Origin of the sequence: Allofournierella sp. CML151, assembly GCF_027853465.1 — a bacterium.
Lineage (GTDB): Bacteria > Bacillota > Clostridia > Oscillospirales > Ruminococcaceae > Allofournierella.
The window spans coordinates 1-54,828 of sequence record NZ_JAPNNW010000001.1 but is presented as its reverse complement, the minus strand read 5'-3'; the positions used below and the strand labels follow the sequence as shown (position 1 = coordinate 54,828).

At 56.7% G+C, this 54,828-nt stretch carries 65 protein-coding genes (1 of these 65 only partly in view); 31 read left to right on the top strand and 34 right to left on the bottom strand.

The window, feature by feature from the left end; all coding sequences use genetic code 11:
* The 11 genes from PH256_RS00325 to PH256_RS00275 form a co-directional block, all read right to left on the bottom strand.
* Positions 1-657: the 5' portion of an ABC transporter permease gene (locus tag PH256_RS00325; protein ID WP_087185238.1), read on the bottom strand. The gene continues 288 nt to the left of window position 1, outside the view; the window shows 657 of its 945 coding nt (coding positions 1-657); it begins with the start codon at positions 655-657; its stop codon lies off the left edge, out of view.
* A gap of 3 nt (positions 658-660) precedes the next feature.
* On the bottom strand, positions 661-1,728 hold the full coding sequence (locus PH256_RS00320) for an ABC transporter permease (protein ID WP_270912521.1): 1,068 nt from the start codon (positions 1,726-1,728) through the stop codon (positions 661-663).
* Positions 1,721-3,220, bottom strand: coding sequence for an ABC transporter ATP-binding protein (locus PH256_RS00315; protein ID WP_270912717.1), 1,500 nt, complete (start codon positions 3,218-3,220; stop codon positions 1,721-1,723). The genes PH256_RS00320 and PH256_RS00315 overlap by 8 nt, the downstream gene beginning before the upstream one ends.
* Positions 3,221-3,425: 205 nt before the next feature.
* Positions 3,426-4,268 carry a YjjW family glycine radical enzyme activase gene (locus tag PH256_RS00310; RefSeq protein ID WP_270912520.1) on the bottom strand — a complete coding sequence of 281 codons (843 nt, stop codon included), beginning with the start codon at positions 4,266-4,268 and terminating at the stop codon, positions 3,426-3,428.
* 1 nt (position 4,269) lies between these two features.
* Positions 4,270-5,796: a YjjI family glycine radical enzyme gene (locus tag PH256_RS00305; RefSeq protein ID WP_333766205.1), complete on the bottom strand. Its 1,527-nt coding sequence runs from the start codon at positions 5,794-5,796 to the stop codon at positions 4,270-4,272.
* A gap of 293 nt (positions 5,797-6,089) precedes the next feature.
* Positions 6,090-7,166, bottom strand: a complete 1,077-nt coding sequence (locus PH256_RS00300; RefSeq protein WP_270912519.1) for a BMP family lipoprotein — start codon at positions 7,164-7,166, stop codon at positions 6,090-6,092.
* A gap of 200 nt (positions 7,167-7,366) precedes the next feature.
* Entirely contained in the window at positions 7,367-7,780 is a 414-nt protein-coding gene (locus PH256_RS00295) for a cytidine deaminase (RefSeq protein ID WP_087185243.1), read from the bottom strand.
* Positions 7,781-7,782: 2 nt separating this feature from the next.
* Complete coding sequence (gene deoD, locus PH256_RS00290) at positions 7,783-8,502, bottom strand: purine-nucleoside phosphorylase (RefSeq protein ID WP_087185244.1); 720 nt, start codon at positions 8,500-8,502, stop codon at positions 7,783-7,785.
* A 56-nt stretch (positions 8,503-8,558) separates the two neighbouring features.
* Positions 8,559-9,347 carry a tyrosine-protein phosphatase gene (locus PH256_RS00285; protein ID WP_270912518.1) on the bottom strand — a complete coding sequence of 263 codons (789 nt, stop codon included), beginning with the start codon at positions 9,345-9,347 and terminating at the stop codon, positions 8,559-8,561.
* 210 nt (positions 9,348-9,557) lie between these two features.
* Positions 9,558-11,540 carry a fructose-1,6-bisphosphatase gene (locus PH256_RS00280; protein WP_270912517.1) on the bottom strand — a complete coding sequence of 661 codons (1,983 nt, stop codon included), beginning with the start codon at positions 11,538-11,540 and terminating at the stop codon, positions 9,558-9,560.
* 141 nt (positions 11,541-11,681) lie between these two features.
* Positions 11,682-12,551 carry a DMT family transporter gene (locus PH256_RS00275; RefSeq protein ID WP_270912516.1) on the bottom strand — a complete coding sequence of 290 codons (870 nt, stop codon included), beginning with the start codon at positions 12,549-12,551 and terminating at the stop codon, positions 11,682-11,684.
* 189 nt (positions 12,552-12,740) lie between these two features.
* Between PH256_RS00275 and PH256_RS00270 the strand changes: the two genes are divergently transcribed.
* Positions 12,741-13,634, top strand: coding sequence for a radical SAM protein (locus PH256_RS00270; RefSeq protein WP_270912515.1), 894 nt, complete (start codon positions 12,741-12,743; stop codon positions 13,632-13,634).
* Position 13,635: 1 nt separating this feature from the next.
* Entirely contained in the window at positions 13,636-15,537 is a 1,902-nt protein-coding gene (locus PH256_RS00265; protein ID WP_270912514.1) for a hypothetical protein, read from the top strand.
* A gap of 342 nt (positions 15,538-15,879) precedes the next feature.
* On the opposite strand, the gene PH256_RS00260 is transcribed toward PH256_RS00265, so the two are convergent.
* The 3 genes from PH256_RS00260 to PH256_RS00250 all read right to left on the bottom strand — a co-directional run bounded on the left by PH256_RS00260 (position 15,880) and on the right by PH256_RS00250 (position 18,574).
* Positions 15,880-16,989: a THUMP domain-containing class I SAM-dependent RNA methyltransferase gene (locus PH256_RS00260; protein WP_270912513.1), complete on the bottom strand. Its 1,110-nt coding sequence runs from the start codon at positions 16,987-16,989 to the stop codon at positions 15,880-15,882.
* Between the two features lie 120 nt (positions 16,990-17,109).
* The gene (locus tag PH256_RS00255; RefSeq protein WP_270912512.1) at positions 17,110-17,589 is read right to left on the bottom strand and encodes a DUF1648 domain-containing protein; all 480 of its coding nucleotides are present in this window, start codon (positions 17,587-17,589) and stop codon (positions 17,110-17,112) included.
* Position 17,590: 1 nt separating this feature from the next.
* Entirely contained in the window at positions 17,591-18,574 is a 984-nt protein-coding gene (locus PH256_RS00250; RefSeq protein ID WP_270912511.1) for a Gfo/Idh/MocA family protein, read from the bottom strand.
* A 157-nt stretch (positions 18,575-18,731) separates the two neighbouring features.
* Between PH256_RS00250 and PH256_RS00245 the strand changes: the two genes are divergently transcribed.
* Both PH256_RS00245 and PH256_RS00240 read left to right on the top strand, forming a co-directional pair.
* Positions 18,732-19,184 (top strand): MarR family transcriptional regulator, encoded by a 453-nt coding sequence (locus PH256_RS00245; protein WP_270912510.1) that lies wholly within the window; start codon positions 18,732-18,734, stop codon positions 19,182-19,184.
* Positions 19,165-20,241 (top strand): FUSC family protein, encoded by a 1,077-nt coding sequence (locus tag PH256_RS00240; protein WP_270912509.1) that lies wholly within the window; start codon positions 19,165-19,167, stop codon positions 20,239-20,241. Before PH256_RS00245 ends, PH256_RS00240 begins: the two co-directional genes overlap by 20 nt.
* Before the next feature lie 44 nt (positions 20,242-20,285).
* Here PH256_RS00240 and PH256_RS00235 read toward each other — a convergent pair whose 3' ends face one another.
* The 3 genes from PH256_RS00235 to PH256_RS00225 are packed head-to-tail and all read right to left on the bottom strand — an operon-like array spanning position 20,286 to position 22,015.
* A complete protein-coding gene (locus PH256_RS00235) occupies positions 20,286-21,176 on the bottom strand; it encodes a hypothetical protein (RefSeq protein WP_270912508.1) in 891 nt (296 codons plus the stop codon).
* 35 nt (positions 21,177-21,211) lie between these two features.
* Positions 21,212-21,457, bottom strand: a complete 246-nt coding sequence (locus PH256_RS00230) for a hypothetical protein (protein ID WP_270912507.1) — start codon at positions 21,455-21,457, stop codon at positions 21,212-21,214.
* 9 nt (positions 21,458-21,466) lie between these two features.
* The gene (locus PH256_RS00225; RefSeq protein ID WP_270912506.1) at positions 21,467-22,015 is read right to left on the bottom strand and encodes a hypothetical protein; all 549 of its coding nucleotides are present in this window, start codon (positions 22,013-22,015) and stop codon (positions 21,467-21,469) included.
* Between the two features lie 227 nt (positions 22,016-22,242).
* On the opposite strand from PH256_RS00225, the gene PH256_RS00220 reads away from it, so the two are divergent.
* The 5 genes from PH256_RS00220 to amrS are packed head-to-tail and all read left to right on the top strand — an operon-like array spanning position 22,243 to position 26,338.
* The gene (locus PH256_RS00220) at positions 22,243-22,641 is read left to right on the top strand and encodes a sigma-70 family RNA polymerase sigma factor (RefSeq protein ID WP_087185365.1); all 399 of its coding nucleotides are present in this window, start codon (positions 22,243-22,245) and stop codon (positions 22,639-22,641) included.
* A 4-nt stretch (positions 22,642-22,645) separates the two neighbouring features.
* Positions 22,646-23,350 carry a hypothetical protein gene (locus PH256_RS00215; protein ID WP_270912505.1) on the top strand — a complete coding sequence of 235 codons (705 nt, stop codon included), beginning with the start codon at positions 22,646-22,648 and terminating at the stop codon, positions 23,348-23,350.
* A gap of 26 nt (positions 23,351-23,376) precedes the next feature.
* Positions 23,377-24,123, top strand: coding sequence for a class I SAM-dependent methyltransferase (locus PH256_RS00210; RefSeq protein WP_270912504.1), 747 nt, complete (start codon positions 23,377-23,379; stop codon positions 24,121-24,123).
* 5 nt (positions 24,124-24,128) lie between these two features.
* Positions 24,129-25,517, top strand: a complete 1,389-nt coding sequence (amrA, locus tag PH256_RS00205) for an AmmeMemoRadiSam system protein A (protein ID WP_270912503.1) — start codon at positions 24,129-24,131, stop codon at positions 25,515-25,517.
* Positions 25,514-26,338, top strand: a complete 825-nt coding sequence (amrS, locus tag PH256_RS00200; RefSeq protein WP_270912502.1) for an AmmeMemoRadiSam system radical SAM enzyme — start codon at positions 25,514-25,516, stop codon at positions 26,336-26,338. The genes amrA and amrS overlap by 4 nt, the downstream gene beginning before the upstream one ends.
* Positions 26,339-26,387: 49 nt before the next feature.
* Here amrS and PH256_RS00195 read toward each other — a convergent pair whose 3' ends face one another.
* Positions 26,388-27,878 (bottom strand): hypothetical protein, encoded by a 1,491-nt coding sequence (locus PH256_RS00195; RefSeq protein WP_087185360.1) that lies wholly within the window; start codon positions 27,876-27,878, stop codon positions 26,388-26,390.
* A 51-nt stretch (positions 27,879-27,929) separates the two neighbouring features.
* Entirely contained in the window at positions 27,930-28,295 is a 366-nt protein-coding gene (locus tag PH256_RS00190; protein WP_143424576.1) for a hypothetical protein, read from the bottom strand.
* A gap of 485 nt (positions 28,296-28,780) precedes the next feature.
* Between PH256_RS00190 and PH256_RS00185 the strand changes: the two genes are divergently transcribed.
* Together PH256_RS00185 and PH256_RS00180 are read left to right on the top strand one after the other, a co-directional pair.
* Positions 28,781-29,017 (top strand): hypothetical protein, encoded by a 237-nt coding sequence (locus PH256_RS00185; protein ID WP_014080336.1) that lies wholly within the window; start codon positions 28,781-28,783, stop codon positions 29,015-29,017.
* Positions 29,018-29,392: 375 nt separating this feature from the next.
* Positions 29,393-30,613: an MFS transporter gene (locus tag PH256_RS00180; protein ID WP_002584949.1), complete on the top strand. Its 1,221-nt coding sequence runs from the start codon at positions 29,393-29,395 to the stop codon at positions 30,611-30,613.
* A gap of 80 nt (positions 30,614-30,693) precedes the next feature.
* Here the strand turns inward: PH256_RS00180 and PH256_RS00175 are convergent, their stop codons facing one another.
* Positions 30,694-31,494, bottom strand: coding sequence for a helix-turn-helix domain-containing protein (locus tag PH256_RS00175; RefSeq protein WP_002575858.1), 801 nt, complete (start codon positions 31,492-31,494; stop codon positions 30,694-30,696).
* 78 nt (positions 31,495-31,572) lie between these two features.
* A complete protein-coding gene (locus PH256_RS00170; protein WP_002575859.1) occupies positions 31,573-31,836 on the bottom strand; it encodes a hypothetical protein in 264 nt (87 codons plus the stop codon).
* 228 nt (positions 31,837-32,064) lie between these two features.
* Here PH256_RS00170 and PH256_RS00165 point away from each other — a divergent pair, with 228 nt between their 5' ends.
* The 17 genes from PH256_RS00165 to PH256_RS00085 all read left to right on the top strand — a co-directional run bounded on the left by PH256_RS00165 (position 32,065) and on the right by PH256_RS00085 (position 43,555).
* Positions 32,065-32,478 carry a cysteine-rich VLP domain-containing protein gene (locus PH256_RS00165; protein WP_002575860.1) on the top strand — a complete coding sequence of 138 codons (414 nt, stop codon included), beginning with the start codon at positions 32,065-32,067 and terminating at the stop codon, positions 32,476-32,478.
* Positions 32,479-32,589: 111 nt separating this feature from the next.
* Positions 32,590-32,985, top strand: coding sequence for a replication initiator protein A (locus PH256_RS00160; RefSeq protein ID WP_002575861.1), 396 nt, complete (start codon positions 32,590-32,592; stop codon positions 32,983-32,985).
* Between the two features lie 173 nt (positions 32,986-33,158).
* Entirely contained in the window at positions 33,159-34,103 is a 945-nt protein-coding gene (gene mobV / locus PH256_RS00155) for a MobV family relaxase (protein ID WP_002575862.1), read from the top strand.
* Between the two features lie 4 nt (positions 34,104-34,107).
* Positions 34,108-34,299, top strand: coding sequence for a hypothetical protein (locus tag PH256_RS00150; RefSeq protein WP_321118048.1), 192 nt, complete (start codon positions 34,108-34,110; stop codon positions 34,297-34,299).
* Positions 34,300-34,393: 94 nt separating this feature from the next.
* Positions 34,394-35,905: a recombinase family protein gene (locus PH256_RS00145; RefSeq protein ID WP_270912496.1), complete on the top strand. Its 1,512-nt coding sequence runs from the start codon at positions 34,394-34,396 to the stop codon at positions 35,903-35,905.
* A 219-nt stretch (positions 35,906-36,124) separates the two neighbouring features.
* Positions 36,125-36,349 (top strand): aspartate dehydrogenase, encoded by a 225-nt coding sequence (locus tag PH256_RS00140; protein ID WP_087185358.1) that lies wholly within the window; start codon positions 36,125-36,127, stop codon positions 36,347-36,349.
* Positions 36,350-36,410: 61 nt separating this feature from the next.
* Positions 36,411-36,803 (top strand): rhodanese-like domain-containing protein, encoded by a 393-nt coding sequence (locus tag PH256_RS00135; RefSeq protein ID WP_270912495.1) that lies wholly within the window; start codon positions 36,411-36,413, stop codon positions 36,801-36,803.
* 246 nt (positions 36,804-37,049) lie between these two features.
* Positions 37,050-37,751: a hypothetical protein gene (locus PH256_RS00130; protein WP_270912494.1), complete on the top strand. Its 702-nt coding sequence runs from the start codon at positions 37,050-37,052 to the stop codon at positions 37,749-37,751.
* 202 nt (positions 37,752-37,953) lie between these two features.
* On the top strand, positions 37,954-38,514 hold the full coding sequence (locus tag PH256_RS00125; protein WP_270912493.1) for an SGNH/GDSL hydrolase family protein: 561 nt from the start codon (positions 37,954-37,956) through the stop codon (positions 38,512-38,514).
* A complete protein-coding gene (locus tag PH256_RS00120; protein WP_270912492.1) occupies positions 38,511-38,921 on the top strand; it encodes a peptide deformylase in 411 nt (136 codons plus the stop codon). Before PH256_RS00125 ends, PH256_RS00120 begins: the two co-directional genes overlap by 4 nt.
* Positions 38,922-38,934: 13 nt before the next feature.
* A complete protein-coding gene (locus PH256_RS00115) occupies positions 38,935-39,651 on the top strand; it encodes an SDR family oxidoreductase (RefSeq protein WP_270912491.1) in 717 nt (238 codons plus the stop codon).
* A gap of 3 nt (positions 39,652-39,654) precedes the next feature.
* Positions 39,655-40,110 carry a flavodoxin family protein gene (locus PH256_RS00110; RefSeq protein WP_087185369.1) on the top strand — a complete coding sequence of 152 codons (456 nt, stop codon included), beginning with the start codon at positions 39,655-39,657 and terminating at the stop codon, positions 40,108-40,110.
* A gap of 9 nt (positions 40,111-40,119) precedes the next feature.
* A complete protein-coding gene (locus PH256_RS00105; protein ID WP_087185352.1) occupies positions 40,120-40,578 on the top strand; it encodes a metallophosphoesterase family protein in 459 nt (152 codons plus the stop codon).
* A complete protein-coding gene (locus PH256_RS00100) occupies positions 40,578-41,090 on the top strand; it encodes a DUF6933 domain-containing protein (RefSeq protein ID WP_270912490.1) in 513 nt (170 codons plus the stop codon). Before PH256_RS00105 ends, PH256_RS00100 begins: the two co-directional genes overlap by 1 nt.
* 147 nt (positions 41,091-41,237) lie before the next feature.
* Positions 41,238-42,086, top strand: coding sequence for a hypothetical protein (locus PH256_RS00095; RefSeq protein WP_270912489.1), 849 nt, complete (start codon positions 41,238-41,240; stop codon positions 42,084-42,086).
* A gap of 6 nt (positions 42,087-42,092) precedes the next feature.
* Positions 42,093-42,830 carry an alpha/beta hydrolase gene (locus tag PH256_RS00090; RefSeq protein WP_333766162.1) on the top strand — a complete coding sequence of 246 codons (738 nt, stop codon included), beginning with the start codon at positions 42,093-42,095 and terminating at the stop codon, positions 42,828-42,830.
* A complete protein-coding gene (locus tag PH256_RS00085; RefSeq protein ID WP_270912488.1) occupies positions 42,827-43,555 on the top strand; it encodes a DUF5714 domain-containing protein in 729 nt (242 codons plus the stop codon). Before PH256_RS00090 ends, PH256_RS00085 begins: the two co-directional genes overlap by 4 nt.
* A 60-nt stretch (positions 43,556-43,615) precedes the next feature.
* On the opposite strand, the gene PH256_RS00080 is transcribed toward PH256_RS00085, so the two are convergent.
* The 7 genes from PH256_RS00080 to PH256_RS00050 form a co-directional block, all read right to left on the bottom strand.
* Positions 43,616-44,092, bottom strand: coding sequence for a DUF7000 family protein (locus PH256_RS00080; protein ID WP_270912487.1), 477 nt, complete (start codon positions 44,090-44,092; stop codon positions 43,616-43,618).
* Between the two features lie 47 nt (positions 44,093-44,139).
* Complete coding sequence (locus PH256_RS00075) at positions 44,140-44,793, bottom strand: vWA domain-containing protein (RefSeq protein ID WP_270912486.1); 654 nt, start codon at positions 44,791-44,793, stop codon at positions 44,140-44,142.
* An 87-nt stretch (positions 44,794-44,880) separates the two neighbouring features.
* The gene (locus tag PH256_RS00070; protein WP_270912714.1) at positions 44,881-45,543 is read right to left on the bottom strand and encodes a CatB-related O-acetyltransferase; all 663 of its coding nucleotides are present in this window, start codon (positions 45,541-45,543) and stop codon (positions 44,881-44,883) included.
* Positions 45,544-45,663: 120 nt separating this feature from the next.
* Positions 45,664-46,014, bottom strand: coding sequence for a DUF2200 domain-containing protein (locus tag PH256_RS00065; protein ID WP_270912485.1), 351 nt, complete (start codon positions 46,012-46,014; stop codon positions 45,664-45,666).
* Between the two features lie 21 nt (positions 46,015-46,035).
* Positions 46,036-47,013, bottom strand: coding sequence for an O-acetyl-ADP-ribose deacetylase (locus tag PH256_RS00060; RefSeq protein WP_270912484.1), 978 nt, complete (start codon positions 47,011-47,013; stop codon positions 46,036-46,038).
* Positions 47,014-47,035: 22 nt separating this feature from the next.
* Entirely contained in the window at positions 47,036-47,593 is a 558-nt protein-coding gene (locus PH256_RS00055; protein ID WP_270912483.1) for a zeta toxin family protein, read from the bottom strand.
* A gap of 56 nt (positions 47,594-47,649) precedes the next feature.
* Positions 47,650-47,988, bottom strand: a complete 339-nt coding sequence (locus PH256_RS00050; RefSeq protein WP_333766160.1) for a sensor histidine kinase — start codon at positions 47,986-47,988, stop codon at positions 47,650-47,652.
* A gap of 24 nt (positions 47,989-48,012) precedes the next feature.
* Here PH256_RS00050 and PH256_RS00045 point away from each other — a divergent pair, with 24 nt between their 5' ends.
* The gene (locus PH256_RS00045; RefSeq protein ID WP_143424575.1) at positions 48,013-48,225 is read left to right on the top strand and encodes a hypothetical protein; all 213 of its coding nucleotides are present in this window, start codon (positions 48,013-48,015) and stop codon (positions 48,223-48,225) included.
* Positions 48,226-48,307: 82 nt separating this feature from the next.
* Here PH256_RS00045 and larA read toward each other — a convergent pair whose 3' ends face one another.
* The 3 genes from larA to PH256_RS00030 form a co-directional block, all read right to left on the bottom strand.
* The gene (gene larA, locus PH256_RS00040; RefSeq protein ID WP_270912481.1) at positions 48,308-49,606 is read right to left on the bottom strand and encodes a nickel-dependent lactate racemase; all 1,299 of its coding nucleotides are present in this window, start codon (positions 49,604-49,606) and stop codon (positions 48,308-48,310) included.
* 80 nt (positions 49,607-49,686) lie between these two features.
* Positions 49,687-49,881 carry a hypothetical protein gene (locus PH256_RS00035; protein WP_270912480.1) on the bottom strand — a complete coding sequence of 65 codons (195 nt, stop codon included), beginning with the start codon at positions 49,879-49,881 and terminating at the stop codon, positions 49,687-49,689.
* Between the two features lie 118 nt (positions 49,882-49,999).
* A complete protein-coding gene (locus PH256_RS00030) occupies positions 50,000-50,293 on the bottom strand; it encodes a hypothetical protein (protein WP_087185340.1) in 294 nt (97 codons plus the stop codon).
* Positions 50,294-50,479: 186 nt separating this feature from the next.
* On the opposite strand from PH256_RS00030, the gene PH256_RS00025 reads away from it, so the two are divergent.
* Both PH256_RS00025 and PH256_RS00020 read left to right on the top strand, forming a co-directional pair.
* A complete protein-coding gene (locus tag PH256_RS00025; protein ID WP_270912479.1) occupies positions 50,480-52,189 on the top strand; it encodes a recombinase family protein in 1,710 nt (569 codons plus the stop codon).
* A complete protein-coding gene (locus PH256_RS00020; RefSeq protein ID WP_270912478.1) occupies positions 52,173-52,544 on the top strand; it encodes a sigma-70 family RNA polymerase sigma factor in 372 nt (123 codons plus the stop codon). The genes PH256_RS00025 and PH256_RS00020 overlap by 17 nt, the downstream gene beginning before the upstream one ends.
* Before the next feature lie 65 nt (positions 52,545-52,609).
* On the opposite strand, the gene fucO is transcribed toward PH256_RS00020, so the two are convergent.
* The 3 genes from fucO to PH256_RS00005 form a co-directional block, all read right to left on the bottom strand.
* Entirely contained in the window at positions 52,610-53,758 is a 1,149-nt protein-coding gene (gene fucO / locus PH256_RS00015; protein ID WP_087185532.1) for a lactaldehyde reductase, read from the bottom strand.
* A 176-nt stretch (positions 53,759-53,934) separates the two neighbouring features.
* Positions 53,935-54,495: a TetR/AcrR family transcriptional regulator C-terminal domain-containing protein gene (locus tag PH256_RS00010; RefSeq protein ID WP_087185531.1), complete on the bottom strand. Its 561-nt coding sequence runs from the start codon at positions 54,493-54,495 to the stop codon at positions 53,935-53,937.
* A gap of 28 nt (positions 54,496-54,523) precedes the next feature.
* Positions 54,524-54,828: hypothetical protein (locus PH256_RS00005; protein ID WP_270912477.1), on the bottom strand; the 305-nt coding region annotated here is incomplete at its 5' end.

Genomic DNA, 54,828 nt, shown 5'->3' with positions numbered 1-54,828 from the left:
CACGCAGGCGCCGCCCAGACCAGCCAGGAAGCCGGAGATGCAAACGGCGGAGAAACGCATGCGGATCACGTTGATGCCCAGGGTGTCACAGGTCTCGGGGTGCTCGCCGCAGGCCCGCAGGCGCAGGCCGTAACGGGTCTTGTAGAACACGAACCACACGATGACCAGCACAATGAACACCAGGTAGGTGGTGGCATAGGTGGAGAATACATTCTTCAGGAAGTTATCCCACACGGTGCCGCCGGTGAAGGTGTCGGCAAACAGGGTGGGAATCTTGCTGGTGGAATCCAGAGGCGCCGTATCGGAAGAATTGAACAGCGCCTTGGCCATCAGCACTGCAACACCGGGAGCCAGGAAGTTGATGGCGGTACCGGAAATGGTCTGGTCCGCATTCAGCTTCACGGTGGCCAGTGCATGCAGCGCACCGAACAGCATACCCGCCAGGCCGCCGCAGATAAAGGACAGCCAGGGGTTGCCGGTGTAATGACCGGCAGCAGCACCTACGAAGGCGCCAATGGTCATCATGCCCTCGATGCCGATGTTTACCACGCCGCTCAGCTCAGAAAAGCAGGAACCCATGGCCGCAAACAGCAGCGGAGGGGTGAACAGCAGGGTGGCGTAAATGATGATACCAAGATTGTTTATGATCAGATCCATTGCTCAGGCCTCCCCCTTCTTGTTGCTCTTGCGTTTTCTCACGAAGCGGAACACATGGGAGATGGCGATGAAGAACACGACCGTACCCATGATGATGTTGATCACCTCAGACGGGGCACCGATCAGGTTCAGCTTGGAGCCGCCGTACTTCAGCGCGCCGTAGAACAGGCCGGCGAAGAACACGCCGATGGGATTGGAAGCGCCGATCAGAGCCACGCTGATGCCCTGGAAGCCAAAGCTTTCCTGGGCGGTGAAGATGCTGATACGGCCGCCCATGCCCAGCAGCTGAATCGCACCGCCCATGCCGGCCAGAGCGCCGGAAATGGCCATAGCGATGTAGATGGACTTGTTCACGCTGATGCCGCCGTATTCCGCAGCCGAGCGGTTAAAGCCCACCGCCTTGAGCTGGTAGCCCAGGGTGGTCTTTTCGATGATCACATAAACCAGAATTACTGCCAGCACAGCCAGTAGGATGCCCCAGTTGGAGGAGGGGCACAGAGCGTCCAGCCAGGCCTGCGGGAACAGGATGCGGGCTGCGTCCTGCACGTTCTTGGTCGCCTCAGCGTTGCCCTCGTTGTGAACCATGGGCAGATCCGCAATGTAGTTGGACAGATAGAAGGCAATCCAGTTGAACATGATCATGCTGAGCACCTCATTGATGCCCCACTTGACCTTCAGGAAAGCCACGATCAGGCCCCAGGCCGCACCCACGGCCAGCGCCGCGATAAAGCACAGGGGAACCAGAATGATGGAGGGCGCGGGCACCAGAATACCCACCACGCAGGCCGCCATGGAGCCCATGACGAACTGGCCCTCGGCACCGATGTTGAACACGCCGGTGCGGAACGAGAACGCCACCGCCAGACCGGTGAAGATCAGCGGGGTGGCATACACAACGCTGTAAGCCATGTTGCGCACGCTGCCGAACACGCCGTCGAACAGCTTGGCGTAGGCCTCAACAGGGCTGATGCCCATGGGCAGCAGGAACAGTGCGCCCACCACAAAGCCCAGCAGGATTGAGAACAGAGTCACCAGGAACTTGCTGTTCAGGAATTTTTCTACTTTATTCATCCGCCTTACCTCCTGCCATCCACAGGCCAAGGGTATTTTCGTCCGCATCTTTGCCGGGCAGACTGCCGTTGATCCGCCCGTCAAAGATCACGTCGATCTCGTCTGAAAGGCTGATGATCTCATCCAGCTCGAAGGACACCAGCAGCACAGCCTTGCCCTTGTTGCGCTGCTCCACGATGTACTTGTGCACATACTCGATGGCACCCACGTCCAGGCCGCGGGTGGGGTTCACCGCGATCAGCAGGTCCTTGTTGTTGGTGACCTCGCGGGCGATGATGACCTTCTGCTGGTTACCGCCGGACAAAGTGCCCGCGGGCTTGTTCAGACAGTCGCGGGGGCGAATGTCAAATTTTTCAATGGCTTCCTGGGTGAAGCTGTTCACCGCATCCATCTTGCGGATGCCGTGGCTGGCGTATTTGTCCTCAGCAAAGTTCTGCAGGACCATGTTGTCGGCTACACTGAACTCCAGTACCAGGCCGTGCTTCTGCCGGTCCGCCGGAATGCTGGACACCCCATGCTCAAAGCCGTAGCGGGGCGGTTTGTTGAAGATGTCGGTACCATTCACGGTAATGGAGCCCCTGGTGGCTTTGCGCAGGCCGGTGATGCATTCCACCAGCTCGGTCTGGCCGTTGCCGTCGATGCCCGCCAGGCCCAGAATCTGACCCTTGCGCACCTGCAGGTTCAGGCCGCGCAGAATCTCCACGCCGCGGTAGTCCACCGCATGCAGGTCTTTTACGTCCAGAACCACGTCGCCGGGCTCCTGCTCCTGCTTGTCCACCTTGAAATTCACGTTGCGGCCCACCATCATGCTGGCCAGGTCGTCCTCGCTCACCTTGTCCACTTCCACGGTGTTGATATACTTGCCCATGCGGATGATGGTGCAGTAATCAGCCGAGGCCTTGATTTCCTTCAGCTTATGGGTGATGAGGATAATGCTCTTGCCGTCCGCCGTGAGGCTGTGCATGATGTCGATCAGCTCGCTGATCTCCTGGGGGGTCAGCGAAGCGGTGGGTTCGTCCAGAATCAGGATCTCCGCACCGCGGTACAGCGCCTTCAGAATCTCCACGCGCTGCTGCATGCCAACGGAAATATCCTCAATCTTCGCGTCGGGGTCCACCGCCAGGCCGTATTTCTTGGAGATGGCTTCCACGTTCTTACGGGCGGTTGCCATATCCAGCATGATGCCCTTCTGAGGCTCCATGCCCAATACGATGTTCTGCGTAACGGTGAAAGGCTGCACCAGCATGAAGTGCTGGTGAACCATGCCGATGCCGGCGCTGATGGCCTTTTTGGGGCTGTCCATGTGGATCTTCTGCCCCTTGATATAGATTTCACCCGAGGTGGGCGGATACATGCCGTACAGCTGATTCATCAGCGTGCTCTTACCGGCGCCGTTCTCGCCCAGGATGGCGTGGATCTCACCCTTGTGTACGGTGAGTTGGATGCCGTCGTTGGCGGTAAAGTCACCGAATTTTTTGGTGATGTTCCGCATGTCCACCACGACAGTGTTCAGGTCCAGATGTGGATTGTCCAAAAATAAGCCTCCTTTTCGCCTTGCGCCCCGCCCGCGTCATCGGCCTGCGAACGGGATGCAAAGCGGTCTCATATCCGGCAGGCACCGCCCGGTTTGCAAGCGGTGCCCATCGGTTCCGGAAAGGGCGCATGCCCTTTCCTGTTTTCCAGGAAAATCGCGGCGATCAGGTGATCACCACATCGCGGATACCCTGGCTGCGGGCCAGATCGGCCAGCTGCTGCAGGTATTCCGCCGTGGGCTGCTGCAGGCGCTGTTTCTCGCTCTCCCGCACGCCCATGGGACGATAGCAGATAATTTTGTAGCGCATGGGGTGTTTGTCCTGCCAGGGGGCAGCCACCGCCGATGCCTCGCGCACAGCGGTCTCGGCATCGAAGAGACCGGGCACCACCACGGTGCGCAGCTCCTCCAGCTTGCCCGCGCGGGCCAGGAATTCCAGATTCGCCCGCACCTGGGTGTTGTCCACACCGGTGACTGCCTTGTGGTCCTCGCTGGTCCAGGCCTTAATGTCCAGCATCACGCCGTCGGTCACAGCCAGCAGCTCCGGATCAGTGGAGAAGTCATAGCTGCCGTTGCTGTCCAGCAGAGTGGACAGCCCCCCGGCCTTGGCGATGGTCAGCAGCTCCACCAGAAAATCCCGCCAGCGGGTGCATTCCCCGCCGGAAACGGTGATGCCTCGAATAAAGGGCATATTCTTGCGCACTTCTGCCATGACCTCTTCCGGAGTCATGGAACGAACCCGGGGCGAAGAGCTGTTGGGGCACTGCTTGAAGCAGGCATCACAGAACACGCATTTGGTGTAATCGTAGCAGACCTTACCGTCCTGCATGGAAAGCGCGCCCACCGGGCACACCTTCACGCACTGGCCGCAGTTCACACACTGATTGATGGTCTCAGGGTTATGACAGTAAAGGCAGTTGAAGTTGCAGCCCTGCAGGAAGATCGCGGTGCGGTTGCCCGGCCCGTCCACCGAACTGAACGGGATGATCTTGTTTACCAGCGCCTTCATATCAGCGTACCCGACGGTCCTGAGCGTGGCAGTTGCGGGTGGCGCCAAGGGCCAGGCCGGTGGTATTCAGCAGCACGTTGTGGCCCTCGGCCAGCTTCTCGATCTCAGAACGCTTGGCCAGATAGCCGGTCACACGGATCACGTCGCTGTCGCTGCCATAGAAGCTCAGGTAGCGGATCTCCAGATCAAAGGAGCCGCGGATGATGTCCAGCAGGAACTTGTGGTTCTTGTGAACGGTCAGGTCCACCGGGAAGATGTCGCCGGTGCCGGAGATGAAGTACTTGTGGAACAGGTTGATGTTCTTCAGGTGGTCGATCAGCTCGGCAGGCTCCTCACCGATGGGAATGCGGGTGCCGGGGCTGCTGTGCTTGTCGGAATCGATACCCACCTGCGCATGCAGCAGGTAGTGGCCGCCGGTGGCCTCACAGTAGGGAGCGGGATGCGCGTTGCAGAAGGCATTGATCTGCTCCATAATTTCCACGCCCAGCTTATCCGCAGCTTCGCTGTGGCCGAAGCGGCCCTCGATGCCCTCTTTGGCCAGCAGGTCGTTCACACATTCGGCCATGCCAACCAGACCGAACATGGCGCTGAAGCGCTCACGGTGGATCAGGCCTTCCAGCGCCAGGAAGTTGCTCTCAAAGAAGCCGCTCTCCTCCACCAGGAAACGAACGCGGGCATCCATGTAACGGGCCATCACATCCATCACGTAGGGCAGCTGGTTCTCCTTGAAGTCCTGAATGTTCTTGCTGCGCTTGGCGATACCGGCCAGCAGCAGGCGGCACAGGGTGTAAGATCCGCCGCCCTTGTACAGGCCGTTGTAGCAGCTGGCGATACAGTAATCATCGCCCAGCTCGCTGCGGAACATGCGATCGTTGGCAAAGCTGGGCTTTGCGCAGCGCAGTGCGCATTCGATGCCCGCCATCACGAACTCATCCGGGGTGTCCTTGCTCACGCGCATGGTCAGGTTGGGCACAGCGTTCTGCAGCTCGCCCTCCACCTCCATCAGCAGCATGCCTGCACGGGTCATGGTGGGGCCGATGTTGGCATGGCAGAAGGAGTCCAGAATGGTGCGGTCCACACTGGTGAGGAACAGGCGCAGCGCCTTCTTCACGGTCTCATCGTCCAGATCCTTCACAAAGGGCTCCAGCAGCAGATCCAGATCGCCGATGTACACGGGGTAGTTGGTAATGCTGGGCACATTATGGTACAGAATCTGCAGGTTGTTCAGCGCCTCAAACAGATCCTTCGGCGGGTCCAGCTGCAGGAATGCGCTGCCCTCCTTCATGAACTTGGGGTAGTCCGGGCAGATGTAACGGGGCCGGTAGGGTGCGTCACCCTCGAACAGGTTGCAGATGCAGCGGTCCTCCTGATCGCAGCGCATCAGCTCATCCAGCTCCTTCGGCTCATCCAGCACAGTCATAAAGTTTTCGGCGTGGCGGGCCAGATAAGTCACCTTCTGCTCATGCGTAGCGGTCTTATCTTTCAAAGTGGCCAGAATTTCGGCGCGCTTTGCCTCCACGGTCTCCATTGAAATGCTTCTCATAGTCAAGCATACCCTCCCTTGATCTCAGCTTAACAGTTTATCCAGAGTCGGCAAAAAAAGCCAACTTTTCTTCAGTATTATTGTACCAAAAAGGCCGCCTTATTTCAACACAGAACACGTGTTTCCTACTAAACAGACTGAAATTCAATTGCCCTTTTGTTCAAAAAACCGAAAGTAGTACTTTACATCTTTTTCGGTGCAAAGTTGCGGCTTTTCGCTTCCCAAAAAAAGAGCCGCGCACCACAAAGGTGCGCGGCTCCTGCAAGCCAGAAATACGCTTACTTCAGAGTGAACAGGCCATCGCCCAGCTCTTCGGGAGTGGAGGGAACCTGAACTTCGCCGGCAATGATCTTGGCCTTGGCATCCTCAACAGCGGTCAGCATCTCGTCGGTCAGCAGATCGCGGGTGGGAGACAGGTCAACACCGCCGTTCTCCAGGCTGTACAGATGCACGCCAGGAGTGAAGGTGCCGTTGGCAACCGCCAGGGAGATATCCTGAGCAGCGATGTCAACGCGCTTCATAGCGGAGGTGATCACGGTTTCGGGAGCCAGAGGAGCCTGGTCGGTGTCCACGCCGATGGCATATACGCCGTTGGCCTTGCAGGCCTCGATCACGCCGTTACCGGTAGCGCCGGCAGCATGGAAGACCACGTCAGCGCCCTTGGTGATCATATCGGTGGCAGCGGTGTTACCGCCGGTGGGATCGCCGAAGTTGTTGGCGTTGAACTGCAGAACGGTAGCCTCGGGGTTCACGGACTTAACGCCAGCGATGAAGCCGCAGCCGAACTGGTTCATGGAATCGGAAACCATGCCCTGCACGTAACCAACGGTGTTGGTCTCGGTAGCCAGGCCGGCCACGATGCCCACCAGGTAGGAAGCCTCAGCCTGAGAGAACATCAGGCAGGCAACGTTGGGCAGATCGATGGAGGAGTCGTCGATGATGGCGAACAGCTGATCGGGGTTAGCCTCGGCAGCGACCTTGGTGGCCTCAGCCAGCATGTAGCCCACGCAGATGATCAGGTCGGTGCCCTCGCTCAGGTAGGTCTCGATGTTGGCGCTGTAGTCAGCGTCGGTCTTGGACTCCAGGTAGCTCACCTTGATGTTGGGGTTCTCTTCGGCCAGAGTCTGCAGGCCTTCCCAGGAGGTCTGGTTGAAGGAACGGTCGTTTACGCCGCCCACGTCGGTGATCATACCAACGGTGATCTCCTTGCCGGAGGTCGCCTCGCCGGAAGCAGCAGTGGAAGCAGCCTCAGAAGAAGCGCCGGTGGAAGCGGGAGCAGAAGAGGAAGCGCCACCGCAAGCCACCATGGACAGAGCCATGGCTGCTACCAGTACGATCGAGATCAGTTTTTTCATGATTCAATCTCCTTTGTTCTGTTGTGGAAAACCGCGCCACACGCAAGACGCGATTTTTGGGGAAACTCCCCACTAGCTATTTTATTATAGCCATAGGGGTGACAATTTTCAACCAGTTCCGGCAAATACAAAGCATTACAATTTGTTAACATTAACCAAAATAAGTCATACTTTGCCGCTGTTTGAGGCTTTTTCTGCACTCAGGCCAGATCCCGGGGGCCGAAGTTATAGGGCAGCAGTTCGCCCAGGGTCACCTCGGTCCAGCTGTCCGGTCCGGTGACCAGCAGGATGGGCATATCCAGTTCGCAGAATTCATTCAGCGCCTGACGGCAGACCCCGCAGGGGCCGGTCACCGGGAAGGGCGGCTGCTGACCGGCGGGCGCCCCCACCACAGCAAGCATGGAAAATTCCCGCGCGCCCTCGCTCACAGCCTTGAACAGAGCGGTGCGCTCCGCACAGTTGGAGGGAGTGTAGGCAGCGTTCTCAATGTTGCAGCCGGTGAAGACCCGACCATCCTTGGCCAGCAGCGCGGCACCCACGTTGAAATGGGAGTAGGGCGTGTAGGCCATCTCCCGCGCCTGAATGGCCAGGCGCGCCAGTTCGGCTTTCTCCATGCTTACACCTCCGCACCCAGAGCAATCTTCATCATGTTGGTGAAGCTGAGCTGGCGCTCCTCGGCAGTGGTGGCCTCGCTGCTTACGAAGCTGTCGGAAATGGTGAGCAGGCAGGCTGCCCGCTTGCCCAGCACATTGGCGTTGTGGAACAGAGCGAAGCTCTCCATCTCCACGGCCACGCAGCCCTTCTCATCCCGCAGGCGCTCCCAATAGGTGGGGTTGGTGCGGTCATCATGGCGGTAGAACACATCGCTGGAATGGATCACGCCCTCCACCATGGGGATGCCCAGCTTGGCGGCGCTGGCGCGCAGTGCGTCGCACAGCTCGGCGCTGGGGGCCAGGGTGTCGTCCTCGCAGCCGTTCTGGGTGCGGGCATAGCTGCTTTCGGAATAGGCGCCGGTGGCCAGCACCACGTCGTAGAGCTTAGCCTTGTCGGTGTAGGAACCGGCGGAGCCGATGCGGATGATGTTCTCCACACCGTACTGGCTGTACAGCTCATAGGAATAGATGCCGATGGAGGGCATGCCCATGCCGCTGCCCATCACGCTGACGGGGCGGCCCTGGTAGGTACCGGTAAAGCCCAGCATGCCGCGCACGTCATTGAACAGCACTGGATTTTCCAGGAAGGTCTCGGCAATGAATTTTGCGCGCAGGGGGTCGCCGGGCATGAGAACGGTTTTTGCGATCTGGCCCATTTCGGCTTTGTTGTGAGGGGTAGGCATAGTGTGTCAACTCTCCTTTTACTTTGGTTGCTTGTTTGCGGCCGGGAACCCCGGCCTTATTCCAGGCACCGGTCCCGCAGCAGCCGCAGCTGCTCGGGGCCCATGCCATATTCGGCGTCAAAAAAATCTTCCATGCAGGCATAGCGCCGGTCAATGGCGTCGAACACTGCCTGCATGCTCTCCGGCCGCACCCCGCTGACCGATTCCAGGATGGGGCGCAGCTCCGGTTCCCGCTCCAGCTCGCTGCGGTATACCTCAAGGCATTCCCGCACCGCACCGGGACGGCAGTCGTTTGTGGCAAGGAAATCCGCCATCACCGTTTCCCTGCTTGCGCCCAGCGCCAGCAGGATCAGCGCGGCAGCCACGCCGGTGCGGTCCTTCCCTGCAGAGCAGTGAAAGAGCAGCGGCAGCTCACCGGCCAGCATTTCCCGGAAAATTTCCCGGTAGGCCGGGTTATGGAAGGGCAGCGCGGAATAGATTGCTTCCATCTCCCGCGAAAGGGCCCTCAGTCCGTCCGCATCCAGATACAGGGAATTGTTGGCGTCGATGGGCAGTTCCCCGCCCTCGGCGTCCCGGATGGCGCCGATGTCATGGCGGCGTATCCCGGCAAATTCCGGGTCCGGCTGCCGTGTTCGCTCCACGCCGGAGCGCAGGTCGCACACCACCCGGATGCCCAGTGCTTCAAACCGCTTGCGATCCTCTTCGCTGGCAATCTGGCACAAAGCGCCGCTGCGCCAGAACAGGCCGCGCTTTACCCGGCGGCCATCCGCCGTAGGCCAGCCGCCCATCTCCCGGAAGTTTTCCGCTGTTTCAAAGGCCAGCGGTGTACCAGGGGTCCACTCCATCGGTCTCACCTCTTTCTGCATCCGACCGGAACGGTCAGGGCAATACCACACAATTTCAGGTGGTGGAGTGCGCCGGGAAATTTTTTGTGAGATGAACCGAAAAGCGCAGCCAATCCTTGGTGGATTGGCGAGCATTTTGGGAAAATATCACGGAAAATTTCGGCGCAATACGCCGCCTGAACCGTTCGGTGCAAATTGTGCGGTGTTGCCTCAGGTTTTTTCCTTGACCAGGCCCATCTGGTAGGCCTGCACCAGCAGCTTCAGATCCTCCACATCGGCGGCAAGACGCTGCCCGTTGTCGGTATCGCCCACCAGCGTGCGCTTTTCGCAGGTCTCGAACACTTCCACCGTGGAGGCGATGTCCAGGTTTTCCCGGATGGCTTTTTCCGCACTCTCGAAGGGCTGGTGCTGCCGCAGCGACATGCCCCGGCTGTTATACACCAGGGTATAGCCTGCGATGCCGGTCTTTTCATGATAGGCACGGCAGAAGCCGCCGTCGATCACGATCAGACGGCCCTCTCCCTTCACCGGGGTCTCGCCGTCTGCCGCGCGCACCGGCACGTGGCCGTTTACAATGTGGCTGTGGGTCTGGTCCAGACCGAACTCCGCCAGAATTGCCCGGGCCATTTTGGAGTCATTCACATGCCGGTAATAGGGGTTCTTGGTCTCGGTATGAGTGGCCGGGTCCTCCACGAAGAGTCGCTCAAAAGTGGTCATCTTATCCCGGCCGTACAGGGGCGACAGCTTGCCGCACCACAGATACCACAAAAAGTCCTCGCCGCTCTGACGCTCGGCGCTGCCCTCGGGGGCGAAATAGCCTCGCCGGGCCCGCTCGTCGCAGTAATCCATCAGCGCCCGCCCTGCATAGCCGTGCTGCTCGAAGGTCTCCACCGCAAAGCTGCCGCTGTCGGTCAGGGGCACCGCGCCGTGGAACATAAGGTTGCCGTTTTCGATGTGGTACACACCACCCTTCGAAAACAAAAAGCGCACATGCCGCTGCAGGCGCTCGCTCTCCATAAAGCTGCGCTGCAGCGCCTCCATGACCTCCTGCTCCTGGCGGGTGAGCCGGGCGGGGTCCGCCGGGTTCACGGTGGGGAAATCGTCGTCCCGTAAGGGATAACATTTACCCTCTACCTCCACGGTACCCTCCCGGTAGTTGATGCGCCGCAGGAAATCCCGTCCTTCCAGTTCAAAGTCCGGATTGCGGTCGATGACCTGACACTCCAGCTTGAACATGATGATGGCAATGGCCTTGTGCATCCGGGCGGTGCGGATCAGCTCGCTGCGGTGATAAGGGCCGCGGGCCTCGTCGGTGCGAGGGTAAAAATGGTGCATGTCGCAGTCCCGGTATTCGCTCTCGGCAAACAGGGCCAGCGGCCGCAGATTGATTCCGTACCCATCCTCCAGGGCTTCCAGATTGTTGTAGGCCAGGCTGGTTCGCAGCACGGTGGCAATGCAGATGGGGCTGCCCGCGGCCGCGCCCATCCAGACCACGTCATGGTTGCCCCACTGGATATCCACCGAATGGTGGTTCAGCAGCTGCTCCATGATCTGGTCCGGCCGGGGGCCCCGGTCGAAGATGTCGCCCACGATGTGCAACTTGAATACCGCCAGATTCTTGATGAGCCCGCACATGGCCTCGATGAAATCGTCGGCCCGGCCCACATCAATGATGCTGGAGAGAATCTGACCGTAATAGAACTCCTTGTCGTGGTCCTCAAAATGGGCGTGGAGCAGTTCGTCCAGAATATAGGCGTAGTTCTTTGGCAGACGCTTGCGCACAAAGCTGCGGGTGTGCTTGGAGGAAACCACCCGGCACACGTCGATCAACCGGTAGAGGGTCTGCCGGTACCAGGCGTTCAGATCGGTCTGGCGTTCCTTCAGCTCGTCCAGCTTCTGGGCGGGATAATAGATCAGAGTAGCAAACTCCGCCCGCTCCTGATCCGGTACCCCGGGGCCCAGTACCCGGTCCACCTTTTCCTTGATGACGCCGGACGCGTTGTTCACGATATGGGTAAAGGCCTCGGCCTCGCCGTGCAGATCGCTCATGAAATGCTCGGTGCCCTTGGGCAGCTTTAAAATAGCCTGCAGGTTGATGATCTCGCTGCTGGCGGCGGCGATGTTGGGGTATTCCCGGGCAAGCAGCGTGAGGTATTTCAAGTTTTTGCGCACCCGAGCGGATTGGTCCTGCACTGGCAGCGCCTCCTTTCAAACGGTGTTTTTTCGCCCTTTTCGTGCTGAAACTGCACCTAGCGTGGACGATAAGTATCATTATTATAGCATGAACCACACCAAAATGGTAGGATGGAAAGGAAAAAGCCGCGGACCCGCCGATTACTTTCTTCCCGCCTGCAGCGAGGCTGTCAGACTCACGCCCAGAATGACCGCGCCGCCTGCCAGCTCCCGGCCGGTGGGTGCTTCGCCCAGAAAGGCCAGGGCGAACAGGATGCCGTAAACCGTTTCCATGCCGGATACAATGCCTGCCGCCTGGGCGCTCACCCGCCGCTGGGCCGTCACATACAGCGAATGGGCCAACGCCGTGCACACCACACCCAGCGCCCCGATGCCCCACAGGTCCGCCGCCGTCCAGCTGCCGGGCCAGAACAGTACTGCCGGAAGCAGCGCAACAGCCGCCGTGGCCTGCTCATACAGGCAGATCACCCGGGCCGGATACCGGGCGGAAAGGTGCCGGTTAGCCAGCGAAAGCACCGCATAGGCCAGACCGGACAGCATACCCCAGGCCGCTCCCGCTGCGGCGCCGCTGTTCAGATCGTCGGGCGGAAGGGTGATGAGCACGCCCGCCAGCAGCAAAACTGCCTCCACTGCGCTTCTTGCCCGCAGCCGCTCCCGGAACACCAGCGGCTCCAATACGGTGAGGAACAGCGGGAAGGCCGAAAAGGTGATGGTTCCCATGGCCACCGATGAGACCTGAATTGCCTGGAAAAAGGTCGTCCAGTGAAAAGCCAGCACCAGTCCTGCAAACACTGCCAGGCCCAGATCCCGTTTTTCCGCCAGCCGCAGCGGCGTGCGGGTGGCCAGAGCCAGCACCAGCAGCACTGCCGACGAGCAGATCACCCGGCCGCCCGCAATCACCGCCGACGGGACCTGCACAAAGCGGCCGATCACTGCCGCAAAGCCGAACAGCATTACCGCCAGATTCAGCGCAGCCACGCTTTTGGCCGCACCACCCTGTTCGTATTTCATGTCTTCCCCACCCTTTTGCAGCACGTTTTTGCGCTTGGTTTCGTCAACTGGATTATTATACGGGAGGGTACCGGAGCACGTCAACCGGAGTTTTTCTGGCGCGGGCACCGGAAAATATGGTATAGTAGGGATTGTTCCATTTTGTTTTCAGGCGGAGCGGAACGCCCGCCTGTTTCGGGAGGTTTTATCTTGCAGATTCCCACATCCTGTACCCTCTGCCCCCGCCGCTGTGGCGCGGACCGGACCCGGCGCGCCGGTGTGTGCGGTGCGGCCGGCCAGCTGATGGTTGCCCGCGCGGCGCTGCATCACTGGGAGGAGCCCTGCATCAGCGGCAGCAAAGGCAGCGGTACCGTATTCTTTTCCGGCTGCAGCCTGAAGTGCTGCTACTGCCAGAACTATAAAATCAGCCAGGAGGGCTTGGGCAAGGCCATCGACACCGAGCGCCTGACCGAGATCTTTCTGGAATTGCAGCAAAAGGGCGCCCACAACATCAACCTGGTCACTGCCACCCAGTGGCTGCCCTGGGTGCTGGAAGCCCTTGCGCAGGCCAAGGCCCGAGGGCTTTCCATCCCCATCGTGTACAACACCGGCGGTTACGAGACGCTGGAGACGGTTCAACAGCTGGACGGCATTGTGGACGTATGGCTGGCGGACGTAAAGTATGTTTCGCCGGAGCTCTCGGCCAAATATTCCGCCGCACCGGATTATTTTGAGGTATGCAGCCGGGCGGTACAACAAATGATCCTCCAGACCGGCGCTCCCGAATTTGATGAAGACGGCCTGCTGCAAAAGGGCGTGATCCTGCGGCATCTGGCCCTGCCCGGCGCACTGGCGGATTCCAAAGCCGTGCTGGACTTCATGGCCAGCCTGCCCGCCGGCAGCTTTTTGCCCAGCCTTATGAGCCAGTACACCCCCTTCCACAAGGCAATGCAGATGAAGCCGCTGGACCGGCGCATCTCCACCTGGGAATACCGCCAGATGGTCAACCATGCCATCGACCTGGGGCTTACCGAGGGCTATATGCAGCAGAAGAGCAGCGCCAAGGAGGAATATACCCCACCCTTTGATCTGGAGGGCGTTTGAGATGGGAATTTTATTCAGTATCGTTTACATGGCCGTATTTCTGGCCGCCGGTTTTTCGCTGACACGGCGGCTTCTGCCCGCGTCCGGCGCCGAAGAAAAGCTTGTCTTCACCTCCGCCTTCGGGCTGGTACTGCTGATCGCACTGCCCGCGCTCTTCGCACTGGCGCTGGGCTTCACTCTGCCCGCCGCCCTGCTGGCGCTGGTTGCCGCGGCTGCACTGGCAGCAGCCGGATTCTGGCCCCGACACACTGCACCGAATAAAGCTCCGGGGCAACCGGACAGCGCCGCCCGGACCATTGCTCCCGCTTTCTGGACCTGTGTGGTGCCGCTCTTTCTGCTTTCCGTCTGGCTGCTGCATACCCATACTCTTTATTATAAAGACGGTGGTTACTGGTGCGGGCAGAGCACCTACGGCGACCTGCCCATGCACCTTTCCTTCATCAAAAGCATTGCCGAGCAGGGCCTGTTCCCGCCGGAATTCCCCATGCTGTCGGGCCAGACCCTTTACGGCTATCCGTTTTTGTGTGAGAGCGTTTCCAGCGTGTTTCTTCTGCTGGGTGCTCCGCTGAAATTCGCCTGCATCCTGCCTCAGGTGGTGGCCCTGGCGGCGGTGTTCGGCGGCGGCTGGCTGCTTGCCAAAAACCTGCTGCAGAACAGTTCCAAGGCCAGCCTTGCCTACGTGCTGTTCTTCCTGGGCAGCGGCTTCGGCTTCGCTTATTTTCTGGAGGGCGGCATGGAGAACTTCACCCGCATCTTCACCGCCTATTATGAAACGCCCACCAACTATGTGGAGGAGAACATCCGCTGGGTGAACCCCATCGCGGACCTGTTGATTCCGCAGCGCGCCACTCTGTTCGGCTGGGCGCTGCTCTTCCCCTGCCTGGCTCTTCTGATGCGCTTTGCCTTGAACGGGGAGCGCCGCCTGTGGCCCGCTCTGGTGCTGCTGGCCGCTTCGCTGCCTCTGGTGCAGACCCACTCGGCACTGGCGCTTGTGCTCATCTGCGGGGTGCTCTTTGTGCAGGCACTGATGGTGCACCGGACGGATTTGCACACCCTGCGTCCCTGGCTGCTGTTTGCCGGAGCGACGGGCATCCTCTGGCTGCCGCTGATGCTCACTCAGATTCTTCCTCACACCCAGGAGGGCTCGGGCTTCCTGCGCTGGCACTTCAACTGGTCCAACGAGGGGGACAATTACTTCTGGTTCTACATCAAAAATATCGGCCTGGTATACATCCTGCTGCTGCCTGCATTTTTGTGGGCGGGCAAAAAGCTGCGCTGGGTCTACGGCGGCGGACTGCTGATTCTGCTGCTCAGCGAGTTTGTGGAGTTCCAGCCCAACAACTACGACAACAACAAGCTTTTGTTCATCTGGCACCTGTTGGGCTGCATCCTTGTGGCAAATCTGCTCGTGGACCTGCTGAAGAAGGTGGACAAGAAAAGCGTACAGGCCGTGCTTGCTGCCATGCTGGTGTTCACCGGAACCTTTGGCAGTCTCCTCACCCTGGGACGTGAGGCGGTAAGCCAATACCAGCACTTTGATGCCGATGCCATTGCCGTGGCGGAATATGTGGAGGAAAACACCGATCCCATGGGCCGCTTCTTGTGCGGCACCCAGCTGCTGAACCCGGTGCTCAGCCTGGCCGGGCGGCCCATTCTGTGCGCCTCCGGCACCTGGCTGTACTACCACGGCATGGACTACTCCGCCCAGGAAGCGGCAGTACGCCAGCTGTTGGAAGCTCCCAGCGAGGAGGAACTTGCCCAGTGGGACATCGACTATGTGATGATCGGCCCCTCCGAGCGGGCGGACTACACAGTGGACGAAAGCTGGTTCGCCGCCCACTGCATCCTGCTCTATGATCAGGGCGGCTACAGCGTCTATCAGGTAACCCAAACCGTCGAATAATTTCATAAACAAAAAACGGAATCTCCAAAAAGCCGGGGTGACATAAGAAAACAGCGCCGGAAAAGGGCCGCTTTTGCGGGATTGCAGCGTCAAAGCCCCTTGACAACCACCAAGGGTGCCTGCGGGGCTTTTCCTTGCACTCCCATCAAAATCGGGCCTTTTCCGGTGCAAAGCAGTTCTGCCCCAGGATTATGGATGCAGAAAGAACGAAAAGGGGCGGAGCAAGCCTTGGTGGCTTGCCCGCCCCTTTGAATATTTTATGCGCCAAAATACTATGGCAGAACCGTTGTTTTCTTATGTCACACCGGCTAACAGGAGATTCCGTTTTTGTTTGCCGCAAAATCAATAATACATGTACACCTGGCAGGGGATCATGCCGTTGTACAGCTTGCGTCGGCGGCTGGCCTTTTTGCCGAAGTGCTTTTCCAGGTCCGCGTCCGCAGTAATGATGTAGGCGCCGGTCACCGGATGCTCCTCCAGTGCCTTGCCCAGCACGCCCGCCAGCTTGGCGGCGGTGGCCAGGTCGCCCAGGCGCTCGCCGTAGGGCGGGTTGGTCAGCACAATCATCTCGGGCCGGGGGGCGAAGTCCTTCACGTCCGCCAGCTCAAAATGGCACCGATCACCCACACCCGCCAGCTTGGCATTCTGGGTGGCCAAAGCCACTGCGGCGGGGTCGATGTCGTAGCCGAAGCCCTCAAAGGCTGCATCCCGACGGATTTCAGACAGGGCCTTTTCCCGCTGCCGGGCCCAGATCTCGGGCGGGCAGAAGGTGTAATGCTCGGCGGCAAAACGGCGGCGCAGGCCGGGGGCGATGTTCATAGCCTTCTGGGCGGCCTCGATCACCATGGTGCCGCTGCCGCAGAAGGGGTCGGCCACGATGGAATCCCGCCGTACCCGGCCCAGGTCCGCGATGGCGGCGGCCAGGGTCTCCTTGATGGGTGCGCCGGTGGCGTTGCGCCGGTAGCCCCGCTTGTGCAGGCCGTCACCGGAGGTATCCAGCATTACCTCCACCACGTTCTTGCGGATGGAGAAGCGAATCTTGTACAGGGCACCGGTCTCGGGCAGCATCAGGGTCTTGTGGCCCTTTTTCAGCCGCTCTACCACCGCCTTTTTCACAATGCTCTGGCAGGCGGGCACGCTGGACAGGGTGCTGGACAGGCTGGAGCCCTTCACCGGGAACTGGGCGTCCGCCGGAATCAGTTCCTCCCAGGGGATGCTGGTCACGCCGTCGAACAGCTCATCGAAGGTGGTGGCGGTGTAGGTTTTTAGCAGCACCAGCACCCGCTCGGCGCAGCGCAGGTTCAGGTTCGCGGCGGCGATGATATCCGCCGGGCCGGAAAAGGCGATGCGGCCGTCGGTCACCTTCACGTCCTCGGCGCCCAGGCGGCGCACCTCAAAGGCGGCGGTGCTTTCGGTGCCGAAGTAGCAGGGGGCAATCAGATCAAATTTCATAATAAGGCAAACTCCTTTTGGATGCGGCCTGTTGCGGTTGGGTTTCACAGGCCGGTGTGAATGGTCGCAGGGTCTATCATATCACGGGGCGGCGGGCGGCGCAAGGCTTTTCTGCCCCGGTCATTTCTTTCGGTAAAGCTGGACCATGCAGACCACGATGGGCCCAAACACCAGTAGCATGACCAGCGGCATGAACCAGCCGCCCAACGGCTGAGAGCGAGCTGAGCAGACCGGCATCCAGGCAAAGATGGCCGCAATCACAAGCCGGATGGTTACCAGCAGATTTTTCAGAATGCGGTAGACCCGTACCCGGTTTTCCTCGGTTACCGTCACGCCGGTGTTCCAGATCATGGGGAGCTGTTCAATTCCCCACATCAGCAGACACATCACCACACCGATCACCAGCAGGACCACGCAGCTGCTTTTGCTGCCCCAGGCATCCGGCTGACCGCTGAAGCCGTAATGGGTGGGAATCTCCTGGGGGATCGCCTGCCAGTTGGCCCACAGGTAAAACCCGGATGCTGCCAAAAAGCCTATGCTCAGCCAGTCCACCAGCCGGTCATACCAGGTTTTGGGAATCTTCCATTGATTGTCGTTCATTTCAATACTCCTCGCCGGGGTAGCCCACGCCCCATTCCCGGCGCAGGGCGGTCATGATATTCATCACATCCCGGCTCCAGCCCAGCTGCATAGCCGACGCGTCGCCGGTGCGCACCGCCTGCTCCATGGCAGTCACTTCGTATTCCAGCGCCCGGCCGGTTTCGCCTGCCTGGATTTGAATCACCGCTCCGGTGGCCGCATCCACCACCCGGGCCGACTGGGCGCGGGGGTAGTCGTCGATCTCGATGTATGCCTGCTCACAGCCGATCACCACCCGCTTGGGCAGCTTGGAGCGCAGGCTCATGGTCACGGTGGCCATCTGATTTTCCGGGTTTTGCAGCAGAATCACCGCCTGCTCGTCCACACCGGTGGGAGCAAGCCTCACCCGGCTGAGTACCTGGTCCGGCGCGCCGGCCAGAAAACTCCGGGCGCAGCTGAGGGCATACACCCCAATATCCAGCAGCGCACCACCCGCCAGCTCCGGATTGAAGAACCGGTTGGTCATGTCGTAGTCCTTGAAGCTGCCGAAGTTCAGCTGAATCAGCTGGACCTTGCCCCACTCCCCCGCCGCCAGGCGCTGCCAGAGCTCCTGGTACAGGGGCATGTGCCAGATGGTCATGGCCTCAGCCAGCACCAGACCCTTCTGCCCGGCCAGCGTCACGCACCGCTCCAGCTCCTTGCTGTTCAGAGTAATGGCTTTTTCGCACAGCACATGCTTGCCCGCGGCCAGCGCCTGCTCGATCAGTTCCGCATGGGTATTGTGGGGCGTGGCCAGATAGACGATATCCACATTCGGGTCTTCAAAGGCCTGCTGCGGGCTTTCGTACAGCTTCTCGGCCCCGCAGCGCTCGGCCAGCGCCTGCGCCTTTTCCCGTGTCCGACCTGCCACGCCATAAGGCTGCCGGCCCATGGCCATAAATGCAGATGCCATCTCGCCGGCAATACCGCCCGCGCCCACGATTACCCAATTGAATGTTTTTTCCATCCTTCATCGCCCCTTTTCTTTGGTGTTTCTGGCGTCATTATACCACGCCGCCAACCACTCGGCCAGGGCCGCGAACTATTTTCTGCGCACCCTTTCTTGACAGAAAATGCCCGCCGGCATATAATTAACACCGTTAACTATATTGTGGAGGGACCACATGCAAATCGAATGGACCGAAATGGCACGCTACCAGCAGCAGCTGCAAAAAATCGTACGCACCCTGCTGCCGGTCCGCAGTGCCACGCTGACCGCCAGCGAATGCGAGCTGCTGGCTCGGCTGTACCTGCAGCCGCAGCAGAACACGCCGATCCTGCTCAGCCAGGGCAGCGGCATGAAAAAGGAGGCGGTAAGCCGCTGCCTGAAGGTGCTGTATGAAAAGGACTGTATCCGCAAGGAACGGCAGCCCGACGACGAGCGCAGCTATCGGCTGTTCATCACCGAGACCGGGCTGGCGGAGCTGAAAAAAGGCTACGAGAGCATCCTCCAGCCCTTTTATGATCTGTGGCGCAGCGCCGGAGAAGATTTCGAAGCATTTGTACAGTGTGCCGACCGGCTGGCGGCGCAGATTGAGGAAAGGCGGGAAACAAACAGTGGACGTGAAATTTTATGACGCCCTGCAGCTGGACCCGGCGATTCTGAAGCGAAAGATCGCCGCCTGCTCTACCCGGCGGGAAAAGGCCTGGTACTGGACGGCCATGGCGGTGCGTTCGGTGCTGATCGTGGCCTTTGCGATTCTGTTCATCAGTGCACTGTCCGGCCTGTTCGGTTCGGACAATACACCCATGGCGGTGGCGCTGTTCTGCATCATGCTGGGCATCCGTTTTGTGAATTTTGAATACTGCATCGGCGACTCGCTGGTCACGCTGGCACTGGCGCTGACCATTCTGGTGGCGGCTCCCTGCGCGGCGGCAGTGATTCCCGCACCGCTTTTGATTCCCATGCACGCCGTGGCCTTTTTCGCCCTGCTGTACATCACTACCCAGCGGCCGGAGCTGGGCAACGGCGGACTTTACAGCTTTGCCTATGTTTATCTGACCGGCAACCCGGTGGCGGGCGAAGCCCTGGCCCGCCGGGCACTGCTGGCGCTGGTGGGATATCTGATCTGCAGCGTGATCCTGTTCGCCAAACACCGGCACCAGCACAAGGCGGTACGTTTTCATCATGTGGTCCGCCGTTTCGACCTTGACAACATCGTGCACCTGTGGCAGCTGCGCATGGCGCTGGGTGTTGCGCTGGTGCTCACCGCCGGGCAGGTGTTCGGGGTGGAACGCTTCATGTGGATGGGCTTTGCCTGCGCCTCACTGCTTTCGGAATATCCCTATTCCGGCAACGCCGCGTCCCGCTTTTTCCAACGCATCGTGGGCGCATTGGCCGGTTCGCTGGCGTTTTTTGTTCTCTACTCTATCACACCTGCCGGGCTGCACTCTCTGCTCGGCCCCCTGGGCGGGCTCTGCCTGGGCTTTTGCACCAACTACCGGTACAAAACTGCCATGAACTGCTTTGGCGCCCTGATGCTGGGCGCGGGCATTTACGGCATCCAGGGCGCGGTGGTCCTGCGCATTGTGGATACCGTCCTGGGTGTGGCCTTCGGTCTGGTGTTCGCCGCTGTGTTCCACCGTCTGGTGGCGGTGCGCTTCCTACCTCGCCCGGAAAGCGCGGAAGGATAAATCCAAAAAACAAACAGACCGTCCGAATCAGGCGGTCTGTTTTTTTATCTCCTCGACCCGGGTGCGTTCTGCCCCAGCTGTTCCTTCCGGCGCTCAAACTCCCGTTCCATAAAATACCACTGCTGCTCGTCCGCATGGATACAGTCGTTGCATTCCCGGGAATCGTATTTCGCAAACACGGCTGCGGGTATCCGCTGGCGCAGACAGTCCAGCGCAGCCTGCAGTTCCTTCGGCTGGCGCAGATCGGTCGGCCTGCACTGCTGACGGTCATCCAGAATCCACAGCTGCAGGATGCGGGTGGTGGTGACCCGGTTGCCGCTGCGCCTTGTTCTGGTTTCGTCCCGCCAGAATACGCCCCGGATGTGCGGGATATACGACACCTCATCCCCCAGAATCCATTCGTGGCCCACCGCCAGTCTTCCGAACCACTGGCCGTTCCGGCACAGGTCATCGTCCACCATGGCAAACAGTTCATTCACCGGCGGCGCTTCCTCCGGGTAGGGCAGCTGCTGCCGGATGGACCGGGCCAGCTGGCTTTTTTCCGGGCAGAAGGCATCCCGCAAACCGGTATAAGCCAGATACCCGGCCACCAGCAATCCGCCCACTGCCAGCAGACCGGCAGCCGCCAGCTTGATGTACTCCATGTAATCCCAGCCGGTTTTGTCCACCGTCCAGGAAAGGGTCAGATAGGCTGCACCGGCCGCAGCCATCAGCAGAGCAACCGCCGCCCACACCAGCAGGATCAGCCGTCCGCGGGTACGCTGCAGGCAATACCCTTCCGCCGGGCCGTCCGGCTGCTGCTTTTTGTTCCACCACATCAGCAGCAAAATCACCGGGATAGCAAAAATCCGCAGCAAAACCACCAGCAGAACATAGACCACCAGATTCCAGGGCCATTTGAGGTACATCCGTTTTTTCGCTTTGTCTCTTTCCATCCACTAAAAGCCCCCTTTGCTTCTTGTGCATCCATTCAGGCCAGAACCCGGCAGTAGCAGCGGTCATCGTAGCTGACCGCTGCTGCCGCCTTTCCCTTGGTGGACCGGTTGGTCCGGCAGCAATGGGGGTCCTCCTGCAGCAGCCGAGCCAGCGCCTGCTCGCTTTTCTCCAGCGTATTCATCAGCATCGGATAGCCGTCACTGGCCAGAATCACTTCATCTCCCGGCTGCACCGGATAAACGACAATCATCTCCGGGCAGATTCCCTGTCCGTTCAGCACCGGATAACCTCACGGTCCGGGGTGGTTTTCAAAGGCAAGCTGCATGCGCAGCAGCGGCCCAATTGCAGCACGCCCCGGGTCTTCGGCAAACAGGGCCTCTTCCGTTTTTCCCTGCAGCCGTTCATATTCCAGCACAAACGCCCTCAGGTCTGCCGCCAGACGGTCCACCGGCTTGGAATGGGAATGAAGCACACCGTTGATCAGGCACTGGCAATCTCCATAGCTCCAAACCTGCCGGAAGCGCTCGTTATATACAATGACCGAAGCCCTGGGCAGCTCCTGCGTCTCCAGCGTCTCCCCCATCCAGGACTCCCGCAGGCAGCGGTCCAGATAAGCGAACAGCTGCACACTGTTCATGCCGGCGGCTTCTTCACTGTTCAATGCACGTGCCAGACATTCACTGGCATACCGCCCGCTGCTCCTGCCCTGCCACAGCCGCCCGCCTTTGGAGGTAACTCCATCAATCACCGCAGCGAACTGTGGCCGAAGGACCAGGGCATCCTCACAAAGCAAGGGGTCGCTTTGTTTGCCTTGGACCACCCATTCTGCTATCTTCATACATCTTTTTCTCCTGCGCTCATCTGTTTTGCCCGCAAATGTTCCGCCGGGCTGGTTTTCTTCATTATAGCACCCGCGCGCTGAATCGAACATCCTCGTTCTGTTTCTCTGCGCATGCACAACCTTCGGCGCTTTTCCGCCTGTTTTTGCGGGCACATATTGCATAGGCTGTAGCAGGCGAAATCCGCTGATTTTCCGCGCATCTGCAAAACAAAGGAGGCTTTTTTATGCTTGAAGTATTTCTGCAGTTTCTGGCCAGCCAGGTGTTGTATCTGGCACTTCATCTGGAAAGCGGCAGTTTCCCCCGTCCGCTGACCCCACGTCAGGAGGTGGAGGCTTTCGCAGCCCTGCGTCGGGGTGAACCGGAAGCGCGAGACACCATCATCCGGCACAACCTTCGTCTGGTAGCTCACATCGTAAAAAAATACTGCGCCCTGCCCGGTGACGCAGAGGACCTGATCAGCATCGGCACCATCGGCCTGATCAAGGCGGTAAGCAGCTTTGACAGCACCAAACAGGTGCGCTTTTCCACCTATGCGTCCCGCTGTATTGAAAATGCTATCCTCACACAAACACCCGCTTCTGGTGCACACAGCAGGCCGGTGCTCTCTGCTTGTCCCTCCTGACTGAATGCGCTACAATAAAGGCAATGAACATCCCTCCGCAGCAGGAAAGGAGCTTTGTATGCACAAAGAATCCCTGTTGGCATATCTGAACGCCAAACCAGAGTTAACGCAGACGGTGCTCCGGGCAGGGAGCGACCCGGATTTTCGAAACACCTTGTTCTTCATCGTCCGGACCGAGCGAAGCACAGTACGTTATAGCTGTACAAAAACCATTCGTATTTTAAGCGAACAACAACCTCAGACTGTCTATCCTTATTTTGATGAGATCGCCGCCTGGCTGCACAACACCAACAGCTTTATCAAATGGGACAGTATTCTGACTCTGGCCAATCTGGTCGCTGTGGATAAGGAAAACCGTTTTGACCTTCTCTACGAGGAATATCTTGCTCTGATTCGGGACCCGCAGATGATTACCGCCGCCAATGTGGCAGGAAATGCGTGGAAGCTTGTGCAGGCAAGACCGGAATGGGAACCGGACATAACAAAACGACTGCTGGAAGTACCGGATATTGTTTATTTGCACCACGGCGAACCGTCTCCTGAATGTACACGCGTGCTGTGTGGCCATGTTCTGAACTGCTTCGACCACTATTTTGATGCGTCCAAGCGTCAGGCGGAGATACTTCAATTCGCACAAAACCTGCTGGATTGCCCCCGAAAAGCGGTAGCAAAAAGCGCCGCCCGCTTTTTGCGGCAGCACAGCACTTAACCTTCACCCAATCAGAGAGGCACATTATGCTTGAAAGAATGGACGATTTCTTCAACAGCCGCCTGGACGGCTATGAAGAGCATCAACTGCACGCCATCGAACAGGCGGAAACCTTCTATCCCATAACCGCCAGTCATCTGCCCGAGACTCCACACGCCCGGGTACTGGATCTGGGATGCGGTACCGGTCTGGAACTGGGGTACTATTTTGACCGAAATCCAACCGCCTGTGTAACCGGCATCGACCTAGCCGGAGATATGCTGAACGCATTGCACAGCAAATTTCCGGACAAGTTCCTCACACTTGTACAGGGCTCCTACTTCACCGTTCCCTTTGGGGAATGCTGTTACGATGCCGTGGTCTCTGTGGAATCTCTGCATCACTTCACTCAGGCGGAGAAAATTCCGCTGTATCAAAAGGTGCTGAGGGCATTGATCCCGGGCGGCTGCCTGATCCTGACCGATTACTTTGCCGAATCCGATGAACAGGAGGCTTTTTTGCGCAGTGAACTGCTGCGGCTGAAGGCAGAGCAAGGCATTCAGGACGAGGAATTCTATCATTACGACACTCCGCTCACCGTGCCGCACGAAATGGAAGCTCTGCAAATAGCCGGCTTCCCCCATGTGGAGGAACTGGGCCGGTGGGGCGCAACCCATCTGCTGCGCGCAGAAAAGCCTGCGCCCTCCCCCAACGCCACGCATCCCATCGATTTAAAAAGCGCCCCGGATACACGTGAAAATCCTGACCGGATAAAGATGATTCGAAAGGAGTGACCGATATGTCAATGCTTGGTGCAATTCTGACCCCACATCCACCTGTGCTGCTGCCTGAAGTGGGAAACGGCCGGGAGCGGGAGATTTCCGCCACGGGAGATGCCATGCGCGCAGCCGCCGCAGAAGTGGCTCGCTGGGCTCCCGAGGTGCTGATTGTGGCATCCCCTCACACCATACTGTACGGGGATTACTTTCATATTGCACCGGGCAGCGGCGCAGCCGGTTCCATGGCAGCCTTTGGGGCACCTCAGGTGCGCATTGAAGCGCGGTATGACGAACCTCTGCGTGAGGAGATCATCCGCCGGGCTGAACGCGCCGGCCTGCAGGCGGGAACGCTGGGCCAACGGGACCCAGACCTCGATCACGGTGTGCTGATTCCGCTGTATTTCCTGCGCAAAGCAGGCGTGAACTGCCCTATTCTGCGGATGGGTCTGTCCGGCTTTTCCGCGCTGGACCACTACCGGCTGGGCCAGTGCGTGGCCGAAGCCGTGGAAGCGCTGGGCCGCCGTGCCGTTTTTGTGGCAAGCGGCGACCTTTCCCACAAGCTCAAGGCCGACGGTCCCTACGGCTTTGCTCCGGAGGGACCGGTTTTCGACGAAGCCGTAACCAAAACCATGGCTTCCGGCAATTTTCTGGAGTTTCTCACCATGGACCCCTCTCTCTGTGAACGGGCGGCGGAATGTGGCCTGCGTTCGTTTCAGATTATGGCGGGCGCGCTGGATGGTCTGGCAATCCAGCCCCGGCTGCTCAGTCATGAGGGCACCTTCGGTGTGGGATATGGTGTAGCCCTGTTTCCTGTCACTGGCCATGACGATGCCCGCCGGTATGCCGCAGCCTGCGAACAGAACCGCAAAGAACGCCTGGCCGCACGCCGTGCCAAAGAGGACCCCTGGGTGCGGCTGGCCCGCCTGTCACTGGAAACCTTCGTTCTCCAGGGGCATTCCCTGCAAGCCCTGCCGGAGGACCTGCCTGACGAACTGACAAATCAGACAGCCGGAGCCTTTGTCTCCCTGCACAAGGACGGCCGGCTGCGGGGCTGCATCGGGACCATTTCCCCCACCCGGGAAAATATCGCCATGGAGATCGTGCAGAATGCAATCTCCGCCGGAACCCGAGACCCGCGGTTTCCGCCGGTGCGTGCCGGAGAACTTGACGAGCTGGAGTACAGCGTGGATGTGCTGGGCAAGCCCGAGCCGGTGGACTCTTCTGCCCGGCTGGACCCGAAGCAATACGGCGTTATTGTCAGCTGCGGGCGCAAGCGCGGGCTGCTGCTGCCGGATCTGGACGGGGTGGACACGGTGGAGCAGCAGCTGGAGATTGCCCGTCAGAAAGGCAGGATCGGGGAGGACGAGCCCTATACCATCCAACGTTTCAAGGTGGTGCGGCACGCATGAACGCAGAATGCCCCCTTTGTTTTCATCGCTGTATTCTCCGCGAAGGACAAACCGGCCTTTGCCGGGCCCGTGCCAACCGGGACGGTTCCATCGTCCCGCTGAACTACGGCAAGCTCACCGCGCTGGCTCTGGACCCCATCGAGAAAAAACCGCTGCGCCGCTTTCATCCCGGCAGCCTGATCCTTTCGACCGGCAGCTTTGGCTGCAATCTGCACTGCCCATTCTGCCAGAACGCAGCGATCGCTGCTGTTGGGGCGAATGTCCATACCCAAGATTGCACCCCCGAACAGCTGGTGCAGGAGGCTTTGCGGCTGCAAAGCGAGGGCAACATCGGCCTGGCCTACACCTACAACGAGCCTCTGGTTGGGTATGAATATGTGCGTGACTGCGCCGGGCTGGCGCACCGGGCGGGCATGCTCAACGTGCTGGTGACCAACGGCACCATTGGGGAAGCCCCCTGGCGGGCGCTGCTGCCGCTGATCGACGCGGCAAACATTGATTTAAAGGGCTTCACCGAAAACTGGTACCGGCAGCTGGGCGGTGATCTGGAAACCGTCAAGCGTTCCATCCTGGTGGCAGCGGAATACTGCCATGTGGAAATCACCACTCTGATCGTTCCCGGCGAGAACGACAGCGAAGAGGAGATGCGAGCCCTGTCCACCTGGCTGGCCTCCGTCAACCCTGAGATTCCCCTGCATATCTCCCGCTTTTTCCCACGGCACCGGATGCAGGACCGCCCGCCCACGCCGGTACCGGTGGTTTACCACCTGGCCGAGATAGCCCGTGAGCGGCTGCGGTATGTGTACACCGGGAATTGCTGAAAAAAATCTTTCTTAAAAATAAGCGGCTGGATCAACCGGCCGCTTATTTTCAATCCATATCTGGGCATCGTCTTAGGATACATTTTGTTTTTTCAATGGGATACGGAACGCTTTCCGGCGAAAAACATTCAATTTTTTCTATTTTTGCAACAGTCTCCCGGTCTTCCGGGCCGGTTGGAACCACAACACAATCTCCTACCTGCAACGATGTGTCCTCTGTACGATAGTAATAGGTTTTATAGCCATTTTCAAACGACACACTGCAATAGATCATCTGTCCTTTTCGGCGTTTTGCTGTCCCGTACTCTGAATCGTCAAAGATTCCTCCTTGCTCCAAATTACGCATATGCAAACAGATGATACGTATCACAGCGGCAAAATATTCCGGAAGCTCAGCTTTGTCATAATTCCCCTGCAATACCCGACAACTGCCATCTTTATACTGCACACACAAACGATAATGCGAATTCCACGAAATTTCTTCCGTGATCTCTTCTGCAGGCAGAGCTGGTTGGCAAAACAGTTCCGGTGCGCTGAAATGGTCCAGAAGATCATTCACCTGATCCGGAAAATGATAACAATGTCTGAATTCTCCATAACTGTAGCGCCGATTCATCCATTCAATATTCCCGGAAAGCCGGTCGATCACCAACGTTTCAGTCGCATCTCTCTCGCTTTCCGGCTCCATGTTTTCATCTTTCCAGCACTGTGCATATACCAGTGAAATGCGTTGTAACGGATTATCCGGAAACCATCGACCATCAAACGCAAACAGCGCATTTGTTTGCAGCTCTGAGCGTACCTGATCAGAAAGCATAGAGAGCGCGTCATTGGCTTGGCCGTACAGATCCCCGGTAAAACGGTATGTGTCCCCTTCTGTGTTAACCAATTCAAGTTCCCACGTTCCCGCATCGAAAGCATCATGGGTACCAGTTTCCCCTTGAAAAAAAGATGCAACCTGATTCAATACCACTTGTGCTGTTTTCTCGGAAACCGGCAGAAGTTTTTTTCGCATTTTCAAACCTTCGGTGCCGTGAATGTGCCCAGAAACACTTGCATTACCCAATTGATCAATCCGTAAGATCTGCAGTATTTCCTCCCACGGATATTGTGCAGCCAAAAGAGGATTTCTATTGGAAACCAACCGCATTGCACGAGGTATCCCTTGAAATGGCAGCAAGTTTTCTGAGAGCAGCGCTGCGATTCGGGCCAGAACCATGGAAACCCATCCACTTTTTCTCTGGTTCTCCGTCTCTGAATTCAAAACTTGCTGCACATTCTCTTCACAGAAAGCCCAAACCGCGTCAAACAAAAGCGATGTATTATACTGATCCCAAAGTATTTCTTGCAGGCAATCATAATCTTGAACCAATAAAAGCGCCTGTATGTTATGATCCGTGTCCTCTGTTCGTTCATTACCATAAACCTGAACGAACTCATTCAAATAGTGATTTGCCGCTGTTGCAAAATCTGCACTATTCCTCCGGAATATCGCGCTCCATCGAAACGCGAATTCGTACTTTACTTCAGTTGACTGCATATCATCACCTCTTGTGCTCTTACCTGCTTTTTTCAGGTAAGAAGGTTCTTTTTATATCGCCAGCTGCTTCAGCTTTTCGCATACTTCATCAACCGAACAGTTCATTGCTTGTGCCATTTCCAGAACAGACTTTCTTTCCCGGCAAAGTTGACGTAACCGGCTATACTCTTCGCGCTTTTTTTCATTAATTGCTTTGTTTATTTTTCTCTTTGGAGCCTTTTGGCGTCTGTTTTTTTGAAACCGCCTTGCCATCTGCGCTCCATAGGATTCCAAAGAGCAATGCTCCAGCACCACGCAGAGTGCTTCCTGTATCAATTGATTCGAACAGCAGTCGTCAGCCCCCAATGTTTTTCCGCTCAATGGGTCAATACCAACACTCAGATTTTCAACAATTGTCCTTGCCATCAAATCATCCATTTTTATTTTCCCCACTAATCACATTTTTGCTTTTCATTTCTTTTTAGGTCAGTTTACAAGGAACTACACGCAGACCGTGAAACGGGCTGCTGACAACAAACGGCGCTATGCTCCCGGCTGGGTGCATAGCACCTGTTTGTTGCGGGGGTTTCCAAAGGGGGCAGCGCCCCATTTGGCACACGACTTTGCGGAGCAAAGTGTAGTGTGTTATACGCTCTGTCGGCGTTGCCCTGAAAATACCGTTGCCGCCGGGGAGGGCAAGGGCATTTGACGCGGCAGGAAAGCAGGGCTTTGTTTGGGGCTGGTAAGCCGGAAACAAAGGGCTGATTTCAGCAGCAGACAGGGCGTATTATGAAAGCCCCCGTCCCTCGTCCTCCGCCCCCGGCCTATGGGACAAAAAGTCCCAAAGCTCTGGACACCGTGACCAGATGTGTGGCCACACTCCGGGAAAAGTAGCAGGACGGCAGGAAACCGTCAAGGCTGAAATGAATGGGCTGACGCCCGGCCTTGACCGTTCCCCGCCGCCCCGCTGGATGGGTGGACAAGGTGGCCAATCCCTAAAAGTGTTTGGCCGCACTCGTTCATTTTGGGGCCTTTCTTCTCCCAAAATTGAAATGGGCGGGAAAGCCCTAAAATGGCTTTCCCGCCTTGATTACCCATTAGCAAAGACGGGCGAGACTGTCAACGGCGGCGCTGAAAGCGCCGTTCATCTTGACCGTTGACTGGCTCGCCTGGCTTTGCTACTGCCCGTAAGAGATGGAAAAACAAGATGGAAAACAAGGTTAAAAATGGTTGACAAGTCTATCGGATGTGTGTTATACTGTGCGACAGTTTGAGATTGGAAGGAGGCTTACGTGTGTTAATTTGTGTACGCTAATAAGCAATAAAAAGTAGAAGTACCTTTCCACATGATGGTGGGCTTTTTTTGCGTGCGTATGCAAAGGAACACGTAGGTTTGACACGAGCAGTCTTTGAACTGTATCGTGGTGTTTTTTCGTGCTTTGTTGTTATGCAGGCGTCTGCCCTCTCTGTGGGACAACGCCTGCTTTTTATTGCAGAAACAAAGGAACAATGCAATAAAAAAGGAGGTTCGCATTATGACCCAAAACAACAATTCATGGAGAAAAACTTATTTTACACTTCTTGCCGGACAAGCAATATCCTTTATTAGCAGCGGTATTTTGCAAATGGCCATTATCTTTTATTTGGTTGCGAAAACTAATTCTGCAATCATATTGACGGCGGCAACACTGATTGGATTTTTGCCGCAAGCCTGTTTAGGCCCGTTTGCAGGTGCTTTTGTTGACCGGCACAGCCGTAAAAGCGTAATGATTGGTGCGGATTTGATAATTGCCGCCGCTGGCGGTATTCTGGCGCTGGTGGCGTTTTACATGGAATTGCCCGTATGGTCTATTATGGTTGTCCTGTTAATCCGAAGTGCGGGAACTGCTTTTCATTCTCCAGCATTCAGCGCAGCAACACCTATGATTGTGCCAAAAGAGGAACTTACAAAATGCGCTGGTTACACGCAGACCATGCAAGCAGTAAGTGCGATTATCAGTCCAGCTGCCGCAGCGTTTTTATATGCTGTTTGGCCTCTTAATGCAATTATATTGTTAGATATTGTGGGTGCAATCCTTGCCTGTGTGACTGTTGCGATTTCGTCCATACCAACGCCTGAACTATGTCCAGAAACGAAAAGACAACAGTTTTTACAGGATATGAAAGAGGGGTATGTGGTATTAAAGCAAAACAGGGGCCTCTTTGCTCTGCTCTGGATTGGTGTAATTTATATGTTCTTTTATATGCCAATCAGTACGCTTTTTCCTCTCATCTGTATGTCATACTTCAAAGGAACACCGGCCCATGCCTCTGCCGCTGAAATTGCTTTTGCGGTTGGTATGCTGCTTGGCGGAGTCATTCTGAGCATTTGGGGCGGTTTTAAGAAACGGCGGTACACCATCGGTCTTTCCGTTCTCCTGATGGGCGTTAGCAATATGCTCTCCGGGCTTTTGCCGCCAGACGCATTTCTTGTCTTTGTTGTGTGCTGTACTGTTATGGGAATTTCCGCTCCATTTTACGGTGTGCAAAATGCGATTTTTCAAGAAACGGTCAAACCAGAATATCTGGGGAGAGTTTTTTCTCTACTGACAAGCGCCGCTTCCCTCGCCATGCCGTTTGGCCTTGTCATTTCCGGGCCTCTGGCGGAGCGGCTGGGAGTTGAGAAATGGTTTGTCATTTGCGGAATTGGCATTATCATCGTTGCGCTTGCCGTATTTTTACTACCCGGTTTGAGAGAGATTGACAATACGCAATAATCAACTGCACCTTTTTCTATTACTAAACAAAATGCCTGGATGGTGGTTCTGAAAAACCAGAACCGCCGTTCAGGCATTTTTTATCTTCGTCCTCTCTGCGGTTTTGGATTCTTCAGCAAGTCGGATTTTTCCGCAATCTTTTTCAGCCACTTCCGTTCTTCTACTGACAGCTTCCTAAAATTCAGCTTGAGCCGTTTGCAGATAAACGCCAAGTACGCTTGTTCCGTGTCGCTGTCCTGGCTGACGATTTCACCAGCAGTTTCCAGCATTTCTTTTAGCGGGTTATCCTCTGGGACGCTGAAAAAATCGTCCTTGTGTGTTTCCCGCAGAGCAAGGGCAATCCCGTTTATGTCCCGTTGTATCACATAGCGGCAAAACTCGTCCTCATCAATATGGGCGGTGATAAGCTGTCTTAACTGCGTATCACTCATGCCAGGATTATGCTTTTTTATAACAGTTGCGCTCATCGTGTCCACTATGGCGTTTGCACCCTGCGCCTGTTTCAGTGCCGTTCCGTTCACATAGATTTCAAGGTCAGCCATCAGCCGGGGGAAATCCGGGTGCGCCGCCAGCTCACACAGCAGGGTATTGTCTATCCTCCCGCTTTTCAGCAGGTCAATCATTTCATCACTCAAACGCAGGTCTGCAAGATCGGCGTTTGGGTGATTTTTCATTTCAGACAGCCCCAGCAGATAATCAGCGGTCACACCGTAAAACTTCGCCAGCCGGATAAGGGCATAGTGGCTGATGTCCTTGAAGTCTTCCGTTTCGTAACTGCCCAGCGCAGACTTGGAAAGCCCGGTCTGCTCCGCAAGCTGCCCCAGCGTCAAGCCACGCTCCACACGTAGGTCTTTTAATCGCTCTTGTATGGATAAAGACATATTCACCCTCCTTGCTAGCTCAACGAAAGAGAAGCCGTTATGCTATGTACTATGCTCATAGCATAACGGCATAGGCATTTACAGTTTTATTTTACCATTTGCTACATCTTCACGAAATTTATCAACAAGCTTCGCTGTCAGCTTGGATTTACCGTAGTGTTCAAGTACAAAAGTACGATAACTTTTTCCATCTACAAGCACATCACTTTTTCTGGTCAACAACCAATTTCCGTTACCTCCTCCCTGTTCTCTAATATTCCAGTCTTTCCCATATCTTTTATAGATTTCATCTTTTTTACCTTGAACAGACATTGATTCGCTTGGAATATAAACAATTTGCATAATAGCTCCTCCTTTATTTTGTGCAAGAAGACCAGAAACCTGAATTTGTCTTTTATCTTTTTTTGATTATATCACAAATCCGAGAGCGTGGAAATAGGGAGTTTTTCAGGCTGATTTCCTACCTCTTGGATATACGGCACAGGCGGTCAAAAAGGTGTAGACTTGGGATAGTTCATCGATGGACAAGCACCTTGGAAACAGAACACGCCAAAGAAAACGGAGGGACGCATGAGCAAAAGACCCTATCAACACCTGCCGCCGCTGGAACACAGGCCGGACGGCTCCCCCTACCGCATAACCCCGCCCCAGAAGAGACGAGCCAGCGGCCTGATACGCCGGGAGTGCTGCAACTGCGAGGACGGAAACTGCCTTGCGCTGGACGATGGCGACACCTGCGCCTGTCCGCAGATGATTTCGTTCTCCGTCTGCTGCAAGTGGTTCCGCTGGGCGGTCTTGCCGCTGGACAGGACGCTGGAAGCGGAGATTTACCGGGACAGGGACTTGAAACGCTGTGCGGAGTGCGGCGGTGTGTTCGTCCCGAAGTCCAACCGGGGCAAATACTGCCCGGACTGCGCCGCCAGAGTTCACAGGCGGCAGAAAACAGAAAGTGAACGGAAAAGGAGGTCTGCTGTGGACAGTTAAGAGCGGGAAAAGCCTTGATTTGCAAGGCTCCGCAAGCCCTCAACCGGGGCGGCTGGTATCATTTATCATTCGCCCCGGAAAACGGGCCTCTAACCGTCCACAAAACACGCTATGACAAACACGATTTATATTCACCAGCCGGAAAAGGCGTTCAGTTTCACCCGGCTCCCCAATTTCCTTTTTGAAGCACCCACATTCCAGCCCTTGAGCAACGAAGCGAAGGTGCTGTATGCCTTTGTCCTGCGCCGGGCGGAGTTGTCCCGGAAGAACGGCTGGGCGGACGAGTACGGGCGGGTCTACCTGTACTACCCCATCTGCGAGGTGGTCGCTTTGCTCCGCTGCGGGCGGCAGAAAGCGGTCAACACCCTGCGGGAGTTGCAGTATGCGGGGCTGGTGGAAATCCAGAAACAGGGCTGTGGAAAACCCAACCGCATTTACCCGAAATCCTATGAAGCGGTTCCAAACACCGACTTCAAGAAATCCGGTTATGGTACGCCGGAGGGCTGAAAACCGTACTTGGCGAGTACGAAAATCAATCCTCTTGAAGTACGGAAATCTGACGGTATATAGAAATACAGAGATTAAAACCATCTATTTACATTCATTCCATTCCAATCCTATCAGAGATATTTTCGGCGGGAAAACCCGCCGGAAAGGAATGGAATGGGGAAAGGAGTTCAATGGCACAACACGCAATTTTGCGATTTGAGAAGCACAAGGGCCACCCGGCGGGGCCGCTGGAAGCCCACCATGAACGGAAAAAGGAGCAGTACGCCAGCAACCCGGACATTGACACCAGCCGGAGCAAGTACAATTTCCACATCGTCAAGCCGGATGGCCGCTACTACCATTTCATTCAGAGCCGCATCGAGCAGGCCAGATGCCGCACCCGCAAGGACAGCACTCGGTTTGTGGACACGCTGATTACCGCCAGCCCGGAGTTTTTCAAGGGCAAGTCCCCAAAGGAGATAGCGGCCTACTTCCAGAGGGCGGCGGACTTCCTCATTGACCGGGTGGGCCGGGAGAACATCGTTTCGGCTATGGTACACATGGATGAAAAAACGCCCCATCTGCACTTGGTCTTTGTGCCGCTGACAAAGGACAACCGCCTGTGCGCCAAAGAAATTATCGGCAACCGGGCCAATCTGACGAAGTGGCAGGACGATTTTCACGCCTGTATGGTGGAGCAGTACCCCGACCTGGAGCGTGGGGAAAGCGCCAGCAAGACGGGCCGGAAGCATATCCCCACCCGGCTGTTCAAACAGGCGGTCAACCTCTCCAAACAGGCGAGGGCCATTGAAGCGGTTCTCTCCGGCATTACCCCGCTGAACGCCGGAAAGAAGAAAGAGGAAGCCCTCTCCATGCTGAAAAAGTGGTTTCCGCAGATGGAGAACTTCTCCGGGCAACTGAAAAAATACAAGGTCACAATCAATGACTTGTTAGCGGAAAATGAAAAGCTGGAAGTCAGGGCAAAGGCCAGCGAAAAAGGCAAGATGAATGACACGATGGAACGGGCGAAGTTAAAAAGCGAACTGGACGATATGCGGCGGCTGGTTGACCGTATCCCGCCGGAGATTTTAGCGGAACTGAAACGGCAACAGCGGCAGCATGGAAAGGAAAGGTGATCTTATAAGTAATATCAGATACAAAAAGGAAATCGAAATCGTGACTTTTCAGGGAAAGGAAATCACACTGGAAAATCTCTCCCCGGTGTTCACGCCGGAACAGGAAGCAGCCAAACGCCGGGAACTGGAACAGCAGCTTTATGAGGTGTTCCGCAAGTACGCCGACAAGCGGGAGAGTGAGGAAGCCGGGACATAAGGTTTTCCAAACCCATCATTGATTTGCGGGGCTGCTGGCGGTATAATAGAACTGTCAGCAGCTCCGTTTCTTTTTTAAGAAAAGGAGCGACAATATGAACAATCGGATAGACGCAATCTATGCAAGACAATCGGTAGACAAAAAGGACAGCATTTCCATTGAAAGCCAGATTGAATTTTGCAAATACGAGTTGAAAGGCGGTAACTGCAAGGAATACACAGACAAAGGGTACAGCGGCAAGAACACAGACCGTCCGAAGTTTCAAGAACTGGTGCGGGACATCAAGCGGGGCTTGATTGCAAAGGTCGTGGTTTACAAGCTCGACCGTATCAGCCGTTCCATTCTGGACTTTGCCAACATGATGGAGCTGTTCCAGCAGTACAATGTGGAGTTTGTGTCCTCTACGGAAAAGTTTGATACCTCCACGCCGATGGGACGGGCCATGCTGAATATCTGTATCGTGTTCGCCCAGCTTGAACGGGAAACGATACAGCAGCGGGTAACGGACGCTTACTACTCCCGCAGTCAGCGGGGCTTTAAGATGGGCGGGAAAGCCCCTTACGGCTTCCATACGGAGCCTATCAAGATGGACGGTATCAACACAAAGAAGCTGGTGGTAAACCCGGAGGAAGCGGCCAATATCCGGCTGATGTTTGAGATGTACGCCCAGCCCACAACTTCCTACGGGGACATTACCCGGTACTTTGCCGAACAGGGGATTTTGTTCCATGGCAAAGAGCTGATACGCCCCACGCTGGCGCAGATGTTACGCAATCCTGTCTATGTGCAGGCAGACCTTGATGTGTACGAATTTTTCAAAAGTCAAGGTACAGTCATTGTCAATGACGTTGCCGATTTTACGGGCATGAACGGCTGCTATCTGTATCAAGGGCGAGATGTAAAGGCCAGCAAGAAAAACGACTTAAAAGACCAAATGCTGGTACTGGCTCCCCATGAGGGTATCGTCCCCTCCGACACCTGGCTGACCTGCCGCAAGAAGCTGATGAACAACATGAAAATCCAGTCTGCCCGGAAAGCCACCCACACATGGCTGGCAGGAAAAATCAAGTGCGGGAATTGCGGGTATGCTCTTATGAGTATCTACAATCCCTCCGGCAAACAGTATCTCCGCTGCACGAAACGGCTGGACAATAAAAGCTGTCCTGGCTGTGGGAAAATCATCACTTCGGAACTGGAAGCGGTTGTTTATCAGCAGATGGTAAAGAAGCTGGCAAGCTACAAGACGCTGACAGGAAAAAAGAAAGCGGCAAAGGCAAACCCGAAAATCACCGCCCTGCAAGTGGAACTTGCCCATGTAGACAGCGAGATTGAAAAGCTGGTGGACAGTCTGACGGGGGCAAACAATGTCCTGTTCTCCTATGTGAATGTGAAGATAGCGGAACTGGACGGGCGCAAGCAGGAACTTCTGGCAAGGATAGCGGAGTTGACTGTGGAGGCCATCAGCCCGGAACAGGTCAGCCAGATTTCCGGCTACCTCGATACCTGGGAGAATGTATCTTTTGATGACAAGCGGCGTGTGGTGGATTTGATGATCACCACCATAGCCGCCACAAGCGACAGCTTGAACATCACATGGAAAATCTGACTGGCGGCACCCCTCCCGTCAGATACCTACCCTGTGTAGTCCCTTGTAAACTGTACTTTACTCCATTATAGAAATCAACTTCGTTCTCATCAAGCCGTATGGCCAGTCTTTTTTAAACATCAGTGATTTTCCCTCACTGTGATTTCGTTCCATTTGGGCGTTGACAGCTTTACGGCTCAAACAGTATGATAAGGACACAAAACCGATGCGCCGGGAGGGATGGGCTTGTTCTTTCGAAAGAAACAGGAAATCCACAGCTACGATAAGGAAAACCAGCAGCCGGTGATTCGCGCCAGCATCTGCACCGGCGAAAAGGTGGCCGGTTTCCGGGATATTCGTACCGGTAAAATCACCGAGGTGATGCTGATCCGTACTTCTGCCGACCTGGAGCGGTTCCGGCAGCTCTACGGCATCGGCGAGGATGAAATCCGCACTGAATATTGATTTTCTCCCGTTTTCCCCTTTTCAGCCAAATCATTTACAAAACCCGTTTGGAGGTATCCATATGAAACGAATCTTTTCTGCATTGCTCTGCCTGCTTTCCCCCATCCTGCTGCTCACCGGCTGCGGCGGGGCATCGTCCGGCGGCACCTACCAGCAGATCAGCCAGGAAGAGGCAAAAGAGATGATGGACACCGAGGAGGTCATCATCCTGGACGTGCGGGAGCAGAGTGAATACGACGGCGGCCACATTCCCGGTGCGGTTCTGCTGCCGGTGGGCACCATTGATGACGACACCGCCGCATCGGTCATTCCGGAAAAGGATTCCACCGTGCTGGTCTACTGCCGCAGCGGCAACCGCAGCAAAACGGCCTCCGCCGCTCTGGCGGAGCTGGGCTACACCGGCATTTATGAATTCGGCGGCATCAACACCTGGCCCTATGAAACCGAACAGTAATTCCAAAACAAGCCGGATGCCCCAGTGCATCCGGCTTGTTTTTTCTTGAAATCGGCACATTCTTGAAAATTTGTCGTTCTCTTTCCGGCAAAAATCCTCTATGCTTATATCAGCAGCCGCACCAAAACAATCATCCAGAGGGGAACCGTTTCATGAACACTGATAAAATCTATGCTAAAGCCATCAAAACCAAACATATCCCCAAAAGCGCCTCCGCAGTTATCACCCTGCTGAAAAGAGGCGCTCATGGTTGACCAATCCATTCGCGGCAGGCTCCGGCGAACCGTGGAGAGGTGGCGCCGCGATTATTCCTTCCAGACTATGGCGGGGGCCTGCGTCTCCTTTTGTGTCACGCTGCTTTTCGCTTTTTACCACGGCTACCTTGGACTATGCTTTTCCTCCGCCTGGCACAAAAGCATCGGCATTTTTTATCTGCTTCTGACGGCAATTCGCGGCTGCGTGCTGCTCTCGGAAAAGCGTAACACTTCCCGACCGGAAGAAATGCGCCGCGTCTGCCGCCGGCGAATCTTTTTGATCAGTTCCCTGATGCTTTTGCTGCTGGATCTGTCCCTGATTACCCCCATCGTACTGATGGCTCTTCTGGCCAAACCCACGAACATAGGGATTCATCCTGCTATCGCCATGGCAACCTATATCACCTACAAAATCATCGCTGCATCCCTTCACATCCATAAGCAAAAGCGCGCTCCCCACCAAAATCTTCTTATCTCAGAGCTTCGAGTCATCAATTTCATCGATGCGCTGGTTTCCATCCTGACTCTGCAAAGCACCCTGATTCTTGTAAATCAGGAGTCTTCCGACACTTCCAGTATGCTTCCTCTTACGGCAAGCTCCAGTGCCGTGATTTACAGCATCATTGTAATTACCACCCTCTGTATGCTGCGAAATGGTATGGCGGAAAGCAAAGCAACACGGCCTGAGCCGTGAGGCGTGAATTATGCGGGGTTACCCAAGGAAAATTCGCCATAAAAAGCCGGAAGAAGACCTTCCGGCTTTTTCGCTGCAGACCGTTTCACAGCCACTCGGGATTCATGGTATTTCCCGGGTGGCTGTGCTATAATTTTTCTGTATCAATTCCTACCAGGAGGTGCATTGCATGGAAAACCCCGGTGAACCTTACCGTATTCTCATGTTGGGCAACAGCCTGACCTTTGCAAACGACATGCCCCGAATGCTGGCACTGCTGACCGGCGCGCAGGTGGTGCACCACACCCGGGGCGGAGCAAGGCTTTCGGAGCAACTGAACCCCAAAACCCGCCTGGGTGCGCAGACCCAGGCAGCGCTGAGCCAGGAACACTGGGACTATGTGGTCCTGCAGGAGATGAGTCACGGGCCGATTTCTTCCCCCGAGCGTTTTTTCGCCAGTGTAAAGCAGCTGTGCACACAGATCCGGGCAGCTGGGGCCGTACCCGTTCTCTATGCCACCTGGGCCTATCAGAAGGGCAGTTCTAAACTGGCGGCCAAGGGTTGGGACTACGACGAGATGGCCCATAACCTGGCCGAAGCTTATCGCACCGCCGCCAAAGAGAACCAGGCCCTCCTCGCCGAAGTAGGACTGCAATTTTACCAACTGGCGGATACATGCAATTTATACGCCGCCGACGGTGGCCATCCCAGTGAAGCAGGCTCCCGCCTGGCTGCTGCGACCATCGCGGTAGTGATTCAAACCCATAAGGAGAACAAGTCATGATTCGAGACATCTGCAAGGACGAAGTATTTCTGGCACAAAAGGCCGAGCCTGCCACCCTCGAGGACATTTCCGTTGCGCTGGACCTGCTGGAGACGCTGGAGCACCACCAGGACGGCTGCGTGGGCATGGCGGCCAACATGATCGGCGTGAACAAACGCATCATTGCCTTTGAGGACGAAGACGGCTACACCGTGATGTTCAACCCGGAGATCATCAAAAAATCCGGCCCCTACGACACCGAGGAGGGATGCCTTTCCCTCACCGGCACCCGCCCCACCAAGCGCTGGCAGTCCATCAAGGTGCGCTGGCAGAACGAGAAATTTCAGGAGCGTCTGAAGACTTTCACCGGCTGGACGGCCCAGATCATCCAGCACGAAATTGACCACTGTGAGGGCATTATCATTTAAGGAGGATTTTCCCATGCCGGAATTTGAAAACAAGGTGGTGGTGATCACCGGCGGAGCCAAGGGCATCGGCAAGACCATTGCCCAGGAGTTCCGCAAGGAGGGCGCTCAGGTGTGCATCATCGACCTGCTGGAGAACGACTGTTTTGTGGGCGATCTTGCCGACCAAACCGTTCTGGAGCGCTTTGCGCAAAAGGTCATTGCTGAGCACGGCCATGTGGACTACCTCATCAACAACGCCCTGCCCCTGATGAAAGGCATCTGCGATTGCAGCTACGAGGAGTTTAACTACGCCTTGCGGGTGGGCGTCACCGCGCCATTTTATCTGACCAAGCTGTTCACGCCCCATTTTGCGCCCGGGGCGGCCATCGTGAACATCTCCTCTTCCCGGGATCGGATGAGCCAGCCTCAGACCGAGAGCTACACTGCGGCCAAGGGCGGCATTTCTGCCCTGACCCACGCGCTGGCGGTGAGCCTGGCGGGCCGGGTGCGGGTGAACTCCATCTCCCCCGGCTGGATCGACACGGATTACACGGTATACCAGGGCCCGGACGCGGACCAGCACCCCGCCGGGCGGGTGGGCAACCCGCTGGACATCGCCCACATGGTGCTGTTCCTCTGCTCGGAGAAGGCAGGCTTTATCACCGGCGAGAACATCTGCATTGACGGCGGCATGACCCGACAGATGATCTACCACAACGACTTCGGCTGGACCCTGCAAGGAGGGAAATGATTGATGAAAACCGCCATCTGCTACTACTCCCGCCACCATGGCAACACCCTGAAGGTACTGCATGCCATGGCCGGTGCGGGTGAAATCGACCTGATTGACGTGACTCGGCAGAAAACCGCCAGTCTTGCGGACTACGACTGCGTGGGCTTTGCCTCCGGCATCTACGGCTTTGAATTCCAGAAGGCCGTGGTGGAGTTCGCCCGTCAGCAGCTGCCTCAAGGCAAGCCAGTGTTCTTCGTTTACACCTACGGCGGTGCAAAGGGCACCGGTGCAAAGGCAATGGCCGAGATCGCCGCCCAAAAGCACTGCCCGGTGCTTGGGGAATTCAGCTGCAAGGGCTTTGACACCTTCGGCCCCTTCAAGCTGGTGGGCGGCATCGCCAAGGGTCACCCCAACGACAAAGACCTGGAAAACGCCCGCCGGTTTTATTGCAACCTGCAAAAGAAATTGAAAAAATGAGGTTCAACCATGAAGCTTGCCATACTTTCCGACACCCACGGCCTGCTGCGCCCGGAGGTTCTGGAGCGGCTGAAAGATGTTGATGCCATCCTGCACGGCGGCGACATCAATAAGCAGAGCATCGTGGACCAACTACAGCAGCACGCGCCGCTGTATGTGGTGCGCGGCAACAACGACAAGGAGTGGGCAGAGGCCATCCCCCACGATCTGACCGTTACCCTGGGCGGCGTGACCTTTTTACTTGTTCACAACAAAAAAGAGCTGCCCGCAGACCTTTCCGGTGTGAATGCGGTGGTGTTCGGCCACTCTCACAAATATGTGCAGGAGGAAAAGGACGGCCTGCTCTGGCTCAATCCCGGCTCCTGCGGCCCCCGGCGCTTTCATCAGGAAATCACCATGATGCTGGCGGAGATCGCGGATGGAACAATTCGGGTGGAGAAAATTCTCATTCCCCATGAGGTGCCGTGATGGAACTGGGACTGACCTTTCCGCTGCAGCGCTTTTTGAAAATGAAAACGCCGGGCTACCGCATCGAGCCGGACCGGCGCTTTTGCTGGGATCTGCACTGCATCGACCTGCAGGGGCGCAAATGTCTGCTGGCAGTCCACTGCCACACCCGTTATACCTTCGTGTACTATGACGTTTCCCCCTTCCAGTGGGCGGACCTGCCCGGCCTGTTCCGCCAGGGACTGGCCGAGAGCCTTTCCGCCGCCGGGTTCGACCCGGCACAGACAGAAGGCTATCTGCGCCGGGCGGATAATCTCACCCTCACCCGTACCCACGGCCGCCGGGAGGTGGCCTTTCTCAACCGGGCCTGGGAGAACGTGCTGGCGCTGGACCTGTGCCTGGACACCTCCAGTCAACCCCAGCCTCTGCTGGACCACGCGGTGAACACCCGCCTCAGCCGCTGCGCAGGCTTTGAGGGCCTGGGCACCGGGCTGGAGCGGATGCAACGCACACTGTACACAGGCGGATATTAATTTGCGGCCCGCCTGTGCTTGCTTCGCGAAAATTACAAAGCTCATTATGAGAGCAGGCAGTTTAACGGAGGTGACAAACGCGACAAAGCTGCCTGCCGGAATGGACTGCAAATCAAGGCAGTCGAATAAAAAAGAGGAGAGTCAATCATGAAAGAAACCTTACAAAAGAAAAGCCTGCACATCATAATTCCTGTACTGATCGCGGTGTTGTCCTTTTTTGTGCTGTCCGGTCTTGCCTCATCCACCGATTTCCACAAGGGCACCCTCACCGCATTGGAGCAAAAACAGACCACTGTGCTGGAGCTGTCCGCTGCTTCAGCAACCGCCTCGGCGGCAATCACGTTGATTCCCGGCGACGTAGCCACCCCCATTGCCGACAAGCTCGCAGACCTGAGTTCGCATTTTTTGCTGGTTCTGTGCGCCATTTTCCTGGAAAAATATCTGCTGACCATCACCGGCTCCATCACCTTTTCACTGCTGATCCCAGTGGCATGCGCGCTTTATGTGGCGTACATTCTGTTCGACTGGGACAGCCTTCGTTTGCTGGCATCGAAGCTTGCTATCTTCGGGTTGCTGATCTTCCTTCTGATCCCCGCCAGCGTCAAGCTTTCCAACATGATCGAGAGTACCTATCAGGCATCCATCGAGGCGACCATTGAATCCGCCACTGCAACCGCTGAAGAAATTGAAAGCAGCGCAGACACCACCAGCGAATCCGAGGAGGGCTTTTGGTCCGGTCTGGTTTCCTCGGTGACCGAGGGCGTTTCCAATGCAGTTTCCGGCATCACCGACAAGGCCGGTGAGATGGTCAATCGCTTTATCGAGGCACTGGCCGTTATGTTGGTAACCTGCTGCGTCATCCCGATTCTGGTATTGATGGCCTTTGTCTGGTTTGCGAAAATCCTGTTGGCCGTGGATCTTCCTGTAAATTACGGTCAGCTGCATCGGGGGCTTCGAAATACCATTTCCCCCAAAAAGCCAAAAGAGCTACCCTGATCTCTGTTGATTCAGAACCCCAAGTCGGAAGAAAAACAGGAGCAAGGCATCTGTATGAAAACTGAACAATTTGAAATTGACAGCATTCCCGCTGTATTATACGGGGAACCCTCGAAGCAGGGATACCTGTTTCTCCACGGGCAGATGGGCCATAAGGAAGAAGCAGCCGCCTTTGCACAGGTGGTTTGCCCCAAGGGCTTCCAGGTGTTGTCCGTCGATCTGCCTGATCACGGGCAGCGCCGGAACCGTGGAGAAACACTGACTCCCTGGACAGCTGTCCCTGACATTCAGGCAGCTCTGACCTTTGCTCACATGCATTGGAACACCGTTTCGCTGCGTGCAAACAGCATCGGCGCATATTTTGCCATGCTGGCCGCCCAAGCGCCTGAGCGTGCACTGCTTGTCTCGCCCATTCTGGATATGGAAAAGCTGATTTTGACCATGATGGGCTGGGCCGGTGTAACGGAAACGCAGCTTCAGCAACAGGGTGAAATCGCCACAAGCTTCGGGCAGACACTGTCCTGGAAATATCTGTGCTGGGTACGTGAGCACCCGGTACACAGCTGGTCCTGCCCGCTTCATATCCTTTACGGGAGTGCCGATAACATGACGCCCCGGTCCGACGTGGAAGCGTATGCCCGCCAAAGCAATGCTCTGCTCACCGTAATAGAGGGCGGTGAACACTGGTTCCACACGCCGGAACAACTGGCTGTTCTGCATAAATGGGAGGAAAGCACAACATGAACAAGGAAGAATGCCTGATCTGCGGCGCACCGCTGGAATACCTGAATCAGGACCAGCTTATGGAGTGTGCCATCTGCCACAAGCAGGAACTCAGCAAGACCCGCTGCGTAAACGGCCACTATGTGTGCAGCGACTGCCACACCCAAGGCATGGATCAGATTTTCGGCCTCTGCCTGGCCGAGCGCTCCACCGACCCGGTTGCCATTCTCCGGCGGATGATGGAATTGCCCTTCTGCCACATGCACGGACCTGAACACCATGTAATGGTAGGTGCTGCCCTGCTTACCGCCTACAAAAACGCCGGCGGAGCCTTAGCTCTGGAGCCAGCACTGCGGGAAATGTACAGCCGGGGCACGGCAGTGCCCGGTGGGGCCTGCGGCTTCTGGGGTGCCTGCGGGGCCGGAATCAGCGCAGGGCAGTTCTGCGCCATCGCCACCCAGTCCACCCCGCTGGCCCGGGAGCCCTGGGGGCTGAGCAACCGGATGACCTCCCGCGCACTGGACAGCATCGGAACCGTAGGCGGCCCCCGCTGCTGCAAACGGGATTCCTTCCTGGCCGTTCTGGCAGCTGTGGACTTTGCCAGCGAGCAGCTGGGCGTGAAGATGGAGCGCACGGTTCCCGTTTGCACCTTCAGCCCGCAAAACAACCAATGCCTCGGTCCGCGCTGCCCCTTCTCCGCGGCAAACGCGGCCAAGCGCAGGGACGCGGACAATCTCCCCAGATAAAACACAAGCAAAAAGGCCGGAGCTTCCGAAAAATTTGCGGAAGCTCCGGCCTTTTTCCTGTTACGATTCGGGCGGAAGAAGCGCCAGCAGCTGTTCCACCGCATGTTTCACTGCCTGCACAACGGCCTCTCCGTCGGCCAGGTCAGCCTGGACCGGAAGCCGCGCCAGATAATCGGTGCGAGCCGGGTCCTTGCTTTGCTCCATGGGCGGCAGGCAGGGACCCAGGCGGGAGGCCCAGCGACACTGAGCTGCCCGGTTCACGCCGGACAGCCACACCTCCAGCTGAAAGCGCTCGGGAACAAACACCGCCACCAGCTTGAGGCCCTGCTCCTTCAGCAGTGGACTGGTGAAGGAGAAATAAGCGTAATCCATACCGTTTTCACTGACGCTACCCTGAAACCGGTATTCCGGCAGCTGTTGTTCCAGTGCGGTACGCAGATAACGGAACATGCGCAGCCATTCCTGATAGGCCTTCTGCAAATTTGTGGTCTGCAAAAGGGTGCGATAGGTTTCCAGAAGCGCTTGATCGAACTGCATGGAAGCTCCTCCCCGGCGTCGAATTTTTCTTTATTATAGCACACGCCTTACCGGCGGACACCCCGTTTGCGAAAATCCTCTTCAATTGCGTCTTTCCAATGCGCATCCAGCGGGGCGCTGCACCGGACCGCCGAAACAGCCTGGGCCAGAACCTGATAATTCAGGCGGGTACCCTCACTGTCGCAGTGATAATTCACCGCCCGGTCTGGGTTGATTCCCAGATGGCCCGCCGTTTCCACCGCGTCGATGTTGGCCCCCAGGAAGAGGAACTCCCAGCCGTACTTCTTTTTCTGCCGCCGGATCATCTGACGCACCTGTCGGGCGGAATAGCAATGGCTGGCATTTTCCATACCGTCGGTGGTGATGATGAAAAGGGTATGCTCCGGCACATCCTCCGGCCGGGCGTATTTGTGGATATTGCCGATGTGGTGGATAGCCCCGCCCACCGCGTCCAGCAATGCGGTGCAGCCCCGCACGTAGTATTCCCGGTCGGTGATGGGCTTGACTCGGTCCGCCCGCACCCGGTCATGGAGCACCTCGACCCGGTCATCGAACAATACGGTGGAGACCAGCGCCTCGCCGGGCTCCTTCTTCTGTTTTTTCAGCATGGAGTTGAAGCCGCCGATGGTATCTGTCTCCAACCCCTGCATGGAGCCGCTGCGGTCCAGGATGAACACCAGCTCGGTCAAATTCTTTTTCATAAACAAATCCCCCTATACTATGTTTTTGGTTACAAACACAGTATAGGGGGATTTTGCTTTACTCGGGTCGCCTGACGGGCGACAAATTTATGCTTTGCTTGTGAGTCTTGCTTTTATTTCCTGCTTCACCTTCTCCAGGTTCGGGTCACAGAGCATTGGCAGCACTTCCACCAGCGCTTCCGGTGCAAGATTCCACCAGCGGAATTGCAGTAGCAGGCTTGTCAACTCTTCATCAAACCGCTGCTTAATAAAACGGGCCGGATTGCCTCCGAACACCGTATAGGGCGGAATGTCCCCGGTTACCACAGAACAGGCGGCCACAATTGCGCCGTCGCCGATTTTCACCCCCGGCATGATGACGCACTCCCGCCCGATCCATACATCGTTTCCGAGCACGGTATCACCCTTTCGGGGGAGCTGATCCATATGGGGCGGGGTATTTTCCTGCCATGCTCCGCCAAACACATGGAACGGATAGGTGGTTACGCTGCTGATTCGATGATTGGCGGGCCCCATGATAAACCTGGTTCCGGAGGCAATGGCACAGAATTTGCCGATGATAAGGTGATCGCCAAACTCCGGGTAATTGAACAGCACATTGTTCTTCTCAAAACCGGTGGGGTCCTGGGCATCATCGTAATAGGTATAGTCTCCGATTATAATGTTCGGGGCCTTGACCACGTTTTTAATAAAACAAGAGGTCTTGTATTCGTTAGGAAAGACCTGATTAGGGTCCGGTATATAGCTCATTGCTTTCGTCCTTTCTTTTGGGTTCACATCACATCCTTTCCGTTGCATTTTCGAACGGCAACCGCCCGCTTTTTCCGAATCTCTTTCATTGCTGCACGCTCCTGTAATAATGTGCGATGATTATTTCCGCAGAATCTTCTCCATCGGCCTGCCCTTTGCCAGCTCGTCCACCAGCTTGTCGAGATAGCGGATCTGACGTATCAGCGGGTCTTCGATCTCCTCCACCCGCACGCCGCAGATCTTGCCGGTAATGAGTGCGCAATTGGGGTTGATGGCGGGCGCGGCGCGGAAAAATTCGCCGTAGCTGATCTCGCTCTGTTCCATAGCGGCAAGCTGTTCCGGGGTATAGCCGGTGAGCCAGCCGGTCACCTGATCCACCTCCTGGCGGGTGCGGCCCTTTTTTTCGGCCTTGGCCACCAGCAGGGAATACAGCTTTGCAAAGGGCATTTCGGTCACATCCATACGGGGCATAACGCTTCTCCTTTCCCGGGCTCAGCCGCCCAGCAAGCTCTGGTCAAAGGCGAACAGAGCCTCGTTGATCTCGAAAATGTTGTAGTTCTGGTGGGCGATGAAATACTCCACGATGATATCGAACTTGCTGGCATGCGAAAAGGCAAAGCCCGCCTTTTCCAGCAGCTGGCGCGCCTGGTCCAGCGGCAGCTCCAGCGCGATGGCAAAGGCCATGGCTGTTGGCTTGGAGGGCTTGTAATGCACATCCGAGCGAATCTTGGAAAACAGCTTACGGTCGATGTTGGCCTTTTTGTAGCACTGGGCATCGGTCATGCCCTTCTCGTCGATCTTGCGCAGCAGCATCTGGGAAAAGCTCTCGTCCAGCCGCTCCACCGCCCGGTTCAACCCCTCGGGCACACCCGGAGCCGCTGCCGGCGCACAAACGAAGGCTATGGCGCGGCGGTACTCCTCTTCCCGGCTTTCGGCGTGCTGCTCCACATAGCGGTCGTCGATGTATGCGGCGATATCCGCAAAGAGCCTGCTGCCGATGGTATAGGCCGCCCGGTCAAAAATGACCAGATAAACCGTCATGTCATGGGTCAGCAAAAAGTCGCCGATGGTATCCACCGCCACCTTGAGGGCCTGGTCCTTGGGATATCCATACACCCCGGAGGAGATGAGCGGAAAAGCCACCGTACTGCAATCCTGTGCCAGGGCCAGCTCCAGCGAGGAGCGATAAGCGGACACCAGCAGCTCCCGTTCTCCATGACCGCCGCCCCGCCAGACAGGGCCCACGGTATGAATTACAAAACGGGCGGGCAGCCGGTAGCCTTTGGTAAGCTTGGCGCAGCCTGTTTTGCAGCCGCCCAGGGTGCGGCACTCCGCCAGCAGTTCCGGCCCGGCCGCCCGGTGGATGGCCCCATCCACTCCTCCGCCACCCAGAAGGCTCTCGTTGGCGGCGTTGACGACGGCATCCACCTTCATGGTGGTGATGTCATTTCGAACAATATGCAGGGGCATACAGCCACCTCCTTGTGTTGGGTCAGATCTCGATCTGATAGGAATCTTCAATCAGGGTATACGGCACACCGTGTTTCCGGCACATTTCCAGCGTATGGGCATTGTCCCGCAGAAGGCTCTCCAGGGTGCAGTCGGAATCATCCAGCCGCTGCTCCGCCACATTGGCGTAGGCTTTGATGTCTTTATAGTGGGCGCGGATGTAGCCCTCGCTCATCACAAGGCAGCGAAAGCAAATTTGCGAACGGTATTCCGGCGCAAAATCCGCTGCCCAGTCGAAGGGGATGTAACAGCCTTCCACAATCAGGTCCTGCCCGTTTTCAATGGCCGTTTTTACCATCTCCCGTACCACCGGCCACAGGTAGCCGGTCAGCGCCTCATCGCTGCTGGTGGGGGTAAGGGACGTGTAGCCGCTGCGGATCAGTCCCATTTTCAGGTGATCGATGGACAGGCAGTTGGCCTTGTACCGCTCCACGAGCCGCCGGGCCAGTGCGGTCTTGCCCGTGTGCGATGCCCCCGCGATCAGAAACACCATGTGTTTTTCCTCCCCTGTGTGCCAACTTTTATTTAATAGCCCTATCATAGCACGAGCGGCCCCCGCCTGACAATCAGCGGGGGCCACATTGCAAAGCCTGTTTTTTATACCGGCAGCCACAGCTCGCACCGGTAGGGGGTTCCGCTGCTGAACACCGCTTTTCCTCCGTGGGCGGCGGCAATCTGGGCCACCAGACGCAGGCCGGTCCCATGCGCAGCTCCCCCATCCGGCTCCAGTGAACGGTGCGCAGGCTGCGGCGCTTTTTCCACCGTGCCGCCCTCCACCCAGAGAACCAGCCATTTGCCCTCAGCCCTGGCTCCCATACAGATGGTACCGCCGGGATCGTTGTGGCGCACACAGTTGACCAGCAGATTATTCACTGCCCGCCGCGCCTTTTGCTGCGCGGCGAAACCTCGCCGGACTTCCTGCAAAAGTTGGATCACGCCATCTTCCCTTTTTTTGAAACCATGGTACGGCAAAACTATCTTGTCCCGCCGGAATACAGTGCTGATCAGCTGCAGGCCATTCTGCGCTTTCTAACTTCCGGCTACTATGGCTTTTTCCTTCAGGAGCTGGACAGCACGCTTCGGCCGGAGCTTCCCCAACTGGCTGCCAGCATCAGCGACCAATGCCTCTCCGGCTTTTTTGCCCGAAGCCCCGCCCATACCCCCCTTGCATAAAAACATCTATGCACACAAAAAAGCATCCCCTGACCAGAATCCATGGTCAGAGGATGCTTTTGCTCTGTATGCACTGGTTTCGTCATGCCTGAGGCAACGGAAAGGTGCTGCCGCCATGGGGCATGAGAGTGGTCTCCACCCCAGCCAGGCTGCCGCCATTGTGCTGTGCAGCCAGGGCCAGCGCCTCGTCCAGCGTGCGGGCAATCTGAATCCTGGTATTCGCAAACCGTTCGCCGGAAAGATCGGTGACCAGAATCAGATGATAATGCTCTGCGGTTTCGGCAAAAAGGAAGCCCACAAAACCACCGATGGAAAAATCCGCCCGAAGGGCCTTTTCCCGTTCCTCCATGCTGGTGTAATTGCAAATCTGCGCCTCGCAGTCCGGGTCACCAAAGCCCTCCCGGCACTGGGACAGCAGAATCATCGTCCCGCCGGGAGCTGTTGCAGCAAGGGCATTGGCCAGTGTCTTGGAGGTCTGGTAGAGGTTGATGTCCTTGGGGAAGCCGCCTGCGCTGGCAACGACCAGCGGTGTGCGACGGGGAATCGCCACCCCGTCCAGCTGCTCCACCACCTGAGCCGCTGCCGCATGGGCCTTCTGCCAATCTCCCGCAAAGGCGCCCACAATCTGGTAATCGTCGTTCACGATCACGTTAAGCAGATAGGCAGGCTTCGCAAAGGAGGCACACTCCACAAGGTCGCTGTGGAATGGGTTGTCCGCCCCCATATTGCCGTTGCACACCCGGGGATTGGAACCGCTGCCCAGACCCTTGTTCAGAGCATTGTTATGGTTTGTGTTGATGGTCTCACGCCCTGCGATGCCGGGAACGATGGATTTGCGCCCGCCGCCGTAGCCCGCCAGGAAATGATAGACCACGCCTCCGGTGAGGATCAGCTTGTCGCAGGCCATGGCATAGCTGTTCAGCCACACCGGCGTTCCCCGGCTGGAGGTTCCCATATAGGTCAGATGCTCTTTGTCGTCACACTGATGGTCGATAAACCGGATGCGGCGGTAAAGATCCTCCCCTACCAGCGAGATGTGCTCCTCTTCCGTCTGCCGACGGTGAGTGCCCGTGGCGCACAGGATCAGGATGTCACTGTCCGGGATACCGGCCCGGTTCAGCCGCTCGATCAGAACCGGCAGATAGGTGCTGGGCTGCTGCCAGCGGCGGGTCACATCCGAGATCAGGATGCCAATCTTCTCGCCAGGCCGGACAGCCTCCTCGATGGGACCGGCGCCAATGGGGTGGTCCAGCGCATATTCCACGTGCTGCCGAACCGTTCGCTCCGGCAGATTCACCGTGTTGGCGTGAACCTCCGCCACCACCTGTTCCGGGGCCAAAGATACCGAAAAAACGGTATCGCTGTACTTCATTGCTTCCATAGTGATTTCGCCTTCTGTATTCAGGATCTGCGCATTGCGCGATAATATAAGCATCATGCTATCACTTCACATTCAAAAAGTCAAGAAGTGTTCTTTGCCGTATCGATCACTGCCTGCAGCAGTTCCCGTTTGTGTAACGGAGGGCAGTCCAGCCCACGGATGACGCTGAGCACGCAATCCGCATGAAACTCCGCCACCCGCCGGGACAATTCCTTTTTGTCCGCTTCGCTTTGCGGGCAGTGCACAATCATTCGGATGGGTTCACTGGTTCGCATGTTCTTTCCCCTCCCTGCCGTTTCGCCTAATTCCATCCTATTGCGCACAGCCTGTCTTTTATACCGCAAAGGCCCCCGGCTGCATGGAACAGCCCATGCGGCCGGGGGCCTTTGAAACTCAGGAGTAGATAAAATCCACCAATCCACCGAAGATGCCATCCACCACTTCCACTAACAATGCAGCGGCCAGGGATGCAGCAAAGCAGATCACCTCTGCCACAAAAACTCCGCCCACCATTGGCCAATTGCCCTGAAACGCAGCAATTACTCCGCTGAGAAACAGCACAAACATGAGCAAGCCAAGCACAACATGGGAGAGTCCGGACGCAATTTTCAGCAAAACACCAATGGTTCCCACCACCAGCATCAGCACCACGGCAACCAGCTTAAAGGGCAATTTCACAAGCCACATTCACAGCACCCCATTTCCAGGTTGTTATGATTTTACTATACCGCAAATCGGAAATACCGGCAAGATCGTCTGCCCGCCTCCGAATCACCTCTTCTAAAAAAACGCTGCTGCACCCGTTGCTTCTTCAGCCTGGTCTATCTTTTTCCGTTTTCACGTTAATATTACTACGGAAAAGGAGGCAAGACCATGGAAAAGAACAACGATACCATCGCCATTTATTCCCGCAAATCCCGCTTTACCGGCAAGGGCGAAAGCATCGGCAATCAGGTGGATATGTGCCGGTCCTACATCCGCACTGCCTTTGGGGAAGCCTATGCCGACCAGGCGGCAGTGTTCGAGGACGAGGGCTTTTCCGGCGGAAATCTGAACCGGCCGGATTTCAAACGGATGATGCGGGCGGCCCGGGAACATCAGTTCCGGGCTGTGGTGGTCTACCGGCTGGACCGGATCAGCCGCAGCATCAGTGATTTCTCCGCCCTGATTGAGGAACTGGGGCGGCTGGGAATCGATTTTGTATCCATCCGGGAAAGCTTCGACACCTCCAGCCCCATGGGCCGGGCCATGATGTACATCGCGTCGGTGTTCAGTCAGCTGGAGCGGGAAACCATTGCCGAACGCATCCGGGATAACATGCACGAGCTGGCCAAAACCGGCCGCTGGCTGGGAGGCGTCACCCCCACCGGTTACACCTCAGAGGCAGTGGAAACGGTTACGGTAGACGGCAAGAACAAGCGAGCCTGCCGCCTGAAGCTACTCCGTGAAGAATCCGCCATCGTTCGTACCATCTATCAGCTGTACGAGAAAACCGATTCCCTCACCCGAACCGAAGCCGAGCTTCTGCGTCTGCAAATAAAAACCAAAAACGGCCGGGATTTTACTCGATTTTCCATCAAAAGCATCCTGCAAAATCCGGTCTACCTAATCGCAGACCGGGAGGCTTACCAGTATTTCGAGGAGCAGCAGGCAGAGCTTTTCTCCGCACCGAAGGAATTCGATGGAATGCGGGGTATCCTGGCCTATAATCGTACCGACCAGGAAAAAGGCCGGGCCGCCGTCTTCTTGCCCATCAACCAATGGATCGTTTCGGTGGGGCAGCATCCGGGCCTGATCCCGGCCCGCACCTGGATACAGGTTCAGGAGTCGCTGGAGCGCAACCGATGCAAGGCCTACCGCAAGCCTCGAAGCAACCAGGCCCTGCTTACCGGTCTGCTCTGGTGCCGCTGCGGCAGCCGGATGTACCCCAAGCTTACCCAGCGGATGGCCGCAGACGGCAAGCCGCTTTTCCGCTATGTATGCAAGCAGAAGGAGCATAGTAAACGAAGTCTTTGCAGCCTGGCCAATGCCGGGGGCAATTCGCTGGATACTGCCCTCTGGGAACAGATCAACGCGCTGGAGGAGGACCCCCACACCTTTTTGACCCGGCTGGAACAAGGGCGGCGCTTCTGTACCGTCGACGAAGATGGCTCTGACCAAAAGTTGGAAGACCTGCATCGGCAGCAGGCGGATTTGCAGCGCAAAATTACCGCACTCGTTGATTCCCTGCCCGACTTTGAAGGCGGTTCCGCTGCTGGCCATGTGAGGCAGCGCATCGAGGAATTGCATGCGCAAAGTACCTCGCTGGAATCGGAGATTCACGAGCTGGAACAACCACTCGACCAGCGCGTACTCCCTGCTGAGGAATTCGAGCTTTTATGCCAGAAGCTTGTCTGCTTCCCGGACTGCGCAAATCAGACAACCGTAGAACAAAAGCGGGCCGGGGTTCGCGCCCTGGTGCAAAAGGTTCTTTGGGACGGCATATGCGCTCACGTATTTTTATTGGGTGCAAAGGACAATGCAGCCTTACAAGACTCTACCAGTAGCTCAAAAAATACGCTTTTGCGTGAGGATAGCAAATGAGATCCGGATGCACCTTCGGCGGGAGCGGAAGGCACCGCTCACCCTTTCCATGCAGGAGCCGATCCAGACCAGCAAGGACGGCAGCCACCTGACCGTTTTGGATGTGGTACCAGACGACTTTCTGCTGGACGAGGACTGCGAGTGCCGGGAGGAATCCAGCCGACTGCGCACGCTGGTACAGCAGCTCACCGGCCGGGAGCGCCAGGTGATTTTGCTGCGCTACGGCCTGAGCGGCCAGCCTCCGCTGACCCAGCAGCAGGTGGCTCAGCTGCTGGGCATCAGCCGGAGCTATGTCTCTCGCATCGAGAAAGCGGCAGTACAGGAGCTGCGGGCACAGCTGGAGCCGACCCGCTGATTCAATCAAAAAAGTGCGCCCCGAGCCTGGGCTCGGGGCGCGCAAAATCAAACTCTATTGGCTGATTACAGCAGGCTGCGGTACAGAGCAGCGATCTCCTCCACGCTGGTGTCGCGGGGGTTGCCGGGACGGCAGGCATCGGCGTAAGCGGACTCAGACAGGAACTGTACGTCCTCTTCCTTCACGATCTCCTTCAGGTCAGCGGGAATGCCAACATCAGCGCTCAGCTTCTTCACGGCGTCCACAGCGGCCTTGATGTACTCGTCGCGGGTCATGTTCTCGGTGCCTTCCACGCCCATGGCCTTGGCGATATCGCGGTACTTCTCACCGGTAGCGGGAGCATTGTACTCCATCACGGTGGGCAGCAGGATGGCGTTGGCAACACCGTGGGGAGTGTCGTAAACAGCACCCAGGCTGTGAGCCATGCTGTGAACGATGCCCAGGCCCACGTTGGAGAAGCCCTGACCGGCGATGTACTGTGCCAGAGCCATGCCCTCACGGCCTTCGGGAGTGTTCGCCACAGCGCCGCGCAGGTGCTTGGAGATCAGCTCGATGGCCTTCAGGTGGAACATGTCGGTCATCTCCCAAGCGCCCTTGGTGATGTAGCCCTCGATGGCATGGGTCAGAGCGTCCATACCGGTGGCAGCGGTCAGGCCCTTGGGCATGCTGCTCATCATATCGGGGTCAACCACAGCAACCTCGGGGATGTCGTTGGTGTCCACGCAGACAAACTTGCGCTTCTTCTCCACGTCGGTGATCACGTAGTTGATGGTAACCTCAGCAGCGGTACCGGCGGTGGTGGGTACAGCGATGGTGAACACGGCATGCTTCTTGGTGGGAGCAACACCCTCCAGGCTGCGCACGTCGGCGAACTCGGGGTTGTTGATGATGATGCCGATGGCCTTGGCGGTGTCCATGGAAGAGCCGCCGCCGATGGTCACGATGCAGTCTGCGCCGGAAGCCTTGAATGCCTCAACGCCATGCTGTACGTTCTCGATGGTGGGGTTGGGCTTGATCTCGCTGTACACTTCGTAAGCGAAGCCGGCAGCGTCCAGCAGATCGGTGACCTTCTTGGTCACACCGAACTTGACCAGATCGGGGTCAGAGCAAACAAAAGCCTTCTTGTAGCCACGGGCGGTCAGCTCGGGAACGATGTTCTCGATGGCGCCCTTGCCATGATAGGAAATGGTGTTCAGAACAATGCGGTTAGCCATGGGTAAACCTCTCCTTTTTTATTATGAAAATAAACCCGGACGCTTCTCTCGCTGCAATCCGGCGGGAAGCGTTTCACTGTTATTATTATAACAACGTGATTTTCCCTTTTACAAGTTACACATGAATCCCAGTGTCACATTTCATAATTTTATCAAAAAGGCCGGAAAGGGACGGCTCATGCCTCCGGATGAAGGTCCCGCAGCAGAAGCTCCAACCGCTGAGGCATCGCCTCGATGAGCAGCTCCACCATCTGCTCTGGACTGCGCTTCATGCCGCTTACCGCCCAGCTGGCGGTCATCTGAATGGAAGCACGGCAATACATCTCCAGCAAGAAAGCCACATCCTCGGTGAGAGGCGCACCGGTCTTGCGGGTGATGATCTCGCTGTAAAAGCGGTGAATATATTCATAGTCGTATGCCATCAGCGAGTTGGCGTCGTGACTGCCGAAAGCACAGGCAAAAAAGCTCTGTTCTGCTTTGATGAACCGGAACTTGTTAAGCAGCCCTTCCCGCAGGGTAAGGCTCACGCCCATTTCTTTGAAGGACTGCTCCACCAACCGTTCAAAATACCAGTTGACCAGATCATACTTGTCCAGAAAGCAGCGGTAAAAGGTCTGACGGCTCACGCCGCACCCCTCCACAATCTGTTTGACGGTGATTTTATCCAGAGGCTCGCGGCCCACCAGCTCTTTCAGGGCATTGGCCAGTTTGTATTTAGTTTTCAGCGCGGATTCCATGGCGGGCGCCTCCTTTTGATAAATCGTTCTACCCTTTTACTTTATCACAAACCTGGCGCAAAGTCACGATATTTGCCGCCAGCGCAGCTTTTGCGTCCATCACGGTCGTTGCCCCTTTGCAAAAAGAAAGAGCGTACCGATTACTCGATACGCGAAACACAAAAGCCAATACAAATCGAACCAGCGACCATTCCGAGCCCGGAAATTGTTGTGCGCTGCACCACGGGCTTTTGCCCGCGGCACATCGCGCTGTTTTGATCGTATGCTCGCTTTTGCTTTGCTGCATCCCTCTGGTTCTTGCGGCTATTAACGCACAGGGGCGTTTGCACTTTG

Bases quoted from the DNA above. Each gene is read 5' to 3' on its own strand.
- PH256_RS00175 (WP_002575858.1), bottom strand. From the start codon at position 31,494: ATGTCTTTATCCATACAAGAGCGATTAAAAGACCTACGTGTGGAGCGT.
- PH256_RS00260 (WP_270912513.1), bottom strand. From the start codon at position 16,989: ATGAAATTTGATCTGATTGCCCCCTGCTACTTCGGCACCGAAAGCACC.
- PH256_RS00105 (WP_087185352.1), top strand. From the start codon at position 40,120: ATGAAGCTTGCCATACTTTCCGACACCCACGGCCTGCTGCGCCCGGAG.
- deoD (WP_087185244.1), bottom strand. From the start codon at position 8,502: ATGCCTACCCCTCACAACAAAGCCGAAATGGGCCAGATCGCAAAAACC.
- PH256_RS00215 (WP_270912505.1), top strand. From the start codon at position 22,646: ATGCGCTACAATAAAGGCAATGAACATCCCTCCGCAGCAGGAAAGGAG.
- PH256_RS00180 (WP_002584949.1), top strand. From the start codon at position 29,393: ATGACCCAAAACAACAATTCATGGAGAAAAACTTATTTTACACTTCTT.
- PH256_RS00190 (WP_143424576.1), bottom strand. From the start codon at position 28,295: ATGGATGATTTGATGGCAAGGACAATTGTTGAAAATCTGAGTGTTGGT.
- PH256_RS00035 (WP_270912480.1), bottom strand. From the start codon at position 49,881: ATGCGAACCAGTGAACCCATCCGAATGATTGTGCACTGCCCGCAAAGC.
- PH256_RS00085 (WP_270912488.1), top strand. From the start codon at position 42,827: ATGAACAAGGAAGAATGCCTGATCTGCGGCGCACCGCTGGAATACCTG.
- PH256_RS00135 (WP_270912495.1), top strand. From the start codon at position 36,411: ATGAAACGAATCTTTTCTGCATTGCTCTGCCTGCTTTCCCCCATCCTG.
- PH256_RS00305 (WP_333766205.1), bottom strand. From the start codon at position 5,796: ATGGAGACCGTGGAGGCAAAGCGCGCCGAAATTCTGGCCACTTTGAAA.
- PH256_RS00250 (WP_270912511.1), bottom strand. From the start codon at position 18,574: ATGGAAAAAACATTCAATTGGGTAATCGTGGGCGCGGGCGGTATTGCC.
- PH256_RS00225 (WP_270912506.1), bottom strand. From the start codon at position 22,015: ATGAAGATAGCAGAATGGGTGGTCCAAGGCAAACAAAGCGACCCCTTG.
- PH256_RS00185 (WP_014080336.1), top strand. From the start codon at position 28,781: ATGAATGGGCTGACGCCCGGCCTTGACCGTTCCCCGCCGCCCCGCTGG.
- PH256_RS00095 (WP_270912489.1), top strand. From the start codon at position 41,238: ATGAAAGAAACCTTACAAAAGAAAAGCCTGCACATCATAATTCCTGTA.
- PH256_RS00195 (WP_087185360.1), bottom strand. From the start codon at position 27,878: ATGCAGTCAACTGAAGTAAAGTACGAATTCGCGTTTCGATGGAGCGCG.
- PH256_RS00025 (WP_270912479.1), top strand. From the start codon at position 50,480: ATGGAAAAGAACAACGATACCATCGCCATTTATTCCCGCAAATCCCGC.
- PH256_RS00160 (WP_002575861.1), top strand. From the start codon at position 32,590: ATGACAAACACGATTTATATTCACCAGCCGGAAAAGGCGTTCAGTTTC.
- PH256_RS00145 (WP_270912496.1), top strand. From the start codon at position 34,394: ATGAACAATCGGATAGACGCAATCTATGCAAGACAATCGGTAGACAAA.
- PH256_RS00275 (WP_270912516.1), bottom strand. From the start codon at position 12,551: ATGAAATACGAACAGGGTGGTGCGGCCAAAAGCGTGGCTGCGCTGAAT.
- PH256_RS00125 (WP_270912493.1), top strand. From the start codon at position 37,954: ATGTTGGGCAACAGCCTGACCTTTGCAAACGACATGCCCCGAATGCTG.
- PH256_RS00010 (WP_087185531.1), bottom strand. From the start codon at position 54,495: ATGGAATCCGCGCTGAAAACTAAATACAAACTGGCCAATGCCCTGAAA.
- PH256_RS00030 (WP_087185340.1), bottom strand. From the start codon at position 50,293: ATGTGGCTTGTGAAATTGCCCTTTAAGCTGGTTGCCGTGGTGCTGATG.
- PH256_RS00055 (WP_270912483.1), bottom strand. From the start codon at position 47,593: ATGATAGGGCTATTAAATAAAAGTTGGCACACAGGGGAGGAAAAACAC.
- PH256_RS00255 (WP_270912512.1), bottom strand. From the start codon at position 17,589: ATGAACGACAATCAATGGAAGATTCCCAAAACCTGGTATGACCGGCTG.
- PH256_RS00115 (WP_270912491.1), top strand. From the start codon at position 38,935: ATGCCGGAATTTGAAAACAAGGTGGTGGTGATCACCGGCGGAGCCAAG.
- PH256_RS00170 (WP_002575859.1), bottom strand. From the start codon at position 31,836: ATGCAAATTGTTTATATTCCAAGCGAATCAATGTCTGTTCAAGGTAAA.
- amrS (WP_270912502.1), top strand. From the start codon at position 25,514: ATGAACGCAGAATGCCCCCTTTGTTTTCATCGCTGTATTCTCCGCGAA.
- larA (WP_270912481.1), bottom strand. From the start codon at position 49,606: ATGGAAGCAATGAAGTACAGCGATACCGTTTTTTCGGTATCTTTGGCC.
- amrA (WP_270912503.1), top strand. From the start codon at position 24,129: ATGTCAATGCTTGGTGCAATTCTGACCCCACATCCACCTGTGCTGCTG.
- PH256_RS00220 (WP_087185365.1), top strand. From the start codon at position 22,243: ATGCTTGAAGTATTTCTGCAGTTTCTGGCCAGCCAGGTGTTGTATCTG.
- PH256_RS00165 (WP_002575860.1), top strand. From the start codon at position 32,065: ATGAGCAAAAGACCCTATCAACACCTGCCGCCGCTGGAACACAGGCCG.
- PH256_RS00110 (WP_087185369.1), top strand. From the start codon at position 39,655: ATGAAAACCGCCATCTGCTACTACTCCCGCCACCATGGCAACACCCTG.
- PH256_RS00130 (WP_270912494.1), top strand. From the start codon at position 37,050: ATGGTTGACCAATCCATTCGCGGCAGGCTCCGGCGAACCGTGGAGAGG.
- PH256_RS00065 (WP_270912485.1), bottom strand. From the start codon at position 46,014: ATGCCCCGTATGGATGTGACCGAAATGCCCTTTGCAAAGCTGTATTCC.
- mobV (WP_002575862.1), top strand. From the start codon at position 33,159: ATGGCACAACACGCAATTTTGCGATTTGAGAAGCACAAGGGCCACCCG.
- PH256_RS00080 (WP_270912487.1), bottom strand. From the start codon at position 44,092: ATGCAGTTCGATCAAGCGCTTCTGGAAACCTATCGCACCCTTTTGCAG.
- PH256_RS00075 (WP_270912486.1), bottom strand. From the start codon at position 44,793: ATGAAAAAGAATTTGACCGAGCTGGTGTTCATCCTGGACCGCAGCGGC.
- PH256_RS00140 (WP_087185358.1), top strand. From the start codon at position 36,125: ATGGGCTTGTTCTTTCGAAAGAAACAGGAAATCCACAGCTACGATAAG.
- PH256_RS00235 (WP_270912508.1), bottom strand. From the start codon at position 21,176: ATGGAAAGAGACAAAGCGAAAAAACGGATGTACCTCAAATGGCCCTGG.
- PH256_RS00070 (WP_270912714.1), bottom strand. From the start codon at position 45,543: ATGAGCTATATACCGGACCCTAATCAGGTCTTTCCTAACGAATACAAG.
- PH256_RS00315 (WP_270912717.1), bottom strand. From the start codon at position 3,220: ATGCGGAACATCACCAAAAAATTCGGTGACTTTACCGCCAACGACGGC.
- PH256_RS00060 (WP_270912484.1), bottom strand. From the start codon at position 47,013: ATGCCCCTGCATATTGTTCGAAATGACATCACCACCATGAAGGTGGAT.
- PH256_RS00210 (WP_270912504.1), top strand. From the start codon at position 23,377: ATGCTTGAAAGAATGGACGATTTCTTCAACAGCCGCCTGGACGGCTAT.
- PH256_RS00300 (WP_270912519.1), bottom strand. From the start codon at position 7,166: ATGAAAAAACTGATCTCGATCGTACTGGTAGCAGCCATGGCTCTGTCC.
- PH256_RS00310 (WP_270912520.1), bottom strand. From the start codon at position 4,268: ATGAAGGCGCTGGTAAACAAGATCATCCCGTTCAGTTCGGTGGACGGG.
- PH256_RS00265 (WP_270912514.1), top strand. From the start codon at position 13,636: ATGGGAATTTTATTCAGTATCGTTTACATGGCCGTATTTCTGGCCGCC.
- PH256_RS00120 (WP_270912492.1), top strand. From the start codon at position 38,511: ATGATTCGAGACATCTGCAAGGACGAAGTATTTCTGGCACAAAAGGCC.
- PH256_RS00320 (WP_270912521.1), bottom strand. From the start codon at position 1,728: ATGAATAAAGTAGAAAAATTCCTGAACAGCAAGTTCCTGGTGACTCTG.
- fucO (WP_087185532.1), bottom strand. From the start codon at position 53,758: ATGGCTAACCGCATTGTTCTGAACACCATTTCCTATCATGGCAAGGGC.
- PH256_RS00295 (WP_087185243.1), bottom strand. From the start codon at position 7,780: ATGGAGAAAGCCGAACTGGCGCGCCTGGCCATTCAGGCGCGGGAGATG.
- PH256_RS00100 (WP_270912490.1), top strand. From the start codon at position 40,578: ATGGAACTGGGACTGACCTTTCCGCTGCAGCGCTTTTTGAAAATGAAA.
- PH256_RS00245 (WP_270912510.1), top strand. From the start codon at position 18,732: ATGCAAATCGAATGGACCGAAATGGCACGCTACCAGCAGCAGCTGCAA.
- PH256_RS00045 (WP_143424575.1), top strand. From the start codon at position 48,013: ATGGTACGGCAAAACTATCTTGTCCCGCCGGAATACAGTGCTGATCAG.
- PH256_RS00285 (WP_270912518.1), bottom strand. From the start codon at position 9,347: ATGGAGTGGACCCCTGGTACACCGCTGGCCTTTGAAACAGCGGAAAAC.